The 54945-nt window shown below is 72.5% G+C and carries 58 protein-coding genes and 1 tRNA gene (1 of these 59 only partly in view); 35 read left to right on the plus strand and 24 right to left on the minus strand.

Annotated features, from left to right (window positions below; all coding sequences use genetic code 11):
* On the minus strand, window positions 1-848 hold an 848-nt coding region (locus CRM73_RS00545), incomplete at its 3' end, for a glycosyltransferase (protein ID WP_229586394.1).
* Window positions 845-1735, minus strand: coding sequence for a glycosyltransferase family 2 protein (locus CRM73_RS00550; protein ID WP_017834315.1), 891 nt, complete (start codon window positions 1733-1735; stop codon window positions 845-847). The genes CRM73_RS00550 and CRM73_RS00545, both read right to left, overlap by 4 nt.
* Before the next feature lie 234 nt (window positions 1736-1969).
* Between CRM73_RS00550 and CRM73_RS00555 the strand changes: the two genes are divergently transcribed.
* From CRM73_RS00555 to CRM73_RS00565, 3 genes are read left to right on the plus strand one after another with little or no spacing between them, the layout of a single operon-like run.
* Window positions 1970-3604: a circularly permuted type 2 ATP-grasp protein gene (locus CRM73_RS00555; protein WP_229586396.1), complete on the plus strand. Its 1635-nt coding sequence runs from the start codon at window positions 1970-1972 to the stop codon at window positions 3602-3604.
* Window positions 3598-4524, plus strand: coding sequence for an alpha-E domain-containing protein (locus CRM73_RS00560; protein ID WP_017834313.1), 927 nt, complete (start codon window positions 3598-3600; stop codon window positions 4522-4524). The genes CRM73_RS00555 and CRM73_RS00560 overlap by 7 nt, the downstream gene beginning before the upstream one ends.
* On the plus strand, window positions 4521-5375 hold the full coding sequence (locus CRM73_RS00565) for a transglutaminase family protein (protein ID WP_035923936.1): 855 nt from the start codon (window positions 4521-4523) through the stop codon (window positions 5373-5375). Before CRM73_RS00560 ends, CRM73_RS00565 begins: the two co-directional genes overlap by 4 nt.
* Window positions 5376-5434: 59 nt before the next feature.
* Here CRM73_RS00565 and glgC read toward each other — a convergent pair whose 3' ends face one another.
* Window positions 5435-6679 carry a glucose-1-phosphate adenylyltransferase gene (gene glgC, locus CRM73_RS00570; protein ID WP_176337735.1) on the minus strand — a complete coding sequence of 415 codons (1245 nt, stop codon included), beginning with the start codon at window positions 6677-6679 and terminating at the stop codon, window positions 5435-5437.
* A 212-nt stretch (window positions 6680-6891) separates the two neighbouring features.
* Here glgC and glgA point away from each other — a divergent pair, with 212 nt between their 5' ends.
* Both glgA and CRM73_RS00580 read left to right on the plus strand, forming a co-directional pair.
* Complete coding sequence (glgA, locus tag CRM73_RS00575; protein WP_035923934.1) at window positions 6892-8085, plus strand: glycogen synthase; 1194 nt, start codon at window positions 6892-6894, stop codon at window positions 8083-8085.
* 446 nt (window positions 8086-8531) lie between these two features.
* Window positions 8532-8617: transfer RNA gene (locus CRM73_RS00580), tRNA-Leu, on the plus strand.
* Between the two features lie 275 nt (window positions 8618-8892).
* Here CRM73_RS00580 and CRM73_RS00585 read toward each other — a convergent pair.
* Window positions 8893-9369 carry a VOC family protein gene (locus CRM73_RS00585; protein WP_017834308.1) on the minus strand — a complete coding sequence of 159 codons (477 nt, stop codon included), beginning with the start codon at window positions 9367-9369 and terminating at the stop codon, window positions 8893-8895.
* A 404-nt stretch (window positions 9370-9773) separates the two neighbouring features.
* Here CRM73_RS00585 and CRM73_RS00590 point away from each other — a divergent pair, with 404 nt between their 5' ends.
* Window positions 9774-10700, plus strand: coding sequence for an alpha/beta fold hydrolase (locus CRM73_RS00590; protein WP_229586398.1), 927 nt, complete (start codon window positions 9774-9776; stop codon window positions 10698-10700).
* A gap of 490 nt (window positions 10701-11190) precedes the next feature.
* Here the strand turns inward: CRM73_RS00590 and CRM73_RS00595 are convergent, their stop codons facing one another.
* On the minus strand, window positions 11191-11613 hold the full coding sequence (locus CRM73_RS00595) for a hypothetical protein (protein ID WP_229586400.1): 423 nt from the start codon (window positions 11611-11613) through the stop codon (window positions 11191-11193).
* Between the two features lie 230 nt (window positions 11614-11843).
* Window positions 11844-12257: a hypothetical protein gene (locus CRM73_RS00600; protein ID WP_126346323.1), complete on the minus strand. Its 414-nt coding sequence runs from the start codon at window positions 12255-12257 to the stop codon at window positions 11844-11846.
* Window positions 12258-13215: 958 nt separating this feature from the next.
* On the opposite strand from CRM73_RS00600, the gene CRM73_RS00605 reads away from it, so the two are divergent.
* The 3 genes from CRM73_RS00605 (at window position 13216) to CRM73_RS00615 (ending at window position 16223) form a co-directional block, all read left to right on the plus strand.
* The gene (locus CRM73_RS00605; RefSeq protein ID WP_109222757.1) at window positions 13216-13809 is read left to right on the plus strand and encodes a recombinase family protein; all 594 of its coding nucleotides are present in this window, start codon (window positions 13216-13218) and stop codon (window positions 13807-13809) included.
* Window positions 13810-13996: 187 nt separating this feature from the next.
* Window positions 13997-15205 (plus strand): heparan-alpha-glucosaminide N-acetyltransferase domain-containing protein, encoded by a 1209-nt coding sequence (locus CRM73_RS00610; protein WP_229586405.1) that lies wholly within the window; start codon window positions 13997-13999, stop codon window positions 15203-15205.
* Between the two features lie 451 nt (window positions 15206-15656).
* Window positions 15657-16223 carry a hypothetical protein gene (locus tag CRM73_RS00615; protein ID WP_141246812.1) on the plus strand — a complete coding sequence of 189 codons (567 nt, stop codon included), beginning with the start codon at window positions 15657-15659 and terminating at the stop codon, window positions 16221-16223.
* 105 nt (window positions 16224-16328) lie between these two features.
* Here CRM73_RS00615 and CRM73_RS00620 read toward each other — a convergent pair whose 3' ends face one another.
* The 3 genes from CRM73_RS00620 to CRM73_RS00630 form a co-directional block, all read right to left on the minus strand.
* Complete coding sequence (locus CRM73_RS00620) at window positions 16329-16556, minus strand: hypothetical protein (protein ID WP_229586407.1); 228 nt, start codon at window positions 16554-16556, stop codon at window positions 16329-16331.
* Between the two features lie 30 nt (window positions 16557-16586).
* Window positions 16587-17108 carry a hypothetical protein gene (locus CRM73_RS00625; protein ID WP_126350141.1) on the minus strand — a complete coding sequence of 174 codons (522 nt, stop codon included), beginning with the start codon at window positions 17106-17108 and terminating at the stop codon, window positions 16587-16589.
* 91 nt (window positions 17109-17199) lie between these two features.
* Complete coding sequence (locus CRM73_RS00630; RefSeq protein ID WP_126346321.1) at window positions 17200-17697, minus strand: hypothetical protein; 498 nt, start codon at window positions 17695-17697, stop codon at window positions 17200-17202.
* A 657-nt stretch (window positions 17698-18354) separates the two neighbouring features.
* On the opposite strand from CRM73_RS00630, the gene CRM73_RS00635 reads away from it, so the two are divergent.
* Window positions 18355-19401 (plus strand): serine hydrolase domain-containing protein, encoded by a 1047-nt coding sequence (locus CRM73_RS00635; protein ID WP_229586409.1) that lies wholly within the window; start codon window positions 18355-18357, stop codon window positions 19399-19401.
* A gap of 104 nt (window positions 19402-19505) precedes the next feature.
* Here the strand turns inward: CRM73_RS00635 and CRM73_RS00640 are convergent, their stop codons facing one another.
* From CRM73_RS00640 to CRM73_RS00650, 4 genes are all read right to left on the minus strand, one after another.
* Window positions 19506-19910 (minus strand): hypothetical protein, encoded by a 405-nt coding sequence (locus CRM73_RS00640; protein WP_095651118.1) that lies wholly within the window; start codon window positions 19908-19910, stop codon window positions 19506-19508.
* A gap of 104 nt (window positions 19911-20014) precedes the next feature.
* Window positions 20015-20731: a hypothetical protein gene (locus tag CRM73_RS00645; RefSeq protein ID WP_146200267.1), complete on the minus strand. Its 717-nt coding sequence runs from the start codon at window positions 20729-20731 to the stop codon at window positions 20015-20017.
* Between the two features lie 74 nt (window positions 20732-20805).
* Entirely contained in the window at window positions 20806-20934 is a 129-nt protein-coding gene (locus tag CRM73_RS19595; protein ID WP_017833789.1) for a hypothetical protein, read from the minus strand.
* Window positions 20935-21040: 106 nt separating this feature from the next.
* Entirely contained in the window at window positions 21041-21508 is a 468-nt protein-coding gene (locus CRM73_RS00650) for a hypothetical protein (RefSeq protein ID WP_017833790.1), read from the minus strand.
* A gap of 90 nt (window positions 21509-21598) precedes the next feature.
* Between CRM73_RS00650 and CRM73_RS00655 the strand changes: the two genes are divergently transcribed.
* Both CRM73_RS00655 and CRM73_RS00660 read left to right on the plus strand, forming a co-directional pair.
* Window positions 21599-22123, plus strand: a complete 525-nt coding sequence (locus CRM73_RS00655) for a flavodoxin domain-containing protein (RefSeq protein ID WP_176337739.1) — start codon at window positions 21599-21601, stop codon at window positions 22121-22123.
* Window positions 22124-22319: 196 nt separating this feature from the next.
* Window positions 22320-22778 (plus strand): GAP family protein, encoded by a 459-nt coding sequence (locus CRM73_RS00660; RefSeq protein ID WP_229586411.1) that lies wholly within the window; start codon window positions 22320-22322, stop codon window positions 22776-22778.
* A gap of 311 nt (window positions 22779-23089) precedes the next feature.
* On the opposite strand, the gene CRM73_RS00665 is transcribed toward CRM73_RS00660, so the two are convergent.
* Window positions 23090-23605 carry a hypothetical protein gene (locus CRM73_RS00665; RefSeq protein ID WP_229586413.1) on the minus strand — a complete coding sequence of 172 codons (516 nt, stop codon included), beginning with the start codon at window positions 23603-23605 and terminating at the stop codon, window positions 23090-23092.
* 215 nt (window positions 23606-23820) lie between these two features.
* Between CRM73_RS00665 and CRM73_RS00670 the strand changes: the two genes are divergently transcribed.
* The gene (locus CRM73_RS00670; protein WP_229586415.1) at window positions 23821-24384 is read left to right on the plus strand and encodes a DinB family protein; all 564 of its coding nucleotides are present in this window, start codon (window positions 23821-23823) and stop codon (window positions 24382-24384) included.
* Window positions 24385-24442: 58 nt separating this feature from the next.
* On the plus strand, window positions 24443-25015 hold the full coding sequence (locus CRM73_RS00675; RefSeq protein WP_229586416.1) for a DUF664 domain-containing protein: 573 nt from the start codon (window positions 24443-24445) through the stop codon (window positions 25013-25015).
* A gap of 14 nt (window positions 25016-25029) precedes the next feature.
* Here the strand turns inward: CRM73_RS00675 and CRM73_RS00680 are convergent, their stop codons facing one another.
* Together CRM73_RS00680 and CRM73_RS00685 are read right to left on the minus strand one after the other, a co-directional pair.
* Window positions 25030-25239 (minus strand): hypothetical protein, encoded by a 210-nt coding sequence (locus CRM73_RS00680; RefSeq protein WP_229586418.1) that lies wholly within the window; start codon window positions 25237-25239, stop codon window positions 25030-25032.
* Window positions 25240-25333: 94 nt separating this feature from the next.
* Window positions 25334-26065 carry a DUF72 domain-containing protein gene (locus tag CRM73_RS00685; RefSeq protein WP_133410143.1) on the minus strand — a complete coding sequence of 244 codons (732 nt, stop codon included), beginning with the start codon at window positions 26063-26065 and terminating at the stop codon, window positions 25334-25336.
* Window positions 26066-26241: 176 nt separating this feature from the next.
* Between CRM73_RS00685 and CRM73_RS00690 the strand changes: the two genes are divergently transcribed.
* Window positions 26242-26832, plus strand: a complete 591-nt coding sequence (locus CRM73_RS00690) for a thymidine kinase (protein ID WP_095651108.1) — start codon at window positions 26242-26244, stop codon at window positions 26830-26832.
* A 34-nt stretch (window positions 26833-26866) separates the two neighbouring features.
* Here the strand turns inward: CRM73_RS00690 and CRM73_RS00695 are convergent, their stop codons facing one another.
* The 3 genes from CRM73_RS00695 to CRM73_RS00705 form a co-directional block, all read right to left on the minus strand.
* The gene (locus CRM73_RS00695; protein WP_229586420.1) at window positions 26867-27364 is read right to left on the minus strand and encodes a hypothetical protein; all 498 of its coding nucleotides are present in this window, start codon (window positions 27362-27364) and stop codon (window positions 26867-26869) included.
* Between the two features lie 418 nt (window positions 27365-27782).
* Window positions 27783-29477: an MDR family MFS transporter gene (locus CRM73_RS00700; RefSeq protein WP_229586422.1), complete on the minus strand. Its 1695-nt coding sequence runs from the start codon at window positions 29475-29477 to the stop codon at window positions 27783-27785.
* Window positions 29474-30175, minus strand: coding sequence for a TetR/AcrR family transcriptional regulator (locus CRM73_RS00705; protein WP_017833802.1), 702 nt, complete (start codon window positions 30173-30175; stop codon window positions 29474-29476). Before CRM73_RS00705 ends, CRM73_RS00700 begins: the two co-directional genes overlap by 4 nt.
* Before the next feature lie 163 nt (window positions 30176-30338).
* Here CRM73_RS00705 and CRM73_RS00710 point away from each other — a divergent pair, with 163 nt between their 5' ends.
* Complete coding sequence (locus CRM73_RS00710) at window positions 30339-30950, plus strand: hypothetical protein (RefSeq protein WP_229586424.1); 612 nt, start codon at window positions 30339-30341, stop codon at window positions 30948-30950.
* Here CRM73_RS00710 and CRM73_RS00715 read toward each other — a convergent pair.
* Entirely contained in the window at window positions 30925-31818 is an 894-nt protein-coding gene (locus CRM73_RS00715; RefSeq protein ID WP_229586426.1) for an SDR family NAD(P)-dependent oxidoreductase, read from the minus strand. The two genes, CRM73_RS00710 and CRM73_RS00715, sit on opposite strands and share 26 nt — an antisense overlap.
* 146 nt (window positions 31819-31964) lie before the next feature.
* Here CRM73_RS00715 and CRM73_RS00720 point away from each other — a divergent pair, with 146 nt between their 5' ends.
* The gene (locus CRM73_RS00720; RefSeq protein ID WP_095651104.1) at window positions 31965-32663 is read left to right on the plus strand and encodes a type 1 glutamine amidotransferase domain-containing protein; all 699 of its coding nucleotides are present in this window, start codon (window positions 31965-31967) and stop codon (window positions 32661-32663) included.
* Window positions 32664-32706: 43 nt separating this feature from the next.
* On the opposite strand, the gene CRM73_RS00725 is transcribed toward CRM73_RS00720, so the two are convergent.
* On the minus strand, window positions 32707-32910 hold the full coding sequence (locus tag CRM73_RS00725) for a hypothetical protein (RefSeq protein ID WP_017833806.1): 204 nt from the start codon (window positions 32908-32910) through the stop codon (window positions 32707-32709).
* A 196-nt stretch (window positions 32911-33106) separates the two neighbouring features.
* Here CRM73_RS00725 and CRM73_RS00730 point away from each other — a divergent pair, with 196 nt between their 5' ends.
* Window positions 33107-33850 carry an MBL fold metallo-hydrolase gene (locus CRM73_RS00730; protein WP_035923923.1) on the plus strand — a complete coding sequence of 248 codons (744 nt, stop codon included), beginning with the start codon at window positions 33107-33109 and terminating at the stop codon, window positions 33848-33850.
* A 154-nt stretch (window positions 33851-34004) separates the two neighbouring features.
* Window positions 34005-35012, plus strand: a complete 1008-nt coding sequence (locus tag CRM73_RS00735; protein WP_229586428.1) for an NAD(P)-dependent alcohol dehydrogenase — start codon at window positions 34005-34007, stop codon at window positions 35010-35012.
* A gap of 42 nt (window positions 35013-35054) precedes the next feature.
* On the opposite strand, the gene CRM73_RS00740 is transcribed toward CRM73_RS00735, so the two are convergent.
* Window positions 35055-36233 (minus strand): CAP domain-containing protein, encoded by a 1179-nt coding sequence (locus CRM73_RS00740; RefSeq protein WP_031283166.1) that lies wholly within the window; start codon window positions 36231-36233, stop codon window positions 35055-35057.
* Between the two features lie 323 nt (window positions 36234-36556).
* Between CRM73_RS00740 and CRM73_RS00745 the strand changes: the two genes are divergently transcribed.
* The 3 genes from CRM73_RS00745 to CRM73_RS00755 all read left to right on the plus strand — a co-directional run bounded on the left by CRM73_RS00745 (window position 36557) and on the right by CRM73_RS00755 (window position 39709).
* Window positions 36557-36991, plus strand: a complete 435-nt coding sequence (locus tag CRM73_RS00745; RefSeq protein ID WP_229586430.1) for a hypothetical protein — start codon at window positions 36557-36559, stop codon at window positions 36989-36991.
* Window positions 36992-37029: 38 nt separating this feature from the next.
* Window positions 37030-38367 (plus strand): M20/M25/M40 family metallo-hydrolase, encoded by a 1338-nt coding sequence (locus tag CRM73_RS00750; RefSeq protein WP_017833811.1) that lies wholly within the window; start codon window positions 37030-37032, stop codon window positions 38365-38367.
* 79 nt (window positions 38368-38446) lie between these two features.
* On the plus strand, window positions 38447-39709 hold the full coding sequence (locus tag CRM73_RS00755) for an acyl-CoA dehydrogenase family protein (protein ID WP_229586432.1): 1263 nt from the start codon (window positions 38447-38449) through the stop codon (window positions 39707-39709).
* Window positions 39710-39737: 28 nt separating this feature from the next.
* Here CRM73_RS00755 and CRM73_RS00760 read toward each other — a convergent pair whose 3' ends face one another.
* Entirely contained in the window at window positions 39738-39971 is a 234-nt protein-coding gene (locus CRM73_RS00760) for a DUF5703 family protein (protein WP_017833500.1), read from the minus strand.
* 40 nt (window positions 39972-40011) lie between these two features.
* On the opposite strand from CRM73_RS00760, the gene CRM73_RS00765 reads away from it, so the two are divergent.
* The 3 genes from CRM73_RS00765 to mshC all read left to right on the plus strand — a co-directional run bounded on the left by CRM73_RS00765 (window position 40012) and on the right by mshC (window position 42709).
* Window positions 40012-40386 carry a primosomal protein gene (locus tag CRM73_RS00765; protein WP_229586437.1) on the plus strand — a complete coding sequence of 125 codons (375 nt, stop codon included), beginning with the start codon at window positions 40012-40014 and terminating at the stop codon, window positions 40384-40386.
* A gap of 111 nt (window positions 40387-40497) precedes the next feature.
* Window positions 40498-41328, plus strand: coding sequence for an undecaprenyl-diphosphate phosphatase (locus tag CRM73_RS00770; RefSeq protein WP_017833502.1), 831 nt, complete (start codon window positions 40498-40500; stop codon window positions 41326-41328).
* 97 nt (window positions 41329-41425) lie between these two features.
* Complete coding sequence (gene mshC / locus CRM73_RS00775; RefSeq protein ID WP_126346318.1) at window positions 41426-42709, plus strand: cysteine--1-D-myo-inosityl 2-amino-2-deoxy-alpha-D-glucopyranoside ligase; 1284 nt, start codon at window positions 41426-41428, stop codon at window positions 42707-42709.
* 130 nt (window positions 42710-42839) lie between these two features.
* Here the strand turns inward: mshC and CRM73_RS00780 are convergent, their stop codons facing one another.
* Window positions 42840-43748, minus strand: coding sequence for a PAC2 family protein (locus tag CRM73_RS00780; RefSeq protein ID WP_017833504.1), 909 nt, complete (start codon window positions 43746-43748; stop codon window positions 42840-42842).
* A 75-nt stretch (window positions 43749-43823) separates the two neighbouring features.
* Here CRM73_RS00780 and CRM73_RS00785 point away from each other — a divergent pair, with 75 nt between their 5' ends.
* The 10 genes from CRM73_RS00785 to CRM73_RS00830 all read left to right on the plus strand — a co-directional run.
* On the plus strand, window positions 43824-44534 hold the full coding sequence (locus CRM73_RS00785; protein ID WP_035923916.1) for an HAD family phosphatase: 711 nt from the start codon (window positions 43824-43826) through the stop codon (window positions 44532-44534).
* Window positions 44531-45664, plus strand: a complete 1134-nt coding sequence (locus CRM73_RS00790; RefSeq protein WP_109269371.1) for a site-2 protease family protein — start codon at window positions 44531-44533, stop codon at window positions 45662-45664. The genes CRM73_RS00785 and CRM73_RS00790 overlap by 4 nt, the downstream gene beginning before the upstream one ends.
* A gap of 125 nt (window positions 45665-45789) precedes the next feature.
* Window positions 45790-46926: a tRNA (adenine-N1)-methyltransferase gene (locus tag CRM73_RS00795; protein ID WP_109244329.1), complete on the plus strand. Its 1137-nt coding sequence runs from the start codon at window positions 45790-45792 to the stop codon at window positions 46924-46926.
* Window positions 46923-48725 (plus strand): proteasome ATPase, encoded by a 1803-nt coding sequence (gene arc, locus CRM73_RS00800; protein WP_115162662.1) that lies wholly within the window; start codon window positions 46923-46925, stop codon window positions 48723-48725. The genes CRM73_RS00795 and arc overlap by 4 nt, the downstream gene beginning before the upstream one ends.
* On the plus strand, window positions 48722-50359 hold the full coding sequence (gene dop, locus CRM73_RS00805) for a depupylase/deamidase Dop (RefSeq protein WP_370658507.1): 1638 nt from the start codon (window positions 48722-48724) through the stop codon (window positions 50357-50359). The genes arc and dop overlap by 4 nt, the downstream gene beginning before the upstream one ends.
* A gap of 35 nt (window positions 50360-50394) precedes the next feature.
* A complete protein-coding gene (locus CRM73_RS00810) occupies window positions 50395-50604 on the plus strand; it encodes a ubiquitin-like protein Pup (protein ID WP_017833510.1) in 210 nt (69 codons plus the stop codon).
* 5 nt (window positions 50605-50609) lie between these two features.
* Window positions 50610-52055: a Pup--protein ligase gene (gene pafA / locus CRM73_RS00815; protein WP_229586441.1), complete on the plus strand. Its 1446-nt coding sequence runs from the start codon at window positions 50610-50612 to the stop codon at window positions 52053-52055.
* Between the two features lie 124 nt (window positions 52056-52179).
* Window positions 52180-53139, plus strand: coding sequence for an FKBP-type peptidyl-prolyl cis-trans isomerase (locus tag CRM73_RS00820; RefSeq protein ID WP_109244332.1), 960 nt, complete (start codon window positions 52180-52182; stop codon window positions 53137-53139).
* 89 nt (window positions 53140-53228) lie between these two features.
* Window positions 53229-53624 carry an FKBP-type peptidyl-prolyl cis-trans isomerase gene (locus CRM73_RS00825; RefSeq protein ID WP_017833513.1) on the plus strand — a complete coding sequence of 132 codons (396 nt, stop codon included), beginning with the start codon at window positions 53229-53231 and terminating at the stop codon, window positions 53622-53624.
* Window positions 53625-53635: 11 nt separating this feature from the next.
* Window positions 53636-54945, plus strand: partial view of a YafY family protein gene (locus tag CRM73_RS00830; RefSeq protein ID WP_017833514.1) — the 5' portion only. The gene runs 766 nt beyond the window's last position; the window shows 1310 of its 2076 coding nt (coding positions 1-1310); the start codon lies at window positions 53636-53638; its stop codon lies beyond the right edge, outside the window.

The raw sequence follows: 54945 nt of genomic DNA on the forward strand, positions 1-54945 counted from the left end.
CGCCGCTCGCGCAGCACCCACGGCGCACCGCGCAGGGCGTCGAGCAGGGCCAGCGCCGTGACCCGGTCCCGCGGGGCGGCGCCGACCACGTCCCGGGTCCGGCGCAGGGCCGCCCGCAGCGGGCGGCGCAGCCAGATGAACCACAGGGTGTTGCGCAGTCCGTGCCGGCGCCGCAGGTGCGGGTCCCGGACCGTGGAGGCCTGGTGGTGGACCACCACGTCGGGCAGGTGCACGAGCTCCCACCCCGCGGTCGCGAGGTCCGCCGCCAGGAGCTCCTCCTCGCCGCCGAGCCACAGCCGCTCGCTGAACCCGCCCACCTCGAGGAACGCGGCCCGGCGGACCACGGAGGCCCCCGCCAGGAAGCTGCCGAGGGCGGGGCCGGGCAGCCACGCGGGGCCCTCGACCGGTGAGTGCAGCAGCTCCGCGTTGATCGCGTCCTCCCGGGACCCGGGCTCCACGAGGATCCTGCCCGTGACCACGCCCAGCCGCGGGTGCGTCTCCAGCGCGTCGGCCGCCCGGCGCAGCGACCCGGGCTCCCACCAGGTGTCGTCGTCGCAGAAGGCCACGAACGGTGCGTCCACGCGCTCCAGCGCGACGTTGCGGCCCACGGCCCCGAGGTTGACGGGGCTCGCCACGAGCTCCGCCCAGGGGTGCCGCGCACGGATCGCGTCCGCGGTGCCGTCCCCGGAGCCGTTGTCGACGACCACCACGTGCGGCCGTTCCGGGAGCTCCCGCAGCCGGGCCAGGGCCAGCAGGGCCTCCTCCCGGCGGTTGTGGGTGATCATCACGACCGCCACGCGGGCGTCGGGGCCGGACGCGGGCGGGGGTGCGGGGGTGGTCTCGGTCATGGGCTCTCCTCCGGTGCGGCGGGGTCGGCGGGGGCGGGGCCGTGCAGCAGCGCGAGCGCGGCCTCCGTGGTCGGGGACACCCGGTGCCGGGCGCGCAGCGCCGCCGGGGTGCGGGGGAGGGCGCGGAGCAGACCGCGGCGCCCCGCGCGGCCGCCGCGCAGCGCCTTCCGCAGCTCGTGCGCCACGACATGCCAGGGCCGGCGCAGGAGCACGGTGAGCAGGTGGCTGCGGACGAGCGCGACCTGCCGGCGCTCGTCCGAGCCCCGGTGCGGCGAGGGGTGGTGGTGGGCGCGGATCTCCGGCACGTAGGACAGCCGCCAGCCGGCGTCGAACAGGTCGAGGGCGAGACGCTCCTCCTCGCCGGGGAAGCGCACGACGTCGTCGAAGCCGCCGGCCGCGAGGAACGCCGAGCGGCGCACGATCGCCCCGCACGCGACGAAGCCGAGCAGCGCCGGGCCGGGGGCCCCGGTGGGGATGCCCAGCGGGGACGCGGCGAGCACGGCGTTGAGGGGGTCCGGGCGCTCCTCGGGGCCCACGGCGATGGACCCGGCGATCAGGCCGAGCCGGGGATGGGCGTCGAACACGGCCGCGGCGCGGGCGAGCGCCCCGGGGGCCCACCACGAGTCGTCGTCGGCGAAGGCCACGTAGGGGGTGCGGGCGAGCCGGACGCCGACGGTCCGGGCCACGGCCCCGACGTTGCGTGGCAGCTCCAGCACCTGCACGTGCGGGTGGGCGGCGCGCACCGCCTCGGCGGAGCCGTCCGTGGAGGCGTTGTCCACGACGACGACGGGCCCCTCGTGCCGGCCCAGGTGCGCCACGAGCTCCTCCCGGCGGTTGCGGGTGGCCACGACCACCGTGACGCGGCACTGGGGGTCCGGGGCGTCCATCGTGTCCTTCCGTCGGGTCCGCCGCGCCGCGGCGGCGGTCGCGGTTGCGGTCGCGGGCCCGCCTCCCGGCGGACACGCCCTCCCATCGTAGGGGCACGTCCTCCGGCCCTCCGGCGCACGGCGCGTGACACAATCGGGAGGAGCCTCGGCCACCGGGTTACCGCTGCGAAATACGGCCCGTCCATACTGCACACACTGCCCGCCCCGACCCCGAAAGGCATGTGATCGCCCGACATGTCCGACCTGTTCGAGAACTACGCCGCCGACATGGCCGTGGCGGCGGCCTACGACGAGATGTACACGCCGGACCGGCAGGTCCGCCCCGGCTACGACCGCATCGGCGGTGTCCTCGACGACCTCTCGCTCAGCGACGTCAACACCCGCGCCGACTCCATGGCCCGCTCCTTCCTCGACCGGGGCGTGACCTTCGACTTCGCGGGTGAGGAGCGGCCCTTCCCGCTCGACATCGTGCCCCGGGTGATCACCGCCGGGGAGTGGGACGTCATCGAGCGCGGCGTGAAGCAGCGGGTCCGGGCACTGGAGTGCTTCCTCGACGACGTCTACGGGGAGCAGCGGGTCGTGGCCGACGGGATCGTGCCGAAGGCGCTGATCACCTCCTCCGCCCACTTACACCGGAGCGTGTGGGGCTTCCGGCCCCCGGGCGGCGTCCGGATCCACGTGGCGGGCATCGACGTGGTCCGGGACCAGCAGGGCGTGTTCCGGGTCCTGGAGGACAACGTGCGCGTGCCCTCCGGGGTCTCCTACGTCATCGAGAACCGGCGGGCCATGACCAAGGGCCTCCCGGAGGCCTTCATGTCGCAGCCGATCCGCGCCGTGGAGGCCTATCCCCGGCACCTCTACAAGGCGCTGCGCGCCACGGCCCCGGAGGCCGCCGAGGACCCCGTGGTGGTGGTCCTCACCCCGGGCGTGTTCAACTCCGCCTACTTCGAGCACACCCTGCTGGCCGGGCTCATGGGGGTGGAGCTCGTGGAGGGCCGCGACCTCGTGGTCCGCGGCGACAAGGTCTACATGCGGACCACCGACGGCGAGCAGCGCGTGGACGTGATCTACAAGCGGATCGACGACGAGTTCGTCGACCCCCTGCACTTCCGCTCCGACTCCGCGCTCGGCTGCTCCGGACTCGTCAACGCGGCCCGCGCCGGGAACGTGACCATCGCCAACGCGATCGGCAACGGCGTGGCCGACGACAAGCTCACCTACTCCTACGTCCCCGACCTCATCCGGTACTACCTCGACGAGGAGCCGGTGCTGCCCAACGTGGACACCTACCGGCTGGAGGAGGACGAGGCCCGCGCCTGGGTGCTCGAGCACCTGGACGAGCTGGTCGTCAAGCCCGTGGACGGGTCCGGCGGCAAGGGCCTGGTCATCGGCCCCCATGCCACCGCGGCGGAGCTCGAGGAGCTGCGGGCGAAGGTGCTGGCGGACCCGCGCGGGTGGATCGCCCAGCCGGTGCTGCAGCTGTCCACCGTGCCGACGTTCGCGGACGGGGAGTTCAGCCCCCGGCACGTGGACCTGCGGCCCTTCGCGGTCAACAGCGGCGACGAGGTCTACGTGCTGCCCGGCGGGCTGACCCGGGTGGCCATGCAGAAGGGCTCACTGATCGTCAACTCCTCGCAGGGCGGCGGCTCGAAGGACACCTGGGTGCTCGGCCAGCCGCAGACCCAGGACCTCGACCCCGGCCAGGCCCCGCCCCCGGACGTCGACTCCTCGGTGCACACGTGGCCGGTCTCCGCGTCCTGGCAGGACGAGGGCGACAACGGCCAGCAGCAGCAGCAACAGCAACAGGCCGTGACCACCACCGCGGGCACCACCGCGACGACCCGCACCGGAGAGGGGCCCACATGCTGAGCCGCATTGCCGAGTCCCTGTTCTGGATCGGCCGCTACGTCGAGCGGGCCGACGGGGTGGCCCGGATCCTCGACGTCCACCTGGAGCGGATCACCCAGCTGCCCGTGGGCGAGCAGGAGGCCGAGGTGCGCCGGATCATGGCGGTGATGGGCGTGGAGCCCGGGGACGGCGACTACAGCGTCCGGTCGATGATCCACGAGCTCGCGTGGAACAAGGACTGCCTGACCTCCATCTCGGGCTCCCTGCACGCCGCCCGCGAGAACGCCCGCCGCGCCCGGGAGACCGTGTCCTCGGCCATGTGGGAGTCGCTCAACTCCACGTACTACGGCCTGGGCCAGCACCGCCGCGACGTCGTCGGCACCTTCCGCGTCTGCCACTGGACCATCGAGCGGATGGCCACCGTGCGCGGGCAGACCCAGATGACCATGTCCCACGACGAGTCCTGGATGTTCCTGTCCCTGGGCGCGGCGATCGAGCGGGCGGACATGACGTCCCGGCTGCTGTGGACCCGGTCCACGTCCACCTCCGGCATGTCGTGGGTGTCGATCCTGCACTGCGCCGGCGGGTACGAGGCCTTCCTGCGCACCCGCTACGGCACGTTCAGCGACGAGTCCGCGACCGAGTTCCTGCTCCTGGACCGGCTCTTCCCCCGCTCGATCCTGCACGCGCTGACCACGGCGGAGGAGATCCTCGTGGGCCTGGAGCCGGGTCTGCAGCGGGTCGGGTTCAAGGACGACGCCCGGCGGATCATCGGCGAGGCGCGCACGGCGCTGGAGTTCCACCACGCGGAGGACCTCATCGCGGTGCTGCCCGAGCACCTGAACAACGTCCAGGCCGCGTGCGCGAGGGCGTCGGAGGCCGTGAGCACCAAGTACTTCTCGCACGCCGTCGAGGCGTCCTGGTTCGGAGGCATGCTGTGACCCGGCTCAAGATCGACCACGTCACCCGCTACGACTACAACGACAACGTCTCGAAGTCCTACAACGAGGCCCGGATGACGCCCCTGTCCGACGACGAGCAGATCGTGCTCGAGGCGGAGCTGACGCTGAGCCCGGGGACCGCCACGGTCAGCAACTACCGGGACTACTGGGGCACCCGCGTCGCGGCCTTCGACATCCAGGGCCGGCACCGGCACCTGGAGGTCCGCTCCTCGGCCACGGTGGAGGTGCACCGGCGGCCCGGCGACGAGGTCGCGGACGGGCTGAGCTGGGACGAGCTGGCGACCCCCGAGGTCCTCGACGCGGTCTCCGACTTCGTGCCCCAGACCCCGCTCACCCGGCTCGGGCCCGAGCTGGAGAAGGTCGCCGAGGAGATCCGCAAGGAGGCGGCCGACCCGGCCGCCGCGGCCGCCGCGATCTTCCAGGGCATCGCCTCGCACATGCAGTACGTGCCGGGGGTCACCGGGGTCCACACGGACGCGGAGGCCGCCTGGCGGGAGGCCAAGGGCGTGTGCCAGGACCTCGCGCACGTGGCCATCGGCATGATGCGGCACATCGGGATCCCCGCCCGCTACGTCTCCGGCTACCTGCACCCGGACTACGAGGCGGGCATCGGGGCGACCGTGCCGGGGGAGTCCCACGCGTGGGTGGAGTGGTGGAACGACCGCTGGTACGCCTACGACCCCACCAACCACACGCGGCTCACCGACTTCCACGTCACGGTGGCCCGCGGCCGCGACTACACCGACGTCACGCCGCTGAAGGGCATGGTCACCGGCGGCGGCGGCACCTCGGGGCTCCAGGTCCAGGTCGAGGTCACGCAGACCGCATGACGACGGCGGGGCCGCCCCCCGTCCCCGGGTGGTCGGCCCCGCCGTGACAGGTGGGATCCCTAGCTCTCGAAGCGGAAGTTCTTCGGGGCGACCGTCAGCCCGGAGGGTGTCACCGTCAGGCCCCGGGCGCGGTCCTGCTCCGCGTCCACGCCGACCTTCACGCCCGGGGGCACGACCACGTTCTTGTCGAGGATGCACCGCTCCACCACGGCCCCCTCGCCGATCTGGACGTTGGGCAGCAGGACCGACTGGTTGACGGTGGCGTCGTTGTTGACCAGCACCTTCGGGGAGAGCACCGACTCGGTCACGCGCCCGCCGGTGACCAGGACCCCGCGGGAGAGAATCGAGTCGGTGGCGATGCCGCCCTCGCCCCGCGGGCCGCGCACGAGCTTCGCCGGCGGGGCCTGCATCTCGTTGGTGTAGAGCGGCCAGGCGTAGTTGTACAGGTTGAACACCGGCAGCGGGCGGATCAGGTCCATGTGGGAGTCGTAGTACGAGTCCAGGGTGCCGACGTCGCGCCAGTACTGCCGGTCACGGTCCGTGGAGCCCGGGACGTCGTTGTTCGTGAAGTCGTAGACGGCGGCCTCGCCGCGGTCCGCGAACCACGGCATGATGTCCCCGCCCATGTCGTGGTTCGTGTCCTCCTTCGCCTCGTCGGCCCGCAGCGCCTCGACGAGCGCGTCGGTGTCGAAGACGTAGTTGCCCATCGAGGCGAAGAAGGCGTCGGGGTCGTCCGGCAGGGGAGCCGTGCTCTCGGGCTTCTCCACGAAGCGGGTGATCTTCGTGACGTCCTGCGGGTCCGTCTCGATCACGCCGAAGGACGTCACCATCTCCATCGGCTGGCGCACGCCCGCCACGGTGGCGCGGGCCCCGGACCGCACGTGGAAGTCCACCATGTCGGAGAAGTCCATCCGGTACACGTGGTCCGCGCCGACCACCACCACGATGTCCGGCTTCTCGTCGTCGATGAGGTTCATCGACTGGAAGATGGCGTTGGCGGAGCCCAGGAACCACTCCTTGCCCCGCCGCTGCTGGGCCGGCACGGTGACCACGTAGTTGCCCAGCTGGGCGGAGAGGCGCCAGGTCTGGGTGACGTGCTGGTCCAGGGAGTGCGACTTGTACTGCGTGAGCACCACGACCTGGAGGTAGCCGGAGTTCACGATGTTGGACAGCGCGAAGTCGATCAGCCGGTAGCCGCCCGCGAAGGGCACCGCGGGCTTGGCGCGGTCCACGGTGAGCGGCATCAGGCGCTTGCCCTCGCCTCCGGCCAGGACGATCGCGAGAACCTTCTTACGGTGGGGCATGGGAACCTCTCTGACTTCTTCGGCAATCGGGCGCAACATCTCCGCCTCGCGGTGCGGAACCACTCGACAGGCGCCTTCATTGTGTCTTAACCGCCGCGAAGGCGAGTGACCGACCGCACAGGAGTCCGGATGTGTCTCACGGAGCGGCACGCACGGCCCCCGACGGGCGTCTTCCCGTGGCACCGTGCCGATCCTGCAGTACGCTCGGAACCGTGCGAGTAGATATCTTGTCCAAGGAGTTCCCGCCCGAGATCTACGGCGGCGCCGGAGTCCACGTGTCCGAGCTCTCGCGGGTCCTGGCCCCGCTCGTCGACCTGAGGGTGCGGTGCTTCGGTGCTCCGCGCGAGCCCCGGGTCAACGGCGTCGAGGTCCAGGCCTACCCCGTGCCCGCGGACCTGGCCGGCGCCAACGCCGCGATCCAGACGCTGGGGGTGGACCTCGCGATGATCGGCGACATCGCCGGCGCGGACCTGGTGCACTCCCACACCTGGTACGCCAACATGGGCGGGCACCTCGCGTCGCTGATGTACGGCATCCCCCACGTCCTCTCCGCGCACTCCCTCGAGCCCCTGCGCCCGTGGAAGGCCGAGCAGCTCGGCGGCGGGTACGCGGTCTCCTCGTTCGTGGAGAAGACCGCCTACGAGGCGGCCGCGGCGATCATCGCCGTCTCCGACGGGATGCGCCAGGACATCCTCCGGTCCTATCCGGACGTCGACCCCGACCGGGTCCGGACGGTGCACAACGGCATCGACGTGAGCCAGTGGGTGCGCGACGAGGGCACCGACGTGCTCGAGTCCTACGGCATCGACCCGGCCAAGCCCTCCGTGGCGTTCGTGGGCCGTGTGACCCGGCAGAAGGGCGTGCCGTTCCTGCTGCGCGCCGCGGCCCTGCTGCCCGAGGACGTGCAGCTCGTGCTGTGCGCCGGCGCCGCCGACACCCCGGAGCTCGGGGCCGAGGTCAACGCGCTCATCGACGAGCTGAGGGCCACCCGGTCCGGGGTGGTGCTCATCGAGAAGATGCTGCCGCGCCGCGAGATCGTCCAGATCCTCTCCGGTGCCACGGCCTTCGCCTGCCCGTCCGTGTACGAGCCGCTCGGGATCGTCAACCTCGAGGCCATGGCCTGCGGCACCGCCGTGGTCGCCTCCGCCACGGGCGGCATTCCGGAGGTCGTCGTCGACGGGGAGACGGGCCGGCTGGTCGCCATCGAGCAGGCCCAGGACGGTACCGGCACGCCGGTCGATCCCGAGAAGTTCGTGGCCGACTTCGCCGCCGCGCTCACCGAGGTGGTCTCCGACCCGGTGCGCGCCCGGGATATGGGCGCCGCCGGCCGGCGCCGCGCCGAGGAGCACTTCGCGTGGGAGTCCATCGCCGAGCGGACCCTGGAGGTCTACCGCTCCGTCCTCTGAGGCGTCGCGGCACCGCACGCCCTCGGCGGGCGGTGCCGGCGCCGGGCGGTGAGAGGCGGCGGCCACCGTGGTCCCGTGGGAGAACGGGGCGGCGGCGGCCGCCGCCGGCACAGGTGAGGGGGGTCCCCGGCCGTGTCGAGGGTCCCTGGCACCGGCGGGGACGGGGGGCTCCCCGGTGGCGCGAACGCAACCCTCGAACGAGCATCGTCCCAGGTCAGCTGGAGAATCCTGGAGATGCTCAGCCACCATTCAACCGCATGGCGGGGCGCGGTGGAAGCCGGAAGTGCACTTACTCAGGGGTTTTCATCAAAATTTTCGGCGCGGTCGCGCTGCTCCTCCGGACAGCGGCGCCGATGTGAACGGCGGCCGCGCATGTGGTACCTTATTTTCTGTTGCGTTCAGGAGGAACGGCCGGAAACGGCACCACGTTCGCCCTGGATCCACTCGCGCGGGTGGCGGAATAGGCAGACGCGCTAGCTTGAGGTGCTAGTCCTCGTATTAGAGGGTGGGGGTTCAAGTCCCCCCTCGCGCACAGTGCGATGTCTCAGGACATCGGAAACACCCCGGACCTGTGGTCCGGGGTGTTTTTCTGTGTCCGAGGGTCGGATGGAGATCCTCGAGCCGTTGACGGACACCGACCACGGCTTCCACCAGTTCAGGATCCGCGACGGCGACGGCAACCTGTGGACCGTGGGCGCCTACCCCGGCGCATGAGCAGATGCGCCGGCGCCCCGACTCGCGCTCTCCCCTGAGCCGTCCCGGCCTGCCGCAACGGGGGCTCGGCGGTTCCAGGCGCGCCCCCGTGTTTCAGGAACGGTCGGCGGCGGCCTCCAGGTCGGCGATGACGAGCTTGCGCATCGACAACATCGCGGCCATCACCCGCTGCGCCCGGCCCGGATCGGGATCGGCCAGCAGCTCGACGAGCCTGCGGGGCACCATTTGCCAGGACAGCCCGTACTTGTCCTTGAGCCACCCGCACATGCTCTCCTGCCCGCCGTCGGCGGTGAGAGCTTCCCAGTACCGGTCCACCTCCGCCTGATCGGCGCAGTCGATCTGGAACGACACCGCTTCGCTGAAGCTGAACTCGGGCCCGCCATTGAGCGCGGTGAACGGATGACCGTCGAGCTCGAACTCCACGGTCAGCACCATCTCGGCCGGCCGCGGCCCGGCCTCGCCGTAGTAGGTGATGTCGGTGATCCGGGAGTTGGGGAACACCGTGAGATAGAAGTTCGCTGCGTCCTGGGCTTCGGTGTCGAACCACAGGCAGGGCGTGAGAGTAGTCATGGTGGGATTGTCTGCTTCCGCGCCCGGCCTGGGGAAGGTACAGGGAAGACATGACGACGCCTCGTGCAGAAGAAACTCGAGGGGGCCCGAATGTCGACGCCGTACTAATACTGAGCAGATGGAACCATGGCGAGAAACCACCGGTCACCCATGCGACATGAGGCAGTTTGGTTGCGTGACATTTGGGGGTGCGATCGGACTTCCGGGGACCGGTGGTGCGGGAGGTGTGGTGGGTTGCTGACCCCCGTCTCAGGCTCTGCCGGGACATGCCATTGCCCGGCTCACTACGCTTGAAGCATCACATTGGGGCCTCGGTCGCGCCGGGGTGACGGCGGTGGACCTGCAGCGGTTGGTGGTCTGGCTCTGGGATGTGCGGGGATCGGGGGGGCGTTGAGGTGCCAGCTGTGGTGGAGATCCGTTTTCGTTCCGAGGGTGCGGTGCTGGCCGGTCGTTTGTTCCTGCCTCCCGCGGCTGCGCCGGGGCCGGTGGTGGTCATGGCTCACGGCTTTTCCGCCACTGCTCACGGGATGGTCGCTGACCGCTACGCCCAGGCGTTCGCTGATCACGGTGTCGCGGCTTTCCTCTACGACCACCGAGGTGTGGGGCGAAGTCGGGGTGAGCCCCGAGGAGAGATCAATCCGTGGATCCAGGCCCGGGGCTATCGGGACGCCCTCGATGCCGTCTCTGCTTGTGACCGGGTGGACCCCCAGCGGGTGGCGTTGTGGCGGGACTCCTACAGCGCTGCCCAGGTGTTGGCGGTGGCCTGCGTGGACGAGCGGGTGCGCGCGGTGGTGGCTCAGACGCCGGCCTGCGGCCGGCATCCGGCGCCGCCGGACCCGGACGGGGCCCTGTATCGGGGAATGCGGGCCCGGCTCCTGGGCGGATCCGTGCGGGCCGAGCCGGAGCGGTGGCGCGGGCCGATGCCGGTGGTCTCCGCCGACCAGCTCTCGGCGCCTTCGGCGCTGAAGCCGTTGACCGCGCTGCGGTGGTTCCTGGAGTACGGGGCGCGATTCGGCACCGGGTGGGAGAACCAGGTGGTCCTCACCGCCCCGGAGGAACCGATGTGGCTACCGGTGCTGTGGGCCCAACATGTGCTGGTCCCGACCTGTTTTCTGCTGGCCCGTGACGATGAGATGCCCGGCTCGACGACGGCCGTGGCCAGGCAGGCCTTCGCCGCGCTGGGCGGTCCCAAGGAGGTGCACGAGCTCGAAGGCGGGCACTTCGGCCTGCTGTATCACCACGAGCCCGTCTTCGAGCGCTCCGTCGCGATCCAGACCCGGTTTCTGAGTTCGTGGCTGCATGACAGCGAGAGGCCCGGTGACCGCTACTGAGACCCCCGAGGGATCGAGTCGGTGCTGCTTCCCCGCGCTGGGCGTCCCGCCTCTGCCTTGCACCTCAGCGGCAGCACCACCGTAGTCGGTGACGGAATCGGGTGGAGTGCGTAGGGCGCCCGCGCTCCTGAGGCCGTGGACGCGAGACTTTCCGCCGGGGACGGATCCTATGATCGCCGCGGCGGGGTGTGACGGGGGCGGGGCGGCCCCCCGGCCACCCCGCCCCAGTTGCTTCTGCGCGGACCAGTCATCTGGCCAGCACCTCGGATCCCCCCGGAACCACGGTGCGGCCGGTCGACGCGCCAGAAGCTGGAGGATGGTTTGATGCAGATCACCTGTCCCCCTGATACGCCACGATGCTCGCTCCCGCCCCGTCCGGCAATTCCGGGGGTGTGTTGGGGTTCACAACATGACACATCCATGTGCGGTTGCTAATAGGGGTGTTCCGGAGTGGGTGGCTGGTGCGAGAAAGGCTGGTCCGTGTACAGGATCAGCCGCAGACGTTTGAGATTTCGCCGTCGAGATCGTCGAGCACCCACTCCGAGAGCTGTCCGGCGGGCACGAGGAACGTGTCCTCGCCCAGCAGCTGCGCCTCCTGAGCCGAGAGGGGTTCCTTGACGGCCTCGCTGTCCTGGACTGCCAGTGCAGCTGCGTAGCCGGCGGCCAGCTCGGCGGCCCACTCCCGGTGGCCGGCGTAGCAGGGGTGCTCGGGATCGGGGCTGCACGCCTCGAGCCACCGTGCCGGCTCCCGCGGAACGGAGGCGGCGGGCATCGGGTGCTGGTGCAGGTCCCAGGTGACCTCGGCCCAGCGACCCACGGGAGTGGCCACCATGGGGTAGTAGGTGGCAACCCACTGGGTGGGAGTGAGGGGGTGCAGCTCAACGGCCAGAGCCCCAGAGACGGAGATGGTCATGCCTTCTTCCTGTTCGCAGGTGACGGATCGTCTGGCGGTGGCGGCCTGAGGCGCGGTCGCATCCCCGAGTCTGGGGGGCCCGATGGTGATGGCCCAGGGTAAGCACGGGGCCGACAACTATGGAAGCAGGCTGAGCAATGTGACAGCAGGCCGCCTTTCAAGCCCGGGGATGCCAGGCCTCTCACCTGGTCCGGATCCTGGCTGGAGGTCGCCGGTGGGCTGGGTCGGTGTCATGGCCCCGGGTGTGTCTGCTGTTCGGGTCTTTCGTCGCGGCCGTGGGTGACGTTGCGGAGCTCAGCAGAGGAGGGGGCGGTTGGTGTCGGGAGGGTTGCCGCCAGGTGCGGTGCGATGCGGGCCAGACGATCGAGGTATCCGTGGCCCTCAAGCTCGGTCAGCACCACGGGAACACGGATTTTGGGGGTACTGGATCGGGCGGCGAGATCAGCCAGGGCCAGTGCGTTCCCGGCTCCGGTGCAGGCCACGGCCCGCAGAACACGTCGTGCCTCGGCGCTGAGCCGGGGATCAGCGGCGGCCTCAAGAGTGAGAGCCTCCAGCGCCGGGCGCAATGCCTGGAAGACGGCGGCGCGGGCCGCTGGGCCCAGGGTGGAGGCGCCTGAGGTGTGGCGGGGTTGCTCAGTGTCCATCTGCTGCTCCTCCGGTCGCGGCCGGAGGGACGTCGTGGATTCACCAGGACGGTCATCGTCAGGGGCGTGTTGGCCACTGCCTGCTGCGGCTCATCCGTCCCTACCGGTGCGCCGGCCCCCTCGATGACCCAGTCCGTGACCTGTGGGACCGGCCACGTGCACCACCGAAGAGTTCTTGGACCCGGTCACCGTGAAGGAGAGCTGCCGCGCCCTGGCAAGCAGAAGAGACGTCCCCCGACGACTGATCACATGGTCACAGGACTTCTGCCCACCAAGGCGGCGGCATGATCACCGCCGAGGAGCCAGCCCCCCGACTGGCCTCCCTGGCGTGCTCCACGCCGGGCCGACCGGCCCCCCGACCGGCGGCCCTGCGTGATACCCCGAACCTACTCTCTAGTAGGAAGAAGATCCATCTTCATGTTGTCCCCATTTGCGCCACTATTCAGAGCCGCGTGAAGGGCCATGGGGTCCGAGGCGACGATGGTGTGGAAGGGACCTGCGAGGGGGGCATGCCCTGCGGGGCTTCCTGACCGATGCGGCGTCTCTTCTCGGGGGTGTATTGAGGATCCCCGCGGGCATGCGCAAGGCCGGGCCATGCGCCCGGCCTTACGGGTGGGAAATGTCTTTCACCACGAAGACAGTGTGGTCCTGGCGGTAGCCGTTGGCGAGAGGTTTGAGGATGTGGCGCTGGACGGGGCTGACGTGCTTGGTGTCGGAGCACTTCCTCCCCACAGTCACAGGCCGCGAACCGATCCGACCCATGACCTTGCCGATACCAAGCAGAGCAGCCTGAAGATTGAGGATGACAGTGGATCGCACGGCATGGGATGCCAGACGTCTCGTCGGGAAAATTTGCGTCCGCATGTTTCCGCGGTCGGGCATGTCTCGTATCTATGTACTTTATCAAGGTCTCCAAAAATCGAGTACTCAACGTTAGTTACGAGACAGATGGGTGGACGTGGGCAAGCTGATTGGGTACGCGCGAGTTTCGACGCGGCAACAGGACGCAGACTGTCAAGTGCATGACCTCCTGGCCGCCGGCGTGCGGCGCGCTGATGTCTACATCGACCATGGAGTGTCTGGAGGACGCGCGTCACGCCCGCAGTTCGACCGTGCTGTGGTTGCGCTGGAGAAGGGCGACACATTGGTGATTACCACGCTGGATTGCCTGGGCCGGTCGACGCAGAACATGCTGACCTTCGCCGAGGCGCTGCGGGGGAGGGGTGCCGGTCTGCGGGTGCTCAACCTCGGTGGGGGAGACGTGGACACCGCGACACCGATGGGCTCCATGGTCTTTACCGTCATGGCCGCGCTGGTCCAAATGGAACTGGAGATCAAGCGAGAGCGGATCACCGACTCGGTGGCCAAGCGTCGGGCCGCCGGCAAGGACTTCGGCGGACGGCCCCAGACCTTCACCGACTCCCAGATCCGCAACGCCCTGCGCCTGATCGACGGCGGGGAGCCGGCGACCCAGGTCGCCCGGGACCTTGGGATGTCCCGCGCCACGCTCTACCGGCGGATCCGGGAGCTGCCGGTGCCGACCACCTTGTGAGCGAGCGGTCGTCAACGACTTGAATGCGGCGGAGGTCAGGTTGATGTGCACCGTAGGGTTCGCAGAATCTTATGGAACCTACAGGCTTTCGCAACGGCAACGACAGGTGCAGCAGAGATCCTGAGCACAGGATGGTCCCGGCGGCTGGGGCCGTAAATCCGGGTCCGCTCCGGAGATCGAGGCAATCATGAGTTGGACATCCAGAACGGAGGGGCCCGCCCTGGCGGGTGCCGCCGACGGTGCCCGCAGGTCCTCGAGATGGTGGGACGGCATCGACGCGGCCCGCGGGCTAGCGCTGCTCGGGTTGCTGGCGGTGCCTTTTATGCCCGCCGATGACCACGAGATCCAGGAGTCGACCTGGTCGGGCCTGCTCCTGTCGGGGGCTCCGGTGGCACTGTTTGTCCTGCTGGCCGGGGTGGGACTCGCCTTCGACTCCGGGGGACGATTTCCACACCGAGGCAGGTGGCTGGCCGCTGATCGGATGGGGATGGCCGTGCAGGCGATCCTCATGGCCGCTGTAGGCCTGGGGGCCGGGGCACTGATGCCCGAAGGTGCCCCGGCGGACAACATCTTGATCTACTACGCGGTTTTTCTCGTGCTGGCGATTCCGTTTCTGCACCTGTCGGCGACGGCGTTGTTCGTTTGCGCGGCACTCATGTGGATCGTGGGCCCGCTGCTGATGCAGGCCATGACCGAAGTCATGCCCGCGTATGCCCCCTCCACCCCCACCTCCGTCGACGGGGTGAGCGGGGCCGCGGGCAGGATCTCCCACCTGCTGTTCACCGGCAGTCACCCGATCCTGTCGTACATGACCTGTCTGCTGGTCGGGCTGGGCTTGGGGCGGATGCGACTGCGTGACACGGGGGTCCAGGTCCGGGTGCTGGTGGTGGGAGCATTACTGGTGATCTGCGCCCAGGCGGCCTTCGTGGTGTCCAACGCCTTCGACGGGTACGACCGATTGCTGACCAGCAACCGGACCAGCATGGAGGTGCGGGTGTGGGGCCCGGAGGTGTTGCCCACCGACTCGCCCTGGTGGCCGGCGCTCATTCCCGCGCCCACTGGCACCGCGTGGACGATCGCGGCCGGCCTGGGCGTGGGACTGCTGGTGCTGGGGAGCTTGCTGCTGGCCACCAGGAAGTTCGGGGCGTGGTTGCTGCCGCTGTCGGCACTGGGCGCGATGGGTCTTACCCTGTACACCGCCCACCTGGTGGCGCTGTCCTTCCAGGCCCACTACGACCAGCCTTCTCTGTGGTACCTCCTGCCCTTGGTAGTCGTAGCGCTGGTTGCCCGGACCTGGCAACGAGCAACACTCGGTCCGGGGCCGCTGGAGCGGGTAGTCAGCACCAGCGTGGAGGCGACCCGCCGTGCTGTGCTCCACCGCTCCCACCACAGGTGAACACCAGTCAGGGAAGACCTCCACTACGCCAGGCTTTACTTGGGGCCCGGTTAGCGGCGAACCGTGCTGCGGTAGAAGTTCCTGCTTGCGCTGGGATTCCGCCCGGCGAGTCGGGTGGCAAGGGGGCCTGGAGGCCGATGTTAGGCTTCGCGAACTCAATGGAAGTGATGTCATGCACACCAAAGTCCGAGTCGCAGCGATCGTCGTTCTCCTTCTCGCACTGGGCCTGTTCGCCATTACTGAATGGCTGCCCGCCCTCCTCTTTCTCCCCGCGGCAGGAGGTGCACTCCTGCTGAATGAGTCCGGGATGCTCACACCTGGGCGGCCCCGTAACGACAGGGACCGATCACGCTTCTAATCGTCGCGGGTGCATGGGCATCGGCACGTGCAGTTGAGGTTCCCCTTTTGTGCGTCGTGGTTCCCGCCCGAACCGGCCGGTAGCGTCGTGAGCGTGACGAGTAGCGGCGACGCGGGGGCTCACGCCCGGCTGATGGACGGCTCTGCAGCGCCGACGGTGGGTCAGCTGGCAGTGCGCTCCATACCGGCTTCCTTGGTCGCTGTGGCCGGTCCTCCGCTGGTGGCTGTGGTCCTGCCTGGCGGAACGGGGGACGGATGGTGGTTCCTGGTCGTCTTCTTGCTCTTTGCGTTGGCCGGGCTGGTCCAGTATCTCGTGCAGCCGTCGCAGCCTCGACTGGACAAGCGGGTCAGGCAGGAGCGGTGGAAGTGGGCGCTTTCGTCGGTCATCAAGACCAGGGAGGTGCCGGTGGATCCGGGGGTGCGGGCTACCGCGGCGGCGGTTGCCTGCACCGAGCTCCAGATGTTCGTGGTGCTCATCTTCTTCGTCCTGGGAGTCGTCCTGGGCATGCTCATCCGTCCGGAAGCGCCGTGGTCGAGCTTTCTCGGTGCCCCGATAGGCATGGCGCTGGTGTCTGCCTTCCGGCTCCGCCGAAGCCTGATCTATCTCACGGTGCTGCACGCTCAGGCACGACCCGGCGGGCAGCAGTTTCAGCGTCAGTAGTTGAGGAAGCAGTGCGATACGAGGAGCGTCGCGGAGGCTGCCGCGGTTTCGATGATCTACGGGGTCCGCCGCCTTGGATGTGCGGTTCTTGATCTGGAGGGAGCGCTATTCGTCTCTCAAGCGCTGCTTCAGGCGTTCCAAGCGCTCTTGGTACTCCCGGTCTTGTTTCTTCATTCCTCGCCACACGATGACGAACATCGCGAAAGTGGTCAGAGCACTCACCACGGTGTTCCAAGAGCTTCCGCTGACGACGGTGATCATCACGGTGGTCGCCGCCAGGAGGCCACCGGCGATCGCGAGGGTGCCGCTGATCGGAGCTTTTCCGGTGGCCATGGTGCCTCCTGTCGGGTTTCCCTGTCAGCTTCAGGGGTGGGCTTGAGACGTGGCGTGCCGCCGGCGGACCCAGCGTGCAGTGGCCGCTGCCGCTGCGGCGGCGCCAGCAACGACCGCTGATGCCAGCAGCGCCAACACGCTCAGGAAGACGACCGTGCCGGCGATGTCGCGCAGGGCCTGTCCGGGCGGCAGGGCTCCCGGGGTGAACCAGCCGTTGTTCCACACCAGCACCGGGGTGCCCAGCAACGCGGCCAGCAGGTAGGCGGCCGGCCAGAACGCATACGTCTCCACCCGGTGCCCCTCACGCCAGCCGCGCACGAGAGCCCAGGGGACGCTGAGCAGCAACGGCCCGAGCATGGCGACGAGAGGGGCACCGATCACGGCCCCTCCACCCTTGGGGGCGGTGACGATGATCAGCCACAGGCCCGCGGCGAAAGCCAGCGCCAGCACCACCGCCCACAGCAGGATGCGCAGACCCAACCACAGCACCGCCCTCGGCCCGGGGCGCGGGGCAACCGGTGGCCGTGGGTGCTCAGATGCGTGCTCGTTCATCGGTTCTCCCCTCGTGGATGAAGTGGGCCACCGCCAGCAGGGCCGCAATGTCCGTCATGGGCGCGGAGTCCTCTCACAATCCCTAATGGGCTCAGCCACGGCGAAGTCCGTGCCCCCGGCCGGGATCGTGGGGTCGTTCCTCGGCGTGTAGGAGGGTGAGGAAGACCCAGCTGCGGCGGGCCCTGCTGATGAGAACGAGGGCGAACACGGTCAGCAGCCCGGCGATGAACCCCCAGAAGGACGACCAGCGCAGCACCCCGGTGAGGGCGAACGCCACCGCGGCATAAAAGACGAACGCCGCGAGTTCGATCCGCCAGATGGCCACCGCGCCAGCGGCGGCCCGCAACTGGGGGTCCTGCGGCACGGTGACGGTCGAGGAGGCACTGCCGAGGATCCACCCCACCCGATCACGGGCCACGTACTGGGTGGGACGCGGACCCGGTACGTGCGTGCGCCGGGAGACCGAGTTCACCAGCAGGATGTAGGCCAGGGACACGGCCGAGGTCCACAGGCCGCGTTGGTCCTCGCGCAGGACTCCGAACTGCCACCAGACCAGCAACGGCAGACCGACCACCAACAGAGCACCCACCCAGAGGCTGCCCCGAAGAACCCGCAAAGCCGAGGGGATCGGGGTGCTGTCGACCTGTGGAGACGCCCCCTCCTTCGTACGCCCGTCCTGGTCCATGGTGCCGAAGCTACCGCCTGGCACAGCCGGACGTCTCGACACAGAAGAGGGGGCCAGCCTCCGCAGTCGGGCGGATTCCTCACCGGAGGGCCGGCCGCAGAGCGCACAGCGGCGAGCTCGTCGTGCTTCCAAGCTGAGGCCACAGTTGCCGCGCCGGCGGCGAACCAGACGGTCAGGAGGGCGCCGTCGCCTCTCTAAATATGGCTGGCTACCAATCACTTCTCGGAAGTTCGGCGTTGCAGCGGGGGTTCATATGCCCGCCGCGCTGGTTCCCGTTGCGGACGCAGGTGTCTGCAGCGGTTCACGGCGGGATCGGTCGTCGTTTGGCGCTGAGGGGCCGAGCGCAGCGTCTTGGCGGACTCCGTCTGCGTCGTCTGTATGGTTTGGACGGTTTCGGTCTTGACACCGCAGCGACAGAATTTCAAGGTGGCGTCAGACCGTTGCGACGTCGGTGGAGTCGCGCATCTGGGGGATGCCATGCACAGCCATCCATCCGAGAACCACCCCGGTGATTCCGGGGCCCAGCCAGGGGGTACTCCTGAGTGGTTGGCGGAGGCGGTGATGACCATGATGCGCACCGGGCGCATCCCGGGACTGTCCCTGGTCGTGGTCGACTCACAGCGGTCGTTGTACGCCGGCGGGTTCGGAACTGCTGACCTGGCCACGGAGGTGCCCGCGACTCCGGCCACGGTGTATCTGTGGTTCTCCATGACCAAGATCGTGACCGCCACGGCCGCCATGACCCTGGTCGAGGACGGTCGCCTCGAGCTGGACGCCCCGGTGGCCGACTACGTGGACTGTCTGCGCGCCCCGCGTGCCTCCCAGCCCACGGTAGGGCAGCTGCTGACCCACACCGCGGGGTTGTCCAATCCTCTGCCGCTGCGATGGGTGCACCCGGCCGAGCAGGAGCCGCCGGCGGCCGAGGACCTGCTGCGGTCCGTGATGAGGCGACCGCGCGCCTACCGCCACGCCCCGGGGCACAGGGCCCGATACACCAACGTCGGCTATCTTGCGCTGGTTCAGATCATCGAAGCCGTGAGCGGTATGCCGGTGACGTCCTATCTGCGGCAAGCCGTGCTGGATCCGGTGGGCATGACCAGCACCGGGTTCACCTACCGCCCGGAGGCACCAGCCGCAACCGGTTGTGTGCGCGCCCCGCGCGCCGCCGATCCGCTGCTGCGCCGTCTGCTCCCACCCGGGGTGGCCGGGACGCGTCACGGCGCCTACCTGGGCCTGCGGCCCTTCTACGTCGACGGAGCCGCCTACGGCGGTCTGGTCGGCGACGTGACGGATGCCGGACGGTTTCTGCGGCTGCACCTGGGTGATGGCCAGATCGACGGGCACCGCATCCTGTCCGCTGAGACGGCCCGATCCATGCGAGTGATCGAGCACCCGGGGAAGCCCTTCGACCACGGCATCGGCTGGTTCCGCCGCCCCACCCAGGAAACGGGGCAGTGGGTCGAGCACTTCGGGGCCGGCGCCGGATTCTGGAACGTCATGCGTCTCTACCCAGAACACGGCCTGGGCATCGTGGTCATGACCAACAGCACCACGAGCTACGACTTCGAGCCTCTCTTCGGCCTCCTCACGACCGCCTCCTGGTCGTAGCAGGCCCGGGGTATGTCCGTGAGGGGGGGCGTGGGCGTCCGTCGTGCGGCGGCGCCCGGCTCCCACGATCCGTGCGGGCGGACGGCGAGCGGCACCGTGACCGCTCAGGGGTTCGTGGTGATGTCCCCGCCGAGCTCGTCCCGGAGCTGCTGCAGCGGGGCCGCGTCCCTCGAGATGACGACCCAGTTGTCCGCGTGCAGGAAGGAGGCGCCCTGCTCGCTGCTGAGGGTGTTCAACAGCCCCTCCATGCGCTCCTCGGAGTCCGTGACGGCCATGGCCATGCGTCCGTTGGCGCAGTCCAGGTAGGTGGTCTCCGGGTCGGCCGGGGCGCGCAGCTGGTCCGTGCCCGGGCAGTCGATGCCGGCCCCGACGACGTCGTCGCGCAGCGCCGTCGCGTCCTCGTAGGCGGCCCCGCCGGCCACCATCGCCTGGATGTCGTCGGCGGTCGGCGCGCAGCCGGTCAGGGCGAGGGCGGAGAGAGCGAGCAGAGCGGGAACGGGTCGGCGCATGGGACGTCCTGTCGTCGAGGGGATCGGGTGGCGTGCTGGGGCGGGCGTGCGGACGGGGGCGGGCCCGGGTCCGGTGCGCGGTGCGCCGTCCGGCGGCGCCGCGCTCACGGGGCGGCCCCCTGCTCCGGACGGTGGTGCTCGTCGAGGACACGGGTGAGGACCCGGCCCGGGGTGTGCCGGTACTCGGGGTCGATGCGCTCGAGCACGGCGACGATCGCCTCGACGTCGTAGACCACGGACGGGTCACCGCCGTGGTGGCTCCAGCGGCGCTCGGCCACCCACGCCCACACGTGCACGGGCCGGCACCGCCGGCAGGTCCCGTGCTCCGCGGTGAGACAGTCGGGCCCCACCGGCTGGTTGAGCCCGGCGATCTCCGCGGGAGTGCGCCGGTGGCGCTCCACCACGACCCAGAATCTCTCGTCGGGGATCCGGGAGAGGTCCGAGCTCAGACCGGCCAGGGCTTCTCGCGCCCGGACCACGTCGTAGTAGAAGTCCGGCCTCGACCAGGGCGGGACGCGGTGCCGGGCGCGCAGCGCCTCGACCACAGCCGCCTCCTGCGCCGCGGCGATCTCGGCCGCCGTCCGCGGCGACGGGTCCGCGGCCGAGCGCCAGAGGCCGTCGAACAGGGCGGCGCCCTCGGTGCAGGCCTGACGGACCAGCAGCGTGCCGACGTCCGGGGAGCGCCGCTGGGACCAGAGCGCCCCGGAGAGCCGCTCGTAGACCTGTCCGTCGTCCAGGGTGAAGCTCCTCCGGTCGGCGGCCACGACCACACGGCGGGTGGTGGGCTCCCCGGTGGCTCCGGTGCGGGCGGGGATAACCACCGCGCGCGCACCCGGGTACACGGCACCGCCCTGGTTCAGCCTCCGCCGCTCGTCCACCGTCCGGTGACCCCGGCTCAGCGGGCCGGCCGGCGCGGCCGGCTGCGGGACCCGGTCTCACCGCGGCCCGGGGCGGTGGAGACGGCCGGGGCACCGAACGGCACGAGGACCGGGTCGGTCTGCCGGGCGACGGGCTCAGCGGCCATGGTGGTGCTCCTCGTGGAGTCGGAGTCGGGGTCGACGGGCGACGCGGGCGTCCGGTGCCTGCTGGGGGAACCGTAACAGCCGCCGCGCCCGGGGCGGCGGAGGTCGTCAGGCAACGGGCCGGCGGTCCTCCCCGGCGAGGGCGCTCATGCGGTCCCCGGCGGCGTCCATGCCCAGCGAGGCGAGCACCGCGAGCGCGGCCATCCACCGGCGCGGATGGGCCGCCCCGCGGGCGACCAGCCACCGCTCGAGCATCGCGTCGATCCGCAGCGAGGCGGCCTGGACCCCGCACGTCGCCGCGCCGAGACCCAGCAGCAGCGCCGCCCGCGCCGCCACCGGCAGCCGCTGCGCCGCGACGGGGCTCCCGTCGGCCAGGGTCCCGGCCTCGGTGCCGACGTCGACGGAGTCCTCCCCGCCGGTGTTCCGGGAGAGCACCCACGCTCCTGCGCCGGCGACCAGGACTCCCGGCACCACGACGTACGCGGCGCGCACCCGGGGCGACCAGCCGGACGGGGAGACCAGCGTCAGCGCTCCGGCGGCCGCGGAGCTGGTCAGGGACAGCACGAGATTGTTCATGGTTCTACGCTACGTCCCGCGTCCCCGGTCGTCACCCGGTCCGGCCGGTCGTCGGCCTACGCTGGGGGCAGGACCGAGAGGGAGGCGGAGATGCGGATTCTCGTCGCACATGCCAGCGCACACGGGTCGACGGCGGAGATCGCCCGGCGGATCGCCGACGTGCTCCGGGACGAGGGCTCGTCGGTCGACGTCGGGCCCATGGAACAGCAGGACGGTCTCGGCGACTACGACGCCGTCGTGCTCGGCAGTGCCATCCACGACCAGGACTGGCTGCCGGTGGCCACCGCGTTCGTCCACCGCCACCAGGCCGTGCTGCGGACCCGGCCGGTGTGGCTGTTCAGCGTGGGGATGTCCGCGGCCCTGCCCCGGATCCTTCGCGGACCGGCCCGCCGCGCCCAGAGCCGGCGGCTGGCCGCGTCCCTGCGGGAGGTGGTGCACCCGCGCGGGCACCTGCTGCTGTCCGGGGTGGCGCAGGCCGAGCAGCTGCCGGGCTGGGCCGGACTCCTCCTCCGGGGGACAGGGGGGCGCTTCGGCGACCACCGGGACTGGCCCCGGATCGAGGCCTGGACCCGCGACATCGCCGGGACGCTGAGGACGGCCACCCGCGCCGGGTGATCCGCGGCCGTGCCCGCGACCTCCACCCTGGTGGAGAAGGACGTGCCCCCGAGGCCGGTGTTCCGATCGTCCGCGTCGCACGTCGGGTGGGCCCGGGTGCCCGGGGTCCCAGCCCTCGTCGAGGGGAGCGGTCGGCTCGACCGCAGCCCCGGGCGTCAGCGGCCCGGTCACGGGCACCCGTTCCCAGGAGGTCGTCGTGCCGGCAGCCGCAGCCGCGGGTCTCCCGATCGCGGTGGGACTGCTCGCCGCCTCCCTGCCCGTCGCCGTGATCATGCTGATGCTCGTCACCAGCGGGACCCGGGGCGCGGTCACCGCGTTCCTGTCCGGCTGGATCGCCGGGATCGCCGTCGTGACCGCCCTCACCGTGCTGGTCGTCGACACGACCCTGCCCCGCGACGATCCCGCGCCCTGGGTCGGCGTCCTGCGGGTGGTGCTCGGCGGCACGCTGCTGCTGCTGGGGGTCAAGCAATGGCGGAGCCGGTCGCGCGAGGGGTCGCAATCGCCGCGGTGGATGACGGCGGTCGACACGATGACGCCCTCGAAGGCCCTGGCCGTGGCGTTCCTGCTGGTCACGGTGAACCCGAAGAACGCGGTGCTGGTCGTCATCGGCGCGGTGCTTCTCGGCAACGGTGTGAGCGGACTGCGGTCCGGCTGACCGTGACCGTGCCCCGGCCCACCCGCGGCGGCTGGGGGCGCCCGCCGGCCCGCCGAGCCCGCCGAGCCCGCGGCGCTCGCGGCGCCGGCCCAGCTCGTGGGCGCTCACCGCCACGAGGGTCATCACGACCAGGGGCAGCACGAACGAGACCATCACGGAGCTGAACCCCTCCAGGGCGTCGTGCTCGGTGGCCGCCAGCAGCACGTACCCGGTGTAGTCGAAGTACAGGAGCAGGAACAGACCGCCCTCCCAGCGCGCCACGGGGAACCCGGTGAAGGCGTTGGGCAGCAGCGCCACCACGGCGGCCGGCATCACCGGGATGTCCAGGGCCACGGCCGCCGCCGGTACCGGCAGGCCGCTGTCGACGAGGATCGCCGGCACCCGAGCACCAGTCCGAGGTTCAGCAGGCAGCTGCCCACGACGTTGCCGATGGCGAGATCCCGCTGTCCTCGGCGGACCGCGACGACGGAGGCCGCCAGTTCGGGCAGGGACGTCCCGAGGGCGACCACCGTGAGCCCGACGACGAGGCCGCTGACGCCCAGGGCCGTGGCGACGTCGACCGCCCCCTCGACGAGGACCGTGGCCCCGGCCACCAGGAGCCCCACCCCCACCACGACGAGGACGAGCGAGACACCGGCCGAGGCCTCCCCGGCCGGTGGCCCGTCGACACCGGGTGCGGCGGGCGGCCGGTCCGGCGGAGGGTTCGGCGCCCCGGTGGGGGAGGCGGCGTCCCGGCGGCCGATCAGCACCGTGAGGACCCGGTGGACGACCACCGCCGCGAGCAGCACCGCGCCGTCCGTGCCGCTGTCCCGGCCTTCCAGGGACACGAGCGCAACGCCATGCAGAGCACGATGCGCCCCACGTCCAGGACCGTCATGGGCGCCGGTCCAGAGTCGCCGCCCGGGAGGACAGAGGCAGTGCGCGGCATCCGTCACAGCATGGGCGCTGCGCGGACGCGGACAGGATCTGTCCGCCACGGGGAGGACACTGGACCTGTCACCGGACGCTGCGCCGGAGGCGCCCCGACCAGGAGGGAACCGCCATGACCGACCTCGACGTCGCCGCCTGTGCCGCCGACCAGATCGACCGGCACTGGACCCACCAGCTGCGGCCCCGCCTCGCCGGCCTGACCGACGAGGAGTACTTCTTCGACCCCACCGGCGGGTCCGCGTGGACGGTCCATCCCCGGGCCGAGGAACGCACCCCGATGCAGACGGGCCGCGGGGAGCTCGTGCTGGACTTCGCCTTCCCCGAACCGGTGCCCGCGCCGTTCACGACCATCGCCTGGCGGCTGGCGCACGTCGTCGTCGGGGTCCTCGCCGCGCGCAGCCACGGGCACTTCGCCGGGCCCGAGGCGTCCTACCAGAGCTGGGCGTACGCCGGGACCGCGGAGGAGGCGCTGGCCCAGCTCGACCGCGAGTTCGCCCGCTGGACGGCCGGGGTGCACTCGCTGACGGACGCGGACCTCGCGCGCCCGTGCGGTCCGGCGGAGGGCCCGTACGCGGAGCTGCCGATGATCGCCCTGGTGCTGCACATCAACCGCGAGCTGATCCACCACGGGGCGGAGCTCGCCCTGCTGCGCGACCTGTACGCCCACACCCGCTGAGCCCCTCGCCACCCGCCTCGTCCCCGATCCGCGCCGCACGACACCTCAGGAGCCCACTGTGCCCTTCCTCACTCCCACCGTCACCGACGAGCGCGACGCCCTGGCGGCCTTCGCGAGCCAGCAGATCCGCCAGGTCGCCACCACCCTCCAGGGCCTGAACGCCGAGCAGCTGCGGGCGACGCCCTCGGCGAGCGCCATGAGCCTGGGCGCGCTGGCCCGGCACGTCCTGTTCATCGGCGGGCACGGTCCGTTCGCGGTGCTCACGGACCCCCACCGGACCTCCGGGGAGCCGCTGGACGACGCCGGCTGGGCCGCCGGGGCGATCCTGCCGGAGGCCGTGCAGCCGGAGGACACCGCCGAGTCCCTGGGCGCGGCCCTGTACTTGCTGGCCGACCGCGTCGAGGCGGGCCTGCGCACCGCGGACCCGGAGGCCCGCATCCCCGTCCCGGACGCCCCGTGGTTCCCAAAGGACCTGGGGACGTGGCCCGCCCGGTGGGTGGCGCTGCACATGGTCGAGGAGAACGCCCGGCACGCCGGGCACGCCGACATCCTGCGCGAGTCCCTCGACGGGCGGACCGCCTACGAGCTCAACGCCCTGGCGGACGGGGAGACGTGGAGCCCGCAGGACTGACCGGCCCGAGGGGTCTACTCGTCGTCCGGTGGGCGCCCGGTCCCCGCCTCCAGGTCCTCCGGCGGCGGGGCGTCGTCCTCCGCCTCCTCGGGGGGAGCGTCCGCGCGCCGGTTGCTCTCGTCGGTGGTGGCGGTCAGCCACGTCTCGTCGCGGACGCCCAGTCCCTCCTGGCTCGTCTCCGCCCAGGCCTCGTCGCGGTCCGCGGGCTCGGGGTAGCGGTCCATCTCCGGCTCCTGTCCTGCTCGACGGTGATGGCCCGATCCTATGCCCGGGCCCGGCATCCCGCGCACGGCGTCCCGCGCCCGGCCGGGGATCTCCTCAGCCGCCCTCGAGGAGCCGGCGCAGCGTCAGGGCGTTGCGCACGGCGTGGCCGTCGCCGTCGTTGTTGAAGTACGCGTAGACCTCGCGGCCGCCGTGGTGCCACTCCCGGATCCGGTCGGCCCACCAGGCCAGGTCCTCGTCCGAGTAGGAGCCGGCGTAGAGGTGGTGGTGGTCGGGGCCGTGGAAGCGGACGTAGACGAAGGGGGCGGTGGCCTCGAGGACGCAGGGCAGCCCGGCCCCGCTCATCACGCAGTACGCCGCGCCGTGGCGCCGGAGCAGCTCGAAGACCTCCGGGTGCACCCAGCTGTCGTGGCGGAACTCCACGGCGACGGGCAGCCAGTCCGGCAGCCCGGCCAGGAACCAGTCGAGGCGAGCGTCGTCGCGGGCCTGCGCCGGCGGGAGCTGGACGAGCAGCACGCCGCGCCGGTCCCGCAGCTCGTGCCAGGACTCGGCGATCCGCCGGCTCCAGGTCTCGGGCGCGTAGAGCTTCTTCGCGTGCGTCAGTCCGCGGGGGGCCTTCACCGTCATCCGGAAGCCCTCCGGCAGGCGCCGGTTCCAGCCGGCGAAGGTGCTGCTGCGCGGCCAGCGGTAGAAGCTGGCGTTGAGCTCCACGGTGGAGAAGGCCCGGGTGTAGATCTCCAGGCGCTTGGCCGGGGCCGTGCCGGGGGGATAGAGGACGTGCTCCCAGTGGTCGTAGCTCCACCCGGAGGTGCCGATGTGCCAGCCCATGGGCTCCAGGGTAGCTGCGGAGGGCGCCGGGTCCGGCCGTCGCGCCGGGCGCCGGCCGGCCGCGCGGCGGACGTAGGGTGTTCACCGGCACGCACGGCGCCCCCGCCGAGCACCCCGCACGACCCCAGGAGAACGCTCATGACCACCCTCGCCCCCCGGCCCGCCGGGACCCGCTGATGGCGAAGCTCTACTTCCGGCACGGGGCGATGAACTCCGGCAAGTCCACCGTGCTGATCCAGGCCGCGCACAACTACGAGGAGCGCGACCAGACGGTCCTCGTCGCCAAGCCCGCGATCGACTCGAAGGGCGCGGACACCGTGGTCTCACGGCTGGGGGAGTCCCGGCGGGTCGACCTGCTGCTGGCCCCGGAGGACGGGGCGCGCGAGCGCTTCCGGGCCGCTGTGCGGGAGCGCGGACCGGTGCACTGCCTGCTGGTGGACGAGGCGCAGTTCCTCGCCCCGGGCCAGGTCGACGACCTGCTGCGCATCGCGGTGCTCGACGGCGTCCCGGTGCTGGCCTACGGGCTGCGCACCGACTTCCGCACGGAGGCGTTCCCGGGCGCTGCGCGCCTGCTGGCCGTGGCCCACACGGTCGAGGAGCTGCGCACGATCTGCCGCTGCGGGTCCAAGGCGATGTTCAACGCCCGCACGGTGGACGGGGAGCCTGTCTTCGAGGGCGACCAGGTGGCCATCGACGGCGTGTCCGTGTCCTACGAGTCGATGTGCGCCGGCTGCTACCTCCGGCACTCCGGCGGGCGCCTGGGCTGAGCCCGGGACCCGGCGGGCCGGCCCGGGGACGGCGTCAGGGGGTCACGTCCCGGTCGTCCTCGCGGCCGTGCCGGTCGACGACCGCCCAGAACAGGTCCTCGGGGATCGCCTCGAGGTCGGGGTGCAGGGCGGCGAGCTCGTCGATGATGGCGGCCACGTCGTAGTGGGCGTGCACGTCGCCGCGCCGGGCGAGCCGGTTCGAGGCGATCAGGCCCTCGACGTAGGCGGTGTGGTCGGAGTCGGTGAACGTGCTCAGGACCGCGTCCGCCCACAGCTGCTCGAAGGCCGGGTGGCCCTCGGTGACGAGCCGGACCGGGGCGTGCGCGAAGTCGGGCTCGGCGGGGTCGGCCTCCGGGGCGTCCCGCACCGGTCCCGTGGTCTTGGCGAACCGGGTGCCGTCGTCGACCGTGACGGTCCGGTCGGTCTCGTCGACGACGGTGTGCCGCTCGGTGCGCAGGACGGGGCCGCCGCGGACCACCACGGCGCGGGTGCCGACGCCGGTGGCTCCGCCGACGTGGTGGTGCTGGCTCACGGCGACCTCCTGGGGTCTGCGCTGCGGGGGCGGCCGATCCGCCGGGTGCCTGATGCGCAGAACCTAGCAGGCGGCGCCGACCGCCGGAAGCCTCCGGGAACGCGGATGGCGCCGCCGGAGGGGCTCCGGCGGAGGGGCTCCGGCGGCGCCGAGGGCGCGGGGTGGACCGGGGCTCAGCCGCCGAGCAGCACCGCGCGGACCAGGTCGAAGAACATGCCGAGGATGGCCGTGAAGTTGGGGTTGAAGAACGCGTCGAACTCGCCGACCAGTCTGATCATGACAGTTCCTTCCGAGGGGGGTGGGTGGGGCCCGGGCCGGGCGTGGATCCGGCCCGGGCCCGAGCCTACCGGGGGTGTTCACGGAAGCACATGGCCTTTCGGCCAGTTCCCGCCCCGGGCCGGCCGGACGCCGGGACCCGTCAGGGGGCGGGGGTGCCGGTGGAGGACGCTCGGCGCGCGTCGTCGTGCGCCGCTGTCTCCTGCGCCGCGGCCTCCATTGCGGCGGCCTCCTTCGCTGCGGCCTCGTGCGCGGCGGCCTCCGCGCCGCCGATGGCCTCGCCGCGGGCCACCATGCCGGCGGTGTCGGAGAGGGGGATCTGCTTGAGGAACACCGCGAGCACGAAGGCCAGCAGCATGAAGGGGACGAGGTACCAGAACACCGGGGCGAGGGAGTCGGCGTACGCGGTGACGATGCCCTCGCGGACGGGCTCGGGCAGCTGTGCCAGGGTCTGCGGGTCCAGGGTGGCGGTCGCCTCCCCGGCCTGGGCGGCGGAGGCGCCGGCGCCGGTGAAGACCGCCGTGAGCTGCTCCGAGAGGTTGTTGGTGAAGATCGCCCCGAAGATCGCCACGCCGAGGGCCGCGCCGACCTCGCGGAAGTAGTTGTTGGTGCTGGTGGCGGTGCCCACCATGGACGGGTCCACGGCGTTCTGCACCACGAGGACGATGACCTGCATGATCAGGCCCAGGCCCGCGCCGAGCACGAGGAGGTAGACGCAGATCAGCCAGATGGGCGTCTCGGCCGCCAGCGTGGTCATGGCGAGCATGGCCGAGGCCGTGACGAGCGTGCCCGCCGGCGGGTAGCCCCTGTACCGGCCGGTGCGGGAGATCCTGAGGCCGGACCAGATCGAGGTGCCCATCAGCCCGACCATCATGGGGACCATGAGCAGCCCGGACTCCGCCGCCGAGGTGCCGGAGGACATCTGCAGGAACGTGGGCACGAACGCGATGGCGGCGAACATCCCCAGCCCCAGGGTGAGGCCGATCGCGGTGGCGTTGACGAACACCGGGTTGCGGAACAGGCCCAGGGGGATGATCGGGTCCTCGGCCCGGGTCTCGTTCCAGACGAACAGCGCCGTGGCCACGACCATGCCGCCCGCCCAGGCCCAGGTGGCGGCCGCGCCCCAGCCGTGCTCGGCGTTGCCGCCGAACTCGGTGAAGAAGATGAGACAGGTCGTCGCCACGGACAGCAGCAGCACGCCGGCCACGTCGATCCTGCGGGTCGCGCGCTTGTGCGGGAGGGTCAGGGTGAACCACGCGATGGCGAAGGCGGCGATGCCGATGGGGATGTTGATGTAGAAGGCCCACTGCCAGGTGAGGTGGTCCACGAAGTAGCCGCCGAGCAGCGGCCCCGCCACGGCGGAGAGCCCGAAGATGCCGCCGAGCGGGCCCATGTACTTGCCGCGCTCGGAGGCCGGGACGATGTCCGCGATGATCGCCTGGGAAAGGATCATCAGTCCTCCGCCGCCGAGCCCCTGCAGCGCGCGGAAGGTCACGAACTGCCAGAAACCGGTGGCCAGGGCGCAGCCCACCGACGCGAGGGTGAACAGGGCGATGGCGACCAGGAAGAGGTTGCGCCGGCCCAGGACGTCGCCGAACTTGCCGTAGACGGGCATCACGATGGTGGTGGCCAGCAGGTAGGCCGTGGTGATCCAGGCCTGGTGCTCCACGCCGCCCAGCTCCCCGACGATGGTCGGCATGGCGGTGGAGACGATCGTCTGGTCGAGGCTGGCGAGCATCATCCCGGCGATGAGGGCGGAGAAGATGATCCAGATCCGCTTCTGGGTCAGCACCAGCAGCGGGGCGTCCTGCGCGACCGCGGGCGGGGTGGTGGTCATGGGCTTCCTTCGGTGTCCGGGGACGGGTCAGAGGTGTCGGGGGGAGTGGCTGAGCGGGTGTCCGCGGCGGTGTCCGGCGTCGTCTGCGGGGCGGTGGCGCCGGGGGAGAGCAGGGCCCCGGCGAGGCGGACGTTGCGGGCCAGCAGCTCCGCGAACTCCTCCAGGGGCGGGGACTCGTCCGGGTCGGCGCCGGCCGGCCGGGTCTCGAGGAGCTCGTGGACGGTGTGCCCGGCGAGGTGGGAGACGACGGCGGCGGCCACGCCGGGGAACGGGTCCCGCTCCCCGCAGCCCTGCCGGCGCGCGATGAGCTCCGTCAGCTCGGCCAGCCGGCGTTCCATGGTCTCGGTGAGCCGCTGGAGCAGCACGGGCTCGCGGCGCAGGACGTCCAGCAGCAGGGTCCGGTCGTGGGGGCCCTCCAGCAGGGCGAAGGAGCGCACGACCAGCTCCTGCAGGGCGCTCAGCAGCGGCGCTCCGTCCGGGGCGGAGCCCCCGGCCACGAACTCCTCGCCGAAGGCCTCGAGCGGGTCCCGGGCCGGGGTGCCCAGCACGGCGTCGTCCTTGGAGGCGAAGTAGTTGAAGAAGCTCCGCCGGGAGATCCCGACCTGCGCGCAGAGCTCGTCCACGGTGAACCCCGCCAGCCCGCGCTCGGCGGTCAGCCGGCGCGCGCCGGCGATGAGGGAGCGGCGGGTCCGGCGCATGCGCTGCTCCCGTGCGCCCGCCGTCACCGGAGGCGCCCGAGATCGACTTGATGTTGCACTCACGACATCATAGTGCAATTTTGTGGCGGGTGGTGCCCGGTGCGCCGTCGTGCCCCCGTCCGTACGCTGGACCACGTCGGCGCACGACCGGAGGAGACCCGTCATGGCCCAGGAACCGGACCCCCGCCCGCGGCTGATCGGGCTGCACGGGCGCAAGCAGTCGGGCAAGGACACGTGCGGCGACCGCCTCGTGGTCGCGCACGGCTACGCACGGGTGGCCTTCGCGGACCCGCTGCGGCTGTTCCTCACCGAGCTGGACCCTCTCGTGGGCGTCCGGGACGGCCGGCTCGTGCGGCTCGCCACGGTGCTGGCGGAGGCCGGCGGGGACTGGGGTCTGCTCAAGGACGAGGCGCGGGACCCGGTGCACCGGGAGATCCGGACGCTGCTGCAGAAGGTCGGCAACGAGGCCGGCAAGGCCGTCTTCGGGGAGACGGTGTGGGCGGACCGCGGGCTGGAGACCGCCCGCCGGCTGGGCGGGCCGGTCGTGTTCACGGACGTGCGCTTCGACGTCGAGGCAGAGGCCATCACGGCCGCGGGGGGCCGGGTGGTGCACGTGGTGCGCCCCGGGGCTCCCGCCCCGGACGACCCGCACCCCTCGGAGGCCGGCATCGACCCGCGCTGGATCACCGCCGTCCTCGTCAACGACGGGACGGTCGAGCAGCTCTGGGCGAAGGTCGACGCGCTGGCGCTCAGCCGGCCGGGTGCCCCGGGGTGAGCCCCACCAGCTCGGCGCTGCGCCGCCACAGGGCGTCCGCGAGCGCGACGTCGGCCGCGCGGGACGGGGCACGGGCGGGCCGCCTCTTCGCGAAGTAGCCCCCGGGGCACCAGTCCTCGCCGGCGACGCCCTCCGCCAGCCACACCAGGGTCTCCGCGCCCCGTTCCGGGGTGATCATGAGCCGGCGGCCCAGGCGGGTGCGGTACAGGAACCGCAGGGGGGTGGTGGTGCCCGAGGCGAAGTTCGTCGCGACGCCCCCGGGGTGGAACGCCGCGGCGGCGAGGCCGTGCGGCCCGTGCCGGCGGTCGAGACCGCGGGTGAAGAGGATGTTGGCGAGCTTCGTGTCCCCGTAGGCCCCCTGCGGGGACCAGCGCCGGTCGTCGACGAGGACCTCCGGCGAGAGCCGGCCGATGCGGGCCGCGACGCTGGACGTGCTGAGCACCGCCGCGCCGTCCGCCACGAGCCGGTCGAGCAGCAGGTGGGTGAGCAGGAACGGCGCCAGGTGGTTGACCTGCCACGTCATCTCGTGCCCGTCGGGCGTCAGCTCGCGGCGGTCGAAGATCCCGCCGGCGTTGTTGACCAGCACGTCGATCCGCGGGACGGACTCCTGCAGCTCCCGGGCGAGCCGGCGCACGTCGTCGAGCCGCGCGAAGTCCGCGGTGAAGTGCCGGAGCCCGAGGGGCCCGGCCACCGCCGCGGTCTTCGCGCCCGATCGCCCGACGACGACGACGTCGTGGCCCCGTCCCGCCAGCTCGCGGGCGGCGGCGGCCCCGATGCCGTCGCTCGCGCCGGTGATCACGACCGTGCGCCGCCCCCTGCGCCGGTGGGCGTGCTGCTCGCGGTGCTGGTCCTCGTCGTGCTGGTCCATGGTGGCCTCCTCGGTCGAGCCGGAATCCCGGTCAGCATAGCGACGCACCCTGGGCCGCCGGACGGAATAAGCGCGCGGGCGGAGCCGTTGCGGCACGCACGACGGAAAACACCCGGACAGGCACCACAGCTGAGGAGCTGACCATCATGGCCCGTGTTCTGATGATCGTCTCGGCGGCCGACTCCCTCACCATGCGGGACGGCACCGAGCACCCCACCGGCTTCTGGGCGGAGGAGCTCGTCGTCGCCCACCGGGCGCTGCGCCGGGCCGGGCACACCGTCGACATCGCCACCCCCGGCGGTCGCCGGCCCACCGTGGACCGGGTCAGCCTCTCCCCGGACGTCACCGGGGGCCAGGAGCGGGCCGACGAGTTCCGCACCTACCTGGAGGAGATCGACGCCGAGCTCGCCGCCCCCCGCGTCCTCGCCGAGGTCGACGAGCACGACTACGACGCCGTGGTCCTGCCCGGCGGCCACGGTCCCATGGCGGACCTCGTCCACGACCCCTCGCTCGGCCGGATCCTGGCCTCCTCGGACCGGACCGGCCGGCTCATCGCCCCGTTCTGCCACGGCCCGGCAGCCCTGCTCAGCGCCCAGGACGACGGGACGTTCCTCTTCGCGGGCCGCCGGCTGACCGCCTTCACCAACGAGGAGGAGCTCGGCGGCGGCACCGGGGAGAACACCCCCTGGTTCCTGGAGACCGTGCTCCGGGAGAAGGGGGCCGTCGTGGAGACCGGCCCCGCGTGGTCCAGCCACGTCATCCGCGACGCCAACCTGATCACCGGCCAGAACCCCCAGTCCAGCCAGGCCGTCGCCGACGTCCTCGTGGAGGCGCTCGCCGAGTGACCCCCGGCCGCAGAGGCACCGGCGGCGGTGGGAGCCGCCGGGCTCAGGCGCTGACGGGCGTCCTCCCGGCCAGGGCGAGGCCGCGGGCGGCGACCACCGCGTCCCGGAACTCCGGGAAGGTGCGGCGGACGGCGTGCCCGCCGCCGGCCGGGACGAAGGTCATGGCCCACCGGTTCCGGCGGAGCCGGTGGAAGGGCACGGCGACGATCTCCACGGAGGGCAGGGCATCGGGGCGCTGAGCGTTCACAGCGGGACCTTTCGGGGGGGGGGGGGGGGGGCAGGTCGGGGGAGGACGGGGCCTGCTCCGGGCGGACCGGGGGATCCGCGGACCGGGGCCCTGCGTGGGGCCCATGGTACCGGGCGCGCCGCCCGGCGGGGCGGTCGCCTGGCCGGTGTCGGCGCCCGGCAGGTATGATCAGCACACTGATCGAGTGAGGAGACCCATGTTCACCCCCGAAGTGGCCGACGGCGTCCACCGCATCACCCACGCCCACGTCAACTGCTACCTGGTCGAGGACGAGGACGGCGTCACGCTCGTGGACGCCGGCCTGCCGAGCATGTGGCCCATGCTGCTGGCGGGACTCGAGGAGCGCGGGCGGCGCCCCGACGAGGTCAGGGCGCTGGTGCTCACGCACGCGCACTTCGACCACGTCGGCTTCGCCCGGCGGGCGCAGGAGGAGTGGCGGCTGCCGGTGCACGGGCACCCTGCGGACGCGCGGCTGGCCGCCCACCCGTACCGGTACCGGCCCGAGCGCAACCGGTTCCTCTACCCCTTCACCCACCCGCGGTCCCTGCCGTTGCTCGGCCGCATGGCGGCGGCCGGGGCCCTCGCGGTCCGGGGCGTGCGGGAGCTGCGCCCGCTCGAGGCCGGGGCCGTCCTGCCTGTCCCGGGCCGGCCGGTGGTCGTCCACACCCCCGGCCACACGGACGGGCACTGCGTCCTGGACCTGCCCGGCCGGGGGACCGTGCTCAGCGGTGACGCGCTCGTGACGCTGGACCCCTACACCGGCCGGCGCGGCCCGCAGATCGTCGCCGGGGCCGCGACCCACGACTCCGCCGTGGCCCTCGCCTCCCTCGACGCGGTGGCCGCCACCGGGGCGCGCACCGTGCTGCCCGGTCACGGGGAGCGGTGGACGCAGGGCGCCGAGGCCGCGGCCCGGCACGCCCGCGCGGTGGGCGCCCACTGAGCGAGCCCGGCAGGGTCCGCGGATCGGGCCGGGAGCGGCCGTGGCCGTCGCGACCCCGCCCCACCGGGCATCCGAAGCGTGCTGATGACACTCCCGGGGGCGGCGGCTATCGTGGGCGGAGACCGACGACCCCACAGCGCCTGGAGGACCACCCGTGAAGCAACTGACCGTCTCCGCCCCCGGCGGCCTGGACCGGCTCGAGCTCGGGGAGGCCCCCGACCCGGGCGCGCCGGGCCCCGGCGAGGTCCGCGTCCGCGTGCACGCCAGCTCCCTGAACTACCACGACTACCTCGTGGTCTCCGGCGGGACGCGGACCGAGGACGGGAGGATCCCGCTGGCGGACGGCGCGGGCGTCGTCGAGGCCGTGGGGGAGGGCGTCGACGACCTCGCGGAGGGCGACGCCGTGGTCTCCTGCTTCTTCCCGCTCTGGCAGGACGGACCCCCCGTGGACGGGAACTTCCGGCGCGTCCCGGGAGACGGGCTCGACGGCTACGCCCGGGAGGCGGTGGTGCGTCCCGCCACGTGGTTCACGCGCGCCCCGGCCGGGTGGTCCCACGCCGAGGCCGCGACCATCACCACGGCCGGCGTCACCGCCTGGCGGGCGCTCGTGGTGGACGGCGGGCTCCGTGCGGGGGACGTGGTCCTGGCCCTGGGCACCGGCGGCGTCTCGGTCTACGCCACGCAGCTCGCCAAGGCCGTGGGCGCCACCGTGGTGGTCACGTCCTCCTCCGACGAGAAGCTCGAGCGCGTCCGGCGGCTCGGCACGGACCACGTCATCAACTACCGCGAGACCCCCGAGTGGGGCCGCGCCGTCCAGGAGCTCACGGACGGGCGCGGCGCCGACCACGTGATCGAGGTCGGCGGCCCGGGCACCCTGGCGCAGTCGATCCGCGCCGTGCGGGTCGGCGGCCACATCTCCCTGATCGGCGTGCTCACCGGGGCGGCGGGCGACGTCCCCACGGCGCTGCTCATGGCGCGCCAGGCGCGCCTCCAAGGACTGCTGGTGGGCAGCCGCCGGGACCAGGCCGACTTCGTGCGCGCGCTCGAGGCGACCGGGCTGCGGCCGGTGATCGACCGCCGCCGCCCCCTCGCCGAGGCCGCCGACGCGTTCCGGGAGATGGAGTCGGCCCGGCACTTCGGCAAGATCGTGCTCGAGCACTGAGCCCGGCCGGTGCCCCGGGGGGCGCGCCCCGGGGCACCCGGGTCACCAGCCGGTGACCCACACCTGACCGGTGGCCGGGGACCAGTTCACCCTGTACCCGTTCGAGAAGCGCTGGTAGACGGTGGCCCCGGTGCGGATCTCGTCGGTGACCGGGTAGCCGTAGCCCCGCTCGAAGCCGGCGGCCTTCCAGGCGCGGCCGATGGCGCCGGTCTCGTGCACCGCACGCGCGCCGTGGGCCCGGGTCCACAGCACCTTGGTGAGCGCCCCGTCCCGGGAGAAGACCTGGTAGGAGGACCCGTCGGCCAGCCGGCGCTCCTCCGTGGTCGGGAAGCCGTAGCCGTTCTCCCGCCCCCCGGCCACGAACTTCTGGCCGATGACCGTGGCGTTCTCCACCCGGTGGGCGCCCGTGGCCGGGCTCCAGTACAGGGTGGACTTGCGCCCGTTCAGGGAGAACTCCTGGTAGACGCCTCCGGCGCGCAGCCCGCCGCGCTCCGCCGTCACGGGCTGACCGACGACCGCGGCGCCGCCCAGGGCGTGGTACTTCGCGCCGATGGCGCCGGCCACGCCGTAGCCTGCCGGGGGCTGGACGGGCGTCGACGTCTCGTAGGTGTAGGCCGGGGCCCCGTTCACGCGCGTAGAGGCGTCCGCGGGCGCGCCGCCGTTGGCGTACCCGTAGAGGTTGACGGTGGAGAGCACTTGCCAGGGCTGCCCGGAGTTCTCGAGCCGGCCGTCCGCGTAGGTGAGGCCGATGCCGATCACCTCGTGGCGCGGGTCCTTGATCGCCTTGTCGTGGGCGGCCGAGGACTTCCACCACGCCACCAGGGCGCGCACGTCCCGGTGGTGTTCCAGGGCGATCACCTCGTTGGCGCTGGTCCAGGGCCCGGTGCGCGGATCGGTGAGGAAGGTGGTGCTGTGCGAGAACTTCTCCTCGACGATCTGCCGGTCGGACTCCTTCTGCACCACCTGGGACAGCGTGGCGGAGTACTTGAGCGGCTTCACGCCGAGGGACTCGCGGTAGCGGTTGATCTCGTCGAGGATCAGCTGGGCGTCGGCCTGACGCGTGGCGGCGTCCACCGCGACGATGTCCTGCGCGGCGGCGTGGGCCGCCGGACCGGCCAGCAGCGAGGTGCCGGCGAGCGTGGTGACGCCGATGCCGGCGGAGAGGGCCAGAGCGGCCATGCGGCCGTGACGGCGCGCGGGGGCGCAGCGATGTTTCGCCATGGGTGCTTCTGCTTCCTGGTCTGTCTGCACGCACGGAGGAACTGGGGGGTTCCGTGCGGCGGGGGGCTATCGTCGTCCGGCCGGACGACGAGACAGATTGGGCTGGGGAAGGCGCCCAGGGAAAGGCTAGGGAATTCCCATTGCAAATAGGAAGTGTGTGAAATTGTTTCGTCTATCACAGGAGAATAACGACGACATCACGGAATGAACCGGACGGCCGGAATTCCCGTGGTTATGGTGAGCGGTTCACACCCCGTCCGCGCGGCGAACGCACCGGTGCCGGTGACGATAGGCTGGGAGCGCACGCCCGGAGAAGGAGCCCGATGACCGTCCACGCCACCCGCGCCACCGGCGTCCGGGCCCCGTTGCGGCTGTGCCTCGTCCTCGCCGCCGCCGTCGGCCTGACCGGGTGCGGCCCCGACCTCGGGACGCCCGAGGGCACCACCCGGGCGTTCGTCGACGCGATGGCCGAGCGCGACTGGGACGGCGCCTGCGAGCTGCTGTCCCACGACTTCGTGCACCGGGTCACGGAGGGCAGCTCCCAGTACTGCGGGGTCCACCTCGAGCGCCGGCACCCGGACACCTCCCGCTACGAGACGCTCGCCGTCCAGGGCGAGGCCGTCGAGACCGCCGAGGGGTACCGGCTGGAGGTCGCCCCCGAGGACGCTCCCGGGGAGACTGAGGAGGTCGTCGTGGTCGAGGAGTCCGGACGCCTCGTGCTGCTGAGCTACCCCGGCCGCGACACCGCCGTCCGCTGAACCCCACCCGCCCACCAGGAACCCCAGGAAGGACCGCCATGACCGATCCTCAGACCGTTCCCGCCGCGGCGGCCGCGGCGTCGTCGCCCGAGGGCGAGACCGTCGAGATCTGCCGCAACCTCATCCGCATCGACACCTCCAACTACGGCAGCGGCGACGCCAAGGGGGAGCGGCGGGCCGCCGAGTACGTGGCCGGGCTGATCGAGGAGGTCGGTCTCGCCACGACCGTCCTGGAGTCGGCGCCCGGCCGCGCCAACGTCTTCGCCCGGATCGAGGGCACCGACCCCTCCGCCGACGCCCTGCTGGTGCACGGCCACCTGGACGTGGTGCCCGCGATCGCCGCGGACTGGTCCGTGGACCCGTTCGGGGGCGAGATCCGGGACGGCATGATCTGGGGCCGCGGTGCCGTGGACATGAAGGACATGGACGCCATGATGATCTCGGTCCTGCGCCACATGGTGCGCACCGGGGACCGGCCGCGGCGGGACATCGTCTTCGGCTTCTTCGCCGACGAGGAGGCCGGCATGGTGTACGGCTCGCACTGGATCGCGGAGCACCACCGCGGTCTCTTCGACGGCGTCACCGACGCCATCAGCGAGGTCGGCGGGTACTCGGCCACCATCGGCGGCCGGCGGGCCTACCTGCTGCAGACGGCGGAGAAGGGCCTCATGTGGTTGCGTCTCAACGCGCAGGGCACGGCCGGGCACGGCTCCCAGATCAACGACGACAACCCGGTCACCCGGCTCTCGAGGGCGCTGGCCAACATCGGCGAGCACCAGTGGCCCGTGGAGCTCACCAAGACCACCCGGGCGTTCCTGGACTCGGTCACCGAGCTGACGGGCGTGGAGTTCGACCCCCAGAACCCCCAGCGGCTGCTCGCCGAGCTCGGCTCCGTGGCACGGTTCGTGGGCGCGACACTGCAGACCACCGCGAACCCGACGATGCTCGAGGCGGGCTACAAGGTCAACGTCATCCCCGGCTCCGCCCAGGCGGGGCTGGACGTGCGCTATCTGCCGGGCCAGCGCGAGATCGTGCTGGCGAAGCTCGCGGAGCTCGCCGGGGACGGGGTGTCCTTCGAGTTCGAGTCGGACGACATCGCCCTCGAGGTGCCGTTCTCCGGCACCGTGGTCGACGCCATGGTCGACGCGCTGCACGCCGAGGACCCCGAGGCGGTCGTGCTGCCGTACATGCTCTCCGGCGGGACGGACAACAAGTCCCTGGACCCGCTCGGCATCACCGGCTACGGGTTCGTGCCGCTGCGCCTGCCCGACGAGCTCGACTTCCCGTCCATGTTCCACGGCGTGGACGAGCGCGTGCCCACGGACTCCCTGGAGTTCGGCTCCCGCGTGCTGCACCGGCTGCTGACCCGGTACTGACCGGCCACCGGCCCCTCCCACCCCGGTCCGCCCGACCGCCGGAGCACCCACGACCCCGACGACCGCCGACAGGAGCGAGATGCACCCCGCCACCGGACCGCAGCCCGCGACCGCACGACCCGCACCCGCACCCGCACCTGCGGGAGCCGAGGCCCCCGAGGACCGGGCGGCCGGCGACCTGGTGCCCGAGACCCTGCTCCCGGACGACCTGCTGGCGACGTTCCGCGAGCGCGCCGCCGGCTACGACCGGGAGAACCGGTTCTTCGACGAGGACTTCGCGGACCTGGTGCGGATCGGCTATCCGCTGATGCTGGTGCCGCGGGACCGGGGCGGCCTCGGGTTCACGCTGCAGCAGGCGGTCGCCGCGCAGCGGCGGCTCGCCGCGGCCGCCCCCGCCACGGCGCTGGGCATCAACATGCACCACGTCCTGGTGGGCGTGGCGCACACCCTGCGCCTGCGCGGGGACGCCCGGGCCGAGCGGATCTTCGAGCTGGCCGCGGCCGGGGAGATCTTCGCCTTCGGCATCTCCGAGGCGGGCAACGACTCCGTGCTCTTCGACTCCGACACCACCGCGGTGGCCGTGGCGGACGGCTACCGGATCACGGGCACGAAGATCTTCACCTCGCTGTCCCCCGTGTGGACCCGGCTGATCGTCCACGCCCGCGACGACGCCGAGGAGGGCACGCCGCTGGTCTTCGGCCTCCTGGACCGGGCGGCGGAGGGCATCGAGGTCCTCGACGACTGGGACACCATGGGCATGCGGGCCTCACAGTCCCGGACCACGGTGCTGCGCTCGGTGCCGATGCCCGCGGAGCAGGTGCTCACCCGCACCCCGGTGGGCCCGAACCCGGACCCGGTGGTGTGGGGCGTCTTCGGCTGCTTCGAGCTGCTGCTGGCCGCCGTCTACACCGGGATCGCGGACCGTGCGGTGGAGCTGGCCGTGGAGATCGCCGGCATCCGGCGGTCCCGCGGCGGGGGAGCGCCCCGCGCCGAGCGCCCCGACGTCCGCCGACGGATCGCCGAGGCCGCCCTGTTGCGGGACGGGGTGGAGCTGCAGCTGCTCCGGCTGACCGCGGACGTGGACGCCCTCGGCACCGCCGGCGCCCCGGACCACGGCCCCCGCTGGTTCCTGCTGTTCTCCGGGGTCAAGCACCGGGCCACCGAGGCGGCCCGCGGGGTCGTCGACCTCGCGATGCGCAGCTCGGGAGGGGCCCAGTACTCCCGGGGCGGGGAGCTGGAACGGCTGTACCGGGACGTGCTCGCCGGGATCTACCACCCGTCCGACGACGAGTCCGTGCACGCGGCCGTGGCCAAGGCTCTGCTGGGCCCGATCGGGGGCTGAGCCCCGCCGGCGGGGACGGGTCCCGGGCTCAGACGGTGCGCTCCACGCGCATCACCCGGCGGCGCAGCCAGTACTTGCGGGTCCCGCCGTAGAGCAGCACGGAACGGGTCAGCTCCCACTTGCCGTACTCGGCGTGCTCGCTGATCCGGGCCCGCGCGTCGCCGAGCGGTTCGTGCGGCGCCACGGTCAGCAGGAGGTACTCGTAGCGCTGGTCGGCGTCCCTCGTGAGGGTGGCCGAGCTGGTCCGGACTTGTTCTCTCATCGGTCCCCATTCTGCACGGAATAGCGCTAACGTCTACTCCATGAGCAATGACCCTCGTGCCGCGTTGCAGGCCCTCGTGAGCGCCTTCGAAGAACACCTCGTCGCCGCGTCCAACCGGCGCAGCGACGACGACCCGGCCGTCGACGGCGCCTACATCGCCATCGCCGACGCCTTCGACGCCTACGAGGAGGCGCTCTACGACGCCTACGACGAGGTCACCCCGCTGACCGTCTTCGCGGAGGAGGACGACTCGGACGACGACTCCGACGACGACTCCGACGACGACGAGGACGAGGACGACTCGGAGGACGACGAGGAGCTCCTGGAGGACAACGAGATGCTCGACGAGGACCTCGTCGACGAGGAGGACTACGAGGACCTCGACGACGCCGACGGGGCACGCTCCGCCCGCTGAGCCCCGTCCCCCGCACCGCACCCGCAGGAACGGCCCGCACGGCGGGCCGTTCCTGCCGCGTGCGGGCCTGTCCCGCCGTCCCCGGCGCGGCGCGTGCCGTAGGGTGGCCGGGTGAATTGGATCGAAACCATCATTCTCGGCCTCGTCCAGGGCCTGACCGAGTTCCTCCCCGTGTCCTCCTCGGCGCACCTGCGCATCGTGGGCGAGCTGCTGCCCAACAGCGCCGACCCCGGCGCCGCGTTCACGGCCATCACGCAGCTGGGCACCGAGACCGCCGTGATCATCTACTTCTGGCGGGACATCGTCCGGATCCTCAAGCAGTGGACCCTGTCCCTGGTGGGCCGCGTGGAGCGCTCGGACCCCGACGCCCGGATGGGGTGGCTGATCATCCTGGGCTCCCTGCCCATCGGCGTGCTCGGGCTGCTGCTGGAGGACTACATCGACACGGAGTTCCGCTCCCTGTGGATCACGGCCACGATGCTGGTGGTCTTCGGTGTGATCCTTGCGGTCGCGGACCGGGTGGGCCGGCAGGCCCGGCACCTGGACGACCTCACCGTCAAGCACGGCGTGCTCTTCGGGCTGGCGCAGGCGCTGGCCCTGATCCCGGGGGTCTCGCGGTCCGGCGGCACGATCACGGCGGGACTGCTGATGGGCTACACGCGCGAGGCCGCGGCCCGCTACGCGTTCCTGCTGGCCATCCCCGCGGTGTTCGCCTCGGGACTGTACAAGCTGGCGCAGTCCGTGGGACAGCCGCAGGCGGGGCCCTACGGCATGACCGAGACCCTCGTGGCCACGGGCATCGCGTTCGTGGTGGCGTACGTGATCATCGGCTGGTTCATGCACTACATCTCCAACCGCAGCTACACGATCTTCGTGTGGTACCGCATCGCCCTGGGCCTGGCCATCTTCGTGCTCCTGGGCCTCGGGGTGATCAGCGCCTGAGCCCTGCGTCACCTCCGGATCGGGGGCGGCGGCCGGTCCGGTAGGTTGGGTGAGGCCCCGCGGCCGTCGTCCGATCCCCGAACCACCCGAGGTGAGCATGAAAGCCTGGTCCGCCCGACCCGTTCCCGACCTCCCTGGCGAGGCGGCCCTGCCCGTCGTGCAGGACACCCGGCTGCGGCGGCGGGTGGAGCTGCCCCGGCAGGAGCGGGCGAGCCTCTACGTGTGCGGGATCACCCCGTACGACGCCACCCACATGGGGCACGCCGCCACGTACGTGGCCTTCGACCTGCTGCACCGCGCCTGGCTGGACGCGGGGACCCCGGTGGACTACGTGCAGAACGTCACCGACGTGGACGACCCGCTGCTCGAGCGGGCCGCGGCCACCGGCGTGGACTGGCGTGACCTGGCCGCCGAGCAGACCGAGCTGTTCCGCACCGACATGAGCGCGCTCAACGTCCTCCCGCCCCAGCACTACGTGGGCGCGACCGAGGCCGTCGGCTGGATCGTGCCGGCCGTCGAGCGCCTCGTGGCCCGCGACCTCGCCTACCGGGTGGCGGGCCGGGACGGCGAGCCGGACGGTGACGTCTACTTCGACGTCGAGGCCGCGGGCGCGCTGCCCACCGACGACGACGACGCGTGGGTGCTCGGCGACGTCTCCCACCTGACCCACGAGCAGATGCTGCCGCTGTTCGCCGAGCGCGGCGGGGACCCCGAGCGCCCGGGCAAGCGGCACCGGCTGGACCCGCTGCTGTGGCGCGCGGAGCGCCCCGGGGAGCCCGCCTGGGACGGCGCGTCGCTGGGCCCGGGGCGGCCCGGCTGGCACATCGAGTGCTCGCTCATCGCCCTGGAGCACCTGCCCGCCCCGTTCACCGTCCAGGGCGGCGGCTCGGACCTCGTCTTCCCGCACCACGAGATGGGCGCCGGCCACTGCTGGGCGCTGACCGGCAGGCCCATGGCCCGGCACTTCCTGCACACCGGGATGGTCGGCCTCGACGGGGAGAAGATGTCCAAGTCCAAGGGCAACCTGGTGCTCGTCTCCGCGCTGCGGGCCCAGGGGGTCGATCCCGCCGTGATCCGCACCGCGATCCTCGCCCACCGCTACACCGACGACTGGTTCTGGACCGACCTCGTGCTGGCCGGCGCCGTCGCCCGCGTGGATGCCTGGCGCCGCGCCCTGGCCGTGGCCCCGGAGGGCAGCGCGGCCCCGCTGCTGCAGGCCGTGCGCACCGCCCTGTCCGACGACCTGGACGCCCCCGCGGCGCTGGCGGCGCTGGACGCGTGGGCCGCCGACGCCCTGACCACCGGGACCCCGGGGTCCTGCGGGGCGGACGCCCGGCTGGTCCGGGACCTGGTGGACGCCCGGCTCGGCATCGAGCTCTGAGCCCGCCGGCGGGCCCGGTCCCGCCGGACGGCGCAGGAACGACACGGCGCAGGAACGACGGAGGGGCGGCACCCGGGACCGGGTGCCGCCCCTCCGTCGCCCGGTCCCCGTCACCGGGCGCCGGCGCCGCTCACTTCTCGTCGCGGCGGCGGCGCAGGTAGCGCTCGAACTCCTTGGCGATCGCGTCCCCGGTGGCCTCGGGCAGGTCCGTGGTGTCCTTGGCCTCCTCGAGCTGCTGGACGTAGGCGGCGATCTCGGGGTCGTCGGAGGCCAGCTCGTTGACCCCGCGCTCCCACGCCTCGGCGTCCTCGGCGATGGCGTCCAGGGGCAGGGTGATGCTGAGCAGCTCCTCGAGCTCCCGCAGCAGGGCCAGCTCGGCCTTCGGGGAGGGGGACTGCGCCACGTAGTGGGGCACCGCCGCCCACAGGCTGACCGTGGGGAACCCGCCCAGGGAGGCCATGTGGGAGAGCAGCCCCACGATCCCGGTGGGACCCTCGTACTGGGAGGAGTCGATGCCCAGCTCGTCCTGGAGCTCTGCGGTGTCCGAGGTCTTGGTCACCGGGATGGGCCGGGTGTGCGGCACGTCCGCGAGCAGCGCCCCGACCATCACCACGAAGTCGACGTCGAGCAGGGTCGCCTGCTCGAGCAACTCCGCGGTGAAGGAGCGCCACCGGTAGGAGGGCTCCCAGCCGTGCAGCAGCACGAGGTCGAGGTTCGTGCCGGGCACGGTGGCGGTGGAGAGCCGGGTCGTGGGCCAGACGATCTTCACGTCGCCGGTCGCCCCCCGCCGCACGAGGGGCCGGGAGAACTGGTAGTCGTAGTAGTCGTCCGAGGTCACCTCGAAGACGTCCTTCGCCCCGTAGTGGGTGGCCAGGAACTGCACGGCGTCCGTGGCGGCGTCCCCGGCGTCGTTCCACCCCTCGAACGCGGCCACCAGCACGGTCACGCGCTCCTGGTCACCGTCCTCGCGGACCACGCCGAACGGCCCCGCCTGGGGGCGGGGGAACGTCTCGTCGAAGTTGTTGCTCACGGAACCCACACTACGCGCCGGGACATCGACGGCAAGAGGCCCCGGCACGAGGGGCCCCGTGTTGCGGCCACTACGATGGAGGCCATGTCCAGCCTCCCGTCCGCGTCCCCCGACGACGTCCTGCCCACCGCCGTGCTGTTCGACATGGACGGGACCCTGGTGGACACCGAGCCGTACTGGATCGAGGCCGAGATCGAGCTCGTCCGCTCCCACGGGGGCACCTGGACCGAGGCCGACGCCCTGGCCATGGTCGGCACCGGGCTGGAGGACGCCGCCGCCGTGTTCCAGCGCCAGGGGGTGCGCTTAGGTGTCCGGGAGATCGTGGACCGGCTCATCGGCCGGGTCGCGGCCCGCACCCGGGAGCGGGTCGTCTACAAGGAGGGGGCGCCGGAGCTGGTCGCCGCCCTGCGCGAGCGCGGCGTGCCCCTGGCCCTGGTCACCAGCAGCGAAGCGCCCCTGGCCGAGGTCGTCCTCGACGCCTTCGGCGGCCCGGGCGTCTTCGACGTCGTCGTCACCGGCGACCTCGGCCACCCGGCGAAGCCGGCCCCCGACCCCTACCGGATCGGCGCCGCCGGTCTCGCCGAGCGCGCCGGCCGGCCGCTGGCGCGCGCCGGCATGGTGGCCGTCGAGGACTCCCGCACGGGCATCCGCTCCGCGACCGCCGCGGGGATCTTCACCGTGGGCGTGCCCAACATGGTCCCGCTCGACGACGCCGGCGCCGACCTCGTGCTGCCGAGCCTCGCCGGCGTGGGCCCCGAGGACCTCGGCCGCATCGTGGCCGGGGCCCGCGCGTGAGCCGCCCCCGCAGCGAGGGCATCCCCCTGGGCCGGATCGGCGGGGTGCCCATCACGCTCTCCTGGTCGTGGTTCGTGATCGCCGCGGTCACCGTGCTCCTCTACACCCCCGTGCTGATGACCGCCTACCCGCGGCTCGGCGCGCTCAACTACGCCGCGTCCCTGGGCTTCGCCCTGACCCTGGCCCTGTCCGTGCTGCTGCACGAACTGGCCCACGCCTGGACGGGCCGGGCCTTCGGCTGGCCCACCGGCCGGATCGTGCTCAGCCTGCTCGGCGGCCACACCCACTTCGGGGACGTGCGCAGCACCCCGCTGGCCTCCGCCGCGGTCTCGCTGGCCGGACCGGCCGTGAACCTCGCGCTCGGCCTGGCCGGCTGGACGCTGCTGCGCACCGGGGAGCCGTCGCCCACGCTCGGCTGGGTGCTGCTCGACCTCACCACGTGGGCGAACCTCATCGTCGGCGTCTTCAACGTGCTGCCGGGCCTGCCTCTGGACGGCGGCAGGGTGGTGGAGGCCCTGGTCTGGGCGGTCACCGGCCGGGAGCACCACGGCACGGTGGTGGCCGCCTGGACGGGCCGGCTGCTCGCCGTGGGCCTCGTCGTCGGGGCCGGGGTCACGGGCCTGTGGAACCAGCCCGTCGCCCTCGTGCTCGTCGTCCTCATCGCCGGCTTCATGTGGCAGGGCGCCGGGGCGTCCCTGCGCGGGGCGGCGGTCCTGTCCCGCGTGCACGGCGTCAGCGCCGCCGCGCTGGCCGAGCCCGCCGTGGCGGTGCCGGAGGGCGTCTCCCTGGCCCACACCGACCGGCTGGTCACCGACCACCTCGCCCGCGCCGCCGCCCCGGGCGGCCCGGTCCCGCACGTGCTGGCCGTCTCCCCGGACCGGCAGGTCGTCGGTCTGCTCCTGCCGGCCGCGGCCGACGCCGTGCCCCCGGCCCGGCGGGCCGACACCCCGCTGACGTCCGTGCTCCAGCACCTGCCCGCCGACGCCGTGCTCGACGCCGGGCTGCGCGAGGAGTCCCTGCTGCGGGCCGTCGCCGCCCGGGAGTACCCCCACTACGTGGTGACGGGACCCGACGGCGCCCTCGTGGGCGTGCTGCGCACCGCCGCCCTCGAGCGCCTGCTCGCCGGCTGACGCCGGGCCCCCGCCCCGGCCCCCCGCGCCGCGGTGACACAATGGGGGAGGACCCCCGGCCGGCGGAGCCTCCGCCGGCCCCCGCACGACCAGACCAGACCACGCCCTGCCCCGAGAGTGAGCCGATGACCGGAACCGCTGACCACACCGCCGCCCCCGCCCCCGCGTCCCCGCGGGGCGCCGCCAACCGGCGCGGGCCCTTCCGGGCCGGGGAGCGCGTGCAGCTGACCGACGAGCGCGGCCGGATGAACACGGTCACGCTCGCGGACGACGGCGAGTTCCACTCCCACCGCGGCGTGCTCAGCCACAGCGAGCTCATCGGCCGCCCGGAGGGCACCGTGGTCGAGAACTCCGCCGGGTTCCGGTACCAGGCCCTGCGCCCGCTGCTCAAGGACTTCGTACTGTCCATGCCGCGCGGCGCCGCGGTGGTCTACCCCAAGGACGCCGGCCAGATCGTCACGATGGCCGACATCTTCCCGGGCGCCCGGGTGGTCGAGGCCGGTGTCGGCTCCGGCGCGCTGTCCATCTCCCTGCTGCGCGCGGTGGGCGACGAGGGCCGGCTGCACTCCTTCGAGCGGCGGGCGGAGTTCGCCGACATCGCCCGCGGCAACGTGGAGACCATGTTCGGCGGCCCCCACCCCGCGTGGCAGATCAGCATCGGGGACCTCGCCGAGGAGCTCGGCGAGCACGAGGCGCCCGGCTCCGTGGACCGAGTGGTCCTCGACATGCTCGCCCCGTGGGAGTGCCTCGACGCCGTGGCCACGGCCCTGACCCCCGGCGGGGTGGTCATGTGCTACGTCGCGACCGTCACCCAGCTCTCCCGCACCGCCGAGGCGATGCGCGCCGACGGCCGCTTCACCGAGCCCGACGCCTCCGAGACCATGGTCCGCGGCTGGCACGTCGAAGGCCTGGCCGTGCGCCCGGACCACCGCATGGTCGCCCACACCGGCTTCCTGCTCTCCGCCCGCCGGCTGGCCGACGGCTCCGAGCGGCTGGCGCCCAAGCGGCGGGCCTCCAAGTCCGAGTACAGCGAGGAGGACCTGCAGGCCTGGACCCCCGTGGCCCTCGGCGAGCGGGACGTCACCGACAAGAAGCTGCGCCGCGCCGGCCGCGACGCCCTCGGCCTGGCCGAGCGCGCCGCCCGCGCGACCGCGCCGGCCGACACCCCCGGCACGACGCCCCCGCCGGCACCGGCGCCGGAGTCCGCGCCCGAGGCCGCACCGGCTCCCGCACCCGAGCACCCCCACGAGGAGCGCCCGTGAACGAGACCTCCCCGCAGCAGACCACCGGACCGGCCGGCACCGGACCGGCGGACGCCGAGCAGACCCGCCGGGCCCTGACCAACGCCCAGCGGCAGGTCAACATCCTGCGCGACCAGAAGCGCGCCCTCGACAAGCAGCTCGCCGCCGCCGGCACCCAGAACCAGAAGCTCGTCCGGCTCCTCGACGCGACCCGCACCGAGATCGCCCAGCTCAAGCGCGCCCTCGAGAACGACCTGGTCCCGCCCCTGAGCCAGGGCACCGTGCTGCAGGTCAACCCCGGGCGCACCCCGGTCGGCGAGCAGACGGGCAGCGGTCCCGCCGTCACCGACCGCACCCTCGACGTCCTCGTGGCCGGGCGCCGCATGCGCGTGGCCCTGAGCCCGCTCGTGAGCTTCGCCGCCTGCGAACCGGGCCGCCAGGTCCTCCTCGACCAGAACTACACCGTCGGCGCCGTCCTCGACTACGAGCAGACCGGCGAGATCGCCACCGTCAAGGAGATCGTCGACCACGACCGCGTCCTCACCGTGGGACGCTCCGACGAGGAGCGCGTCCTGCTGCTCTCCGGGCTCCTGCGCCGGAGCCGCCCGGAGATCGGCGACGCGGTCTCCATCGACCACCGCACCGGCTTCGCCCTCGAGCCCATCGAGCGCTCCGACGTCGAGCAGCTCGTCCTCGAGGAGGTCCCCGCCGTCTCCTACGACGACATCGGCGGCCTCGGCCCCCAGATCGAGCAGATCCGCGACGCCGTCGAGCTGCCCTTCGTGCACCCCGAGCTCTACCGCGAGCACGGGCTCACCCCGCCCAAGGGCATCCTGCTCTACGGGCCCCCGGGCAACGGCAAGACGCTCATCGCGAAGGCCGTGGCCCGCTCCCTCGCCGAGCGCGCCGCGGACCGCGCCGGGCGCGGAAAGGCCCTGGGCTACTTCCTCAACATCAAGGGCCCCGAGCTGCTGGACAAGTACGTGGGGGAGACCGAGCGCCAGATCCGCTCCATCTTCCTGCGCGCCCGCGAGCAGGCGGCCCGCGGCATCCCCGTGGTCGTGTTCTTCGACGAGATGGACTCCCTGTTCCGCACCCGCGGCTCCGGGCTGTCCTCGGACGTGGAGACCACCATCGTCCCGCAGCTGCTCACCGAGATCGACGGCGTGGAACGCCTGGACAACGTCATCGTCATCGGCGCCACGAACCGCGAGGACATGATCGACCCCGCCGTGCTGCGCCCGGGCCGGCTCGACGTGAAGATCCGCATCGACCGCCCGGACGCCGAGGGCGCCGCCGAGATCCTGCGGCTCTACGTCACCGAGGACCTGCCGCTGCGCCAGGACGAGGTCGACGCCGCCGGCTCCCGCGCCGGGGCCGTCGCCGCCCTCGTGGACGCCGCCGTGGCCCGGATGTACGAGAAGAGCCCCGGCACCCGGTTCCTGCACCTCAGCTACCGGGACGGCACCGAGGAGACCCTCTACTTCAGCGACTTCACCTCCGGGGCGGTCATCCGCAACGTGGTGGACCGGGCCAAGAAGCAGGCCATCAAGGACCTGCTCACCACCGGGGTCCGCGGCCTGGGCCGCGACCACCTGGTCCGCGCGGTGGACGAGGAGTTCCACGAGCAGCAGGACCTGCCCAACACCTCCAACCCGGAGGACTGGGCCCGCATCTCGGGGCGCCGCGGCGACACCATCACCGACCTGCGCGTGGTCCTGCACCGCGACCCGCACCCGGCAGGCCCCGGCGGGCGCCACGCCCCGGCGCCGACCGGACCGACGCCGGCCGGACCGGTCCCGGGGGAGGAGCCCGCGTGAGCGTCCGCCGCGTCATGGGCGCCGAGACCGAGTTCGGCGTGCTCGCCACCGGCAACCCGCACGCCAACGCCACCGTGCTCTCCAGCCAGGTGGTCACCACCTACGCCGCCCTCGTGCGGCGCCGCCTCGGCGCGTCCCGGACCGCCGCAGGGTGGGACTACCACGGCGAGACCCCCCTCGAGGACGCCCGCGGCTTCACCGTCCCCCGCGACCAGGCCGACCCCTCGCAGCTCACCGACGTCGCGCCCGTGCTCACGGCCGAGGAGGTCGCCGCCGAGGCCCTCCGGGAGATCGGGTCCCACGCCGAGTCCCTGGACTGGCGGCAGGTCGTGATGAACACCGTCCTGCCCAACGGCGCCCGCCTCTACGTGGACCACTCGCACCCCGAGTACTCCTCCCCGGAGGTCACCACCCCCCGCGACGCCGTCCTCTGGGACGCCGCCGGGGACCGGGTGGCCCTCGACGCGGTCCGGGCGATCGCCGCGAGCGCCGCCACGACCGGCCTCGACGTCGTGAACCTCTACAAGAACAACACCGACAACAAGTCCGTCTCCTACGGCGCCCACGAGAACTACCTCGTGCCCCGCGCCGTGCCCTTCGCCGCCCTCGCCGCCGGGCTGCTGCCCTTCTTCGCCTCCCGCCAGGTGGTGTGCGGCGCCGGTCGCGTCGGCATCGGGGACCGCGGCGGGCGCCCGGGCTTCCAGATCAGCCAGCGCGCCGACTTCTTCGAGCGCGAGGTCGGCCTCGAGACCACCGTCCACCGTCCCATCGTCAACACCCGCGACGAGCCCCACGCCGAGCGCACCCGCCACCGGCGCCTGCACGTCATCATCGGCGACGCCAACCTCTCCCACACCTCGAGCCTGCTGAAGTTCGGCACCACCTCCCTGGTCCTCGGGCTGATCGAGGCCGGTGCCGCCCCGGACGTCGCCCTCGCCGATCCGGTGGCGGCCCTGCAGGCGATCAGCCACGACCCGGGGCTGACCACCACCGTCCTGCTCCGGGACGGCCGGCGGCTCACGGGCGTCCAGCTGCAGCGTCTCTACCTCGAGGCCGCCCGGGCGCACGAGCACGCGACCGGGGGCCCCGACCCGGACACCCGCGAGGTGCTCGAGCTGTGGGCGGAGGTCCTCGACGCCCTCGAGACGGACCCCCTGTCCCTCGCGGACCGCCTGGACTGGGTCGCCAAGCACGCCCTGCTGCTGGGCTACCGGGAGCGCGACGGCCTGGCCTGGGACGACCCGCGCCTGACGCTCATCGACCTGCAGTACGCGGACGTGCGCCCGGAGAAGGGCCTGCACCACCGGCTGGTCGCGGCCGGCCGGATGCGCACCATCTTCACCGCCGAGGAGGTGGAGCGCGCCGCCGGCCTGCCCCCCGCCGACACCCGGGCGTGGTTCCGCGGCCGGCTGATGACCCGCTTCCCCGACGACGTCCTCACGGCCAACTGGGACTCGGTCTCGCTCACCCTGCCCGGCGTCCGCCGCGGCGCGCGGATCGCGATGCCCGAGCCGCTCGAGCTGACCCGCGAGGACGTCGACCCCCTGCTGAGCGCGGCACCCGACGCCGAGCACCTCGTCCGCGCCCTCGCCACCGCCCGACCCGCCCTCGTGCACACCGGCTCCCTCGGCTGAGCACCCCGACCACCATCCCCAGGAGGAACCCCGTCATGGCCCAGGAACGCATCTTCGGCACCGGCGCCCAGCGCCGCGAGGAGTCCGAGCTCCCCGAGCCCGGAGCCCCCGCCCCCACGGCACCCACCGCCCAGTCCCGGACCAGCGCGACCAGCGCCGACGACCTGCTCGCCGAGATCGACGGCGTGCTCGAGTCCAACGCCGAGGAGTTCGTGAAGGGCTTCGTCCAGAAGGGCGGCCAGTAGCCCCCATGGACCGCAGGATCTACGGGGTCGAGACCGAGTTCGGCCTCACCCACAGCGCCCCGGGCGCCCGTCCGCTCAGCCCGGAGGAGGCCGCGCGCACCCTCTTCCGCCCCGTGGTGGCCTGGGGCCGTTCCTCGAACGTGTTCCTGCCCAACGGCGGGCGCCTCTACCTGGACGTGGGCTCCCACCCCGAGTACGCCACCGCGGAGTGCGCCACGCTCGAGGACCTCGTCGCCCAGGACAAGGCCGGCGAGCTGATCGTCGACGACCTCCGGCGGCAGGCCCAGGACGCCCTGGCGGAGCAGGGGGTGGGCGGGCAGCTGTACCTGTTCAAGAACAACGTGGACTCGCGCGGCAACTCCTACGGCTCGCACGAGAACTACCTGATCTCCCGGCGCACCGAGTTCGCCCGGCTCGTGCAGATCCTCATCCCGTTCCTGGTCACCCGCCAGCTGCTCGTCGGCGCCGGCAGGGTCCACCCCGCCGGGCCCGAGGACTTCGGCGCCGTCCGGATGGGCGACGACGCCGGGACGCCCAGCTACTCGTTCTCCCAGCGCGCCGACCACATCTGGGAGGGCTCCTCCTCGGCCACGACGCGCTCCCGGCCCCTCATCAACACCCGGGACGAGCCGCACGCCGACGCCGAGCACTACCGCCGGCTGCACGTCATCGTGGGCGACTCGACGATGTCCCAGACCACCACGGCGCTGCGGATCGGGACCACCGACCTCGTGCTGCGGATGATCGAGGCGGGGCAGATCCTGCCCGACCGCACCATGGCGGACCCCGTCCGGTCCCTGCGGGAGGTCTCCCACGACCTCACCGGCACCCGCCCGGTCCTGCTCGCCGACGGCACGCGCCGCTCCGCCCTGGACCTGCAGCACGAGCACCTGGAGTCCGTGCGCCGGTTCGTGGACCGGGAGGGGGCCCATCACGACCGCGTGCCGTGGGTGCTCGACCTGTGGGAGCGGGCCCTGGACGCCGTGGCCCGCCAGGACACCTCCGCGATCGACACCGAGATCGACTGGGCGATCAAGAAGAAGCTCCTCGACGGCTACGCCGCCCGCGACGACCTGGACCTCTCCGCGCCCCGGATGGCGCAGCTGGACCTCGCCTACCACGACACCGCCCCGGAGCGGGGGCTCTTCAACCTCCTGCAGCGCCGGGGACGGGCCGCGACCTTCGTCCCCGACGAGCGGGTCCAGGAGGCCGCCCGCACCCCGCCCGCCACGCGGGCCGCCGTGCGCGGCCGGTTCATCGAGGCGGTGCTCGCGTCCGGGCACGAGTACACCGTCGACTGGGTGCACCTGAAGGTCAACGACCGCGGCCGGCGCACGGTGCTGTGCAAGGACCCGTTCGCCGTGGCGCACCCGGAGGCCGACGCCCTGATCGCCGCCCTCGGCGAGCGCGACACCGCGGGGCGGGCCCACGGGGACGCCCCCGTGGTCTGAGCCGCGCCGCGGGCGCGCCCCGTCCAGTCAACGCCCAGCGCCCTGCACTAGGCTGGCCGCCGTCCCGGCCCGAGCCGTCCGACCCCACCGCCCCCACCCGGCCCGACCCCTGAGGAAGACACCCGTGCGAAAGACCCTGACCACCTCCGGCGCCGCCCTGTCCCTGGCGCTCGTCCTCACGGGTTGCTCCGGGCCCGGCGTCGACTCCGTGGAGCTCAGCAACGAGCCGGACCCGGGCACGGCCCCGTCCGTCACGTTCGAGACCCCGCTCAACGCCGAGGAGGCCGGCGCGAAGGAGCTGCGCGAGGGCGACGGGGAGGAGCTCGCCGAGGGCGACACCATCCTCCTGCAGGCGGCGCTCTTCAAGGGCTCCGACGGCACGTCCATCGGCGAGACCTACTCCCGCGGCGCCGGCCAGGTGCTCCAGCTCGAGCAGGGCCTCCAGGAGTCGATCCCGGAGATGTACGACGCGCTCGTGGGCGCCAAGGAGGGCGCGATCATCGCGTACTCCTCCCCGGAGACCTCCGGGGCCGCCGGCGACGAGTCGACCTCCGTGGAGGTCTACGAGGTCGTCCGGAAGATCCCCACCGAGATCGAGGGCGACATGCAGGACAGCCCCAAGGGGCTGCCGGAGATCACCGAGAACGACGAGGGCGTGCCGGCCGTGGCGAAGCCGGAGGGCAGGGCCCCGAAGAAGCTCGTCTCCGAGTACCTCATCGAGGGCGACGGCGAGGAGGTCGCCGAGGGCGACACCGTCATCGCGCACTACGTGGGCGTCAAGTGGTCCGACGGCGAGACCTTCGACTCCTCCTACGAGAACGGCGCCCCCGCGTCCTTCCCGCTCGACAACGTCATCGAGGGCTGGCAGGAGGGCCTCGAGGGCAAGAAGGAGGGCTCCCGCGTGATCCTCTCCGTACCCGTCGGCCAGGCCTACGGCACGGAGAAGGACCTGGGCGAGGACTCCGACTACCCGGCCGGCAGCCTGCTCTTCGTCGTCGACATCCTGGCGGCCGTGGACACCCCCGAGGCGCCGGCCGAGGACGAGGCCTCCGCCTCGCCGTCCCCCTCCGCGACCGAGGAGTAGCCCCCGGTCGGCTAAGGTGGCCCGGTGGGCCCCGAGGCCCCTCCGATCCCGACGACCACCCGTCGACGACCCGACGAACAGGAGCACCCATGTCCTTCGGAGAGCGCAAGCTCGACCGCAGCAAGCCCGAGATCGACTTCCCCGAGGGGGAGGCCCCGACCGAGCTCGTCAGCACCGACCTCGTGGAGGGCACCGGCGCCGAGGCGACCCCCGGCAAGCAGATCTCCTGCCACTACGTGGGCGTGACGTTCTCCGCCGGCGAGGAGTTCGACGCCTCCTGGAACCGCGGCCAGCCCCTCGACTTCACCGTGGGCATCGGCCAGGTCATCGAGGGCTGGGACAAGGGCCTGCTGGGCATGAAGGTCGGCGGCCGCCGCCGGCTGGAGATCCCCGCGGACCAGGCCTACGGCTCCAGGGGCGCCGGCGGGGTCATCGGCCCGGACGAGGCCCTGATCTTCGTGGTGGACCTCCTGGACGTGCGCTGAGGACCCACCGGATGGCAGCCCGATCGACGGAGCGGCTCCTCAACCTGCTCATCGCCCTGGTCTCCCGCGAACGCGGGTACACCCGCGCCGAGCTCCGGGAGGCCGTTCCGTCGTACGCGGAGTCCGCGTCCGACGAGGCGTTCGAGCGCATGTTCGAGCGCGACAAGGCGGAGCTGCGCGACCTCGGCTACCCCATCGAGGAGGTCTCCGAGGACCCCCTGTTCCCGGACGACACGCACGGCCACCGCTACCGGATCCCGCGCGGGTCCTTCACGCTGCCGCCGCTGCAGTTCACGGCGGAGGAGTCCGCGGTGCTCGCCCTGGCGGCCAACGCCTGGACGGACGCCTCCCTCGGGGAGCTCGCCCGCCGGGCCCTGCGCAAGCTCGAGCCCGCCATCGGCGGCCTGCCGGAGGACGACGCCCCGCCGCTGCTGCAGCCCACCCTCACCGCCCATGAGCCGTCCTTCGAGCCGCTGCTCTCGGCCGTGGTGCGCCACCGCGAGGTCCGCTTCGACTACCTCGCCCGCAGCACCGACCAGCTCACCACCCGGCGGCTGCGGCCGTGGGGCATCGGCTCCCGCTACGGCAACTGGTACGTGGTCGGCTGGGACCTGGACCGCAAGGACTCCCGCACGTTCCGGCTGTCGCGGATCATGTCCGACGTCACGGTCACCCGCAAGGAGTTCGACCCGCCCGAGGGCTTCTCCATGAACGAGTCCCTGTCCCAGATGGTCTCCCACGCCCCCGCGCGCACCGTGGAGGTGCTGGCCCGGCCCGGCCACGCGCACATGCTGCGCCGAATGGCCGCCCGACAGGAGCCCGGCGTCGGCGCCGGGGACGGCGTGGACCGGTGGGACCGGCTGCACATCCCCTTCGCGGAGACCGAGATCCTCGCCGAGGAGATCGCCGCGGCGGGCCCCGGCGTCGTCGTGCCCCGGGACGGGGACGGCACCGCCCCCACCATGCAGGCCGAGGTGCGCGCCGCGGTGGTGCGCCGGCTGCGGAGCGCCGAGTCCGCCGTGGCACGGTTCCGCGGCGTGCAGGTCGACTGGAACAACAAGTCCCGCAAGGGCACGCGCAACAAGCTCTCCACCGCGGACCACCTCTCGCGGCTGCTCGAGATCGTCCGCTGGGTCTACGCCCACCAGGGCGCGGAGCTCGAGGAGACCGCCCGCCGGTTCGGGATCACCGACCAGGAGCTGATCGCGGACCTCAACACCCTGTTCGTGTGCGGCAAGCCCGGGCACATGCCGGACCAGCTGATCGACGCGTCCTGGGACGACGGCCACGTCTACCTGTCCAACGCGGACGAGCTCTCCGA

The organism is Kocuria sp. CCUG 69068 (assembly GCF_020833785.1).
GTDB lineage: Bacteria > Actinomycetota > Actinomycetes > Actinomycetales > Micrococcaceae > Kocuria > Kocuria rosea.

Excerpts from the sequence above, each read along its gene's own strand:
- pafA (WP_229586441.1), top strand. The coding sequence starts at position 50,610 with ATGGACCGCAGGATCTACGGGGTCGAGACCGAGTTCGGCCTCACCCAC.
- CRM73_RS00720 (WP_095651104.1), top strand. The coding sequence starts at position 31,965 with ATGGCCCGTGTTCTGATGATCGTCTCGGCGGCCGACTCCCTCACCATG.
- CRM73_RS00595 (WP_229586400.1), bottom strand. The coding sequence starts at position 11,613 with ATGACCATCTCCGTCTCTGGGGCTCTGGCCGTTGAGCTGCACCCCCTC.
- CRM73_RS00745 (WP_229586430.1), top strand. The coding sequence starts at position 36,557 with ATGACCGTCCACGCCACCCGCGCCACCGGCGTCCGGGCCCCGTTGCGG.
- CRM73_RS00755 (WP_229586432.1), top strand. The coding sequence starts at position 38,447 with ATGCACCCCGCCACCGGACCGCAGCCCGCGACCGCACGACCCGCACCC.
- CRM73_RS00705 (WP_017833802.1), bottom strand. The coding sequence starts at position 30,175 with ATGCGCCGGACCCGCCGCTCCCTCATCGCCGGCGCGCGCCGGCTGACC.
- CRM73_RS00640 (WP_095651118.1), bottom strand. The coding sequence starts at position 19,910 with ATGCGCCGACCCGTTCCCGCTCTGCTCGCTCTCTCCGCCCTCGCCCTG.
- CRM73_RS00625 (WP_126350141.1), bottom strand. The coding sequence starts at position 17,108 with ATGAACGAGCACGCATCTGAGCACCCACGGCCACCGGTTGCCCCGCGC.
- CRM73_RS00690 (WP_095651108.1), top strand. The coding sequence starts at position 26,242 with ATGGCGAAGCTCTACTTCCGGCACGGGGCGATGAACTCCGGCAAGTCC.
- CRM73_RS00620 (WP_229586407.1), bottom strand. The coding sequence starts at position 16,556 with ATGGCCACCGGAAAAGCTCCGATCAGCGGCACCCTCGCGATCGCCGGT.
- CRM73_RS00670 (WP_229586415.1), top strand. The coding sequence starts at position 23,821 with ATGACCGACCTCGACGTCGCCGCCTGTGCCGCCGACCAGATCGACCGG.
- CRM73_RS00610 (WP_229586405.1), top strand. The coding sequence starts at position 13,997 with ATGAGTTGGACATCCAGAACGGAGGGGCCCGCCCTGGCGGGTGCCGCC.
- CRM73_RS00685 (WP_133410143.1), bottom strand. The coding sequence starts at position 26,065 with ATGGGCTGGCACATCGGCACCTCCGGGTGGAGCTACGACCACTGGGAG.
- CRM73_RS00635 (WP_229586409.1), top strand. The coding sequence starts at position 18,355 with ATGACCATGATGCGCACCGGGCGCATCCCGGGACTGTCCCTGGTCGTG.
- CRM73_RS00700 (WP_229586422.1), bottom strand. The coding sequence starts at position 29,477 with ATGACCACCACCCCGCCCGCGGTCGCGCAGGACGCCCCGCTGCTGGTG.
- CRM73_RS00730 (WP_035923923.1), top strand. The coding sequence starts at position 33,107 with ATGTTCACCCCCGAAGTGGCCGACGGCGTCCACCGCATCACCCACGCC.
- CRM73_RS00810 (WP_017833510.1), top strand. The coding sequence starts at position 50,395 with ATGGCCCAGGAACGCATCTTCGGCACCGGCGCCCAGCGCCGCGAGGAG.
- CRM73_RS00750 (WP_017833811.1), top strand. The coding sequence starts at position 37,030 with ATGACCGATCCTCAGACCGTTCCCGCCGCGGCGGCCGCGGCGTCGTCG.
- CRM73_RS00825 (WP_017833513.1), top strand. The coding sequence starts at position 53,229 with ATGTCCTTCGGAGAGCGCAAGCTCGACCGCAGCAAGCCCGAGATCGAC.
- CRM73_RS00710 (WP_229586424.1), top strand. The coding sequence starts at position 30,339 with ATGGCCCAGGAACCGGACCCCCGCCCGCGGCTGATCGGGCTGCACGGG.
- CRM73_RS00585 (WP_017834308.1), bottom strand. The coding sequence starts at position 9,369 with ATGACTACTCTCACGCCCTGCCTGTGGTTCGACACCGAAGCCCAGGAC.
- CRM73_RS00795 (WP_109244329.1), top strand. The coding sequence starts at position 45,790 with ATGACCGGAACCGCTGACCACACCGCCGCCCCCGCCCCCGCGTCCCCG.
- CRM73_RS00555 (WP_229586396.1), top strand. The coding sequence starts at position 1,970 with ATGTCCGACCTGTTCGAGAACTACGCCGCCGACATGGCCGTGGCGGCG.
- CRM73_RS00715 (WP_229586426.1), bottom strand. The coding sequence starts at position 31,818 with ATGGACCAGCACGACGAGGACCAGCACCGCGAGCAGCACGCCCACCGG.
- glgC (WP_176337735.1), bottom strand. The coding sequence starts at position 6,679 with ATGCCCCACCGTAAGAAGGTTCTCGCGATCGTCCTGGCCGGAGGCGAG.
- CRM73_RS00680 (WP_229586418.1), bottom strand. The coding sequence starts at position 25,239 with ATGGACCGCTACCCCGAGCCCGCGGACCGCGACGAGGCCTGGGCGGAG.
- CRM73_RS19595 (WP_017833789.1), bottom strand. The coding sequence starts at position 20,934 with ATGGCCGCTGAGCCCGTCGCCCGGCAGACCGACCCGGTCCTCGTGCCG.
- CRM73_RS00550 (WP_017834315.1), bottom strand. The coding sequence starts at position 1,735 with ATGGACGCCCCGGACCCCCAGTGCCGCGTCACGGTGGTCGTGGCCACC.
- CRM73_RS00760 (WP_017833500.1), bottom strand. The coding sequence starts at position 39,971 with ATGAGAGAACAAGTCCGGACCAGCTCGGCCACCCTCACGAGGGACGCC.
- CRM73_RS00650 (WP_017833790.1), bottom strand. The coding sequence starts at position 21,508 with ATGAACAATCTCGTGCTGTCCCTGACCAGCTCCGCGGCCGCCGGAGCG.
- CRM73_RS00740 (WP_031283166.1), bottom strand. The coding sequence starts at position 36,233 with ATGGCGAAACATCGCTGCGCCCCCGCGCGCCGTCACGGCCGCATGGCC.
- CRM73_RS00785 (WP_035923916.1), top strand. The coding sequence starts at position 43,824 with ATGTCCAGCCTCCCGTCCGCGTCCCCCGACGACGTCCTGCCCACCGCC.
- CRM73_RS00655 (WP_176337739.1), top strand. The coding sequence starts at position 21,599 with ATGCGGATTCTCGTCGCACATGCCAGCGCACACGGGTCGACGGCGGAG.
- CRM73_RS00560 (WP_017834313.1), top strand. The coding sequence starts at position 3,598 with ATGCTGAGCCGCATTGCCGAGTCCCTGTTCTGGATCGGCCGCTACGTC.
- CRM73_RS00765 (WP_229586437.1), top strand. The coding sequence starts at position 40,012 with ATGAGCAATGACCCTCGTGCCGCGTTGCAGGCCCTCGTGAGCGCCTTC.
- mshC (WP_126346318.1), top strand. The coding sequence starts at position 41,426 with ATGAAAGCCTGGTCCGCCCGACCCGTTCCCGACCTCCCTGGCGAGGCG.
- CRM73_RS00600 (WP_126346323.1), bottom strand. The coding sequence starts at position 12,257 with ATGGACACTGAGCAACCCCGCCACACCTCAGGCGCCTCCACCCTGGGC.